The sequence below is a fragment of the Streptomyces sp. CNB091 genome (assembly GCF_000377965.1).
In genome coordinates, this window is sequence record NZ_KB898996.1 from 285361 (window position 1) to 343031 (window position 57671).

The 57671-nt window shown below is 73.6% G+C and carries 51 protein-coding genes (2 of these 51 only partly in view); 25 read left to right on the top strand and 26 right to left on the bottom strand.

Annotated features, from left to right (window positions below):
• Positions 1–633 carry the 5' portion of a DNA alkylation repair protein gene (locus tag D581_RS0114865; protein WP_018958010.1) on the bottom strand. Its footprint begins 54 nt before the window's first position, so the window shows 633 of its 687 coding nt (coding positions 1–633); it begins with the start codon at positions 631–633; its stop codon lies off the left edge, out of view.
• A 230-nt stretch (positions 634–863) separates the two neighbouring features.
• Here D581_RS0114865 and D581_RS0114870 point away from each other — a divergent pair, with 230 nt between their 5' ends.
• From D581_RS0114870 to D581_RS0114915, 9 genes are all read left to right on the top strand, one after another.
• Positions 864–1076, top strand: a complete 213-nt coding sequence (locus D581_RS0114870; protein ID WP_018958011.1) for a hypothetical protein — start codon at positions 864–866, stop codon at positions 1074–1076.
• Positions 1077–1117: 41 nt separating this feature from the next.
• The gene (locus D581_RS0114875; protein ID WP_018958012.1) at positions 1118–1837 is read left to right on the top strand and encodes a HemK2/MTQ2 family protein methyltransferase; all 720 of its coding nucleotides are present in this window, start codon (positions 1118–1120) and stop codon (positions 1835–1837) included.
• On the top strand, positions 1821–2084 hold the full coding sequence (locus D581_RS0114880) for a CDGSH iron-sulfur domain-containing protein (protein ID WP_469222508.1): 264 nt from the start codon (positions 1821–1823) through the stop codon (positions 2082–2084). Before D581_RS0114875 ends, D581_RS0114880 begins: the two co-directional genes overlap by 17 nt.
• Positions 2081–3112 carry an iron-containing redox enzyme family protein gene (locus D581_RS0114885; RefSeq protein ID WP_018958014.1) on the top strand — a complete coding sequence of 344 codons (1032 nt, stop codon included), beginning with the start codon at positions 2081–2083 and terminating at the stop codon, positions 3110–3112. The genes D581_RS0114880 and D581_RS0114885 overlap by 4 nt, the downstream gene beginning before the upstream one ends.
• A gap of 368 nt (positions 3113–3480) precedes the next feature.
• Positions 3481–4797: an ATP-grasp domain-containing protein gene (locus D581_RS0114895; protein ID WP_018958016.1), complete on the top strand. Its 1317-nt coding sequence runs from the start codon at positions 3481–3483 to the stop codon at positions 4795–4797.
• Positions 4798–4853: 56 nt separating this feature from the next.
• Positions 4854–6887 carry a CocE/NonD family hydrolase gene (locus D581_RS0114900; protein ID WP_018958017.1) on the top strand — a complete coding sequence of 678 codons (2034 nt, stop codon included), beginning with the start codon at positions 4854–4856 and terminating at the stop codon, positions 6885–6887.
• Positions 6888–6914: 27 nt separating this feature from the next.
• Complete coding sequence (locus D581_RS0114905; protein ID WP_018958018.1) at positions 6915–8210, top strand: cation:proton antiporter domain-containing protein; 1296 nt, start codon at positions 6915–6917, stop codon at positions 8208–8210.
• Positions 8211–8272: 62 nt separating this feature from the next.
• Positions 8273–8839 carry a PadR family transcriptional regulator gene (locus tag D581_RS0114910; protein WP_018958019.1) on the top strand — a complete coding sequence of 189 codons (567 nt, stop codon included), beginning with the start codon at positions 8273–8275 and terminating at the stop codon, positions 8837–8839.
• A 63-nt stretch (positions 8840–8902) separates the two neighbouring features.
• Complete coding sequence (locus D581_RS0114915) at positions 8903–10633, top strand: acyl-CoA dehydrogenase family protein (RefSeq protein WP_018958020.1); 1731 nt, start codon at positions 8903–8905, stop codon at positions 10631–10633.
• A gap of 61 nt (positions 10634–10694) precedes the next feature.
• Here D581_RS0114915 and D581_RS0114920 read toward each other — a convergent pair whose 3' ends face one another.
• From D581_RS0114920 to pgfA, 9 genes are all read right to left on the bottom strand, one after another.
• Positions 10695–11465: an FkbM family methyltransferase gene (locus D581_RS0114920; protein ID WP_018958021.1), complete on the bottom strand. Its 771-nt coding sequence runs from the start codon at positions 11463–11465 to the stop codon at positions 10695–10697.
• The gene (locus D581_RS0114925; RefSeq protein WP_007453982.1) at positions 11462–11680 is read right to left on the bottom strand and encodes a Trm112 family protein; all 219 of its coding nucleotides are present in this window, start codon (positions 11678–11680) and stop codon (positions 11462–11464) included. Before D581_RS0114925 ends, D581_RS0114920 begins: the two co-directional genes overlap by 4 nt.
• A 101-nt stretch (positions 11681–11781) precedes the next feature.
• Positions 11782–12675 carry a hypothetical protein gene (locus D581_RS0114930; RefSeq protein WP_018958022.1) on the bottom strand — a complete coding sequence of 298 codons (894 nt, stop codon included), beginning with the start codon at positions 12673–12675 and terminating at the stop codon, positions 11782–11784.
• Between the two features lie 4 nt (positions 12676–12679).
• Complete coding sequence (locus tag D581_RS0114935) at positions 12680–13405, bottom strand: class I SAM-dependent methyltransferase (protein ID WP_018958023.1); 726 nt, start codon at positions 13403–13405, stop codon at positions 12680–12682.
• Positions 13402–14730 (bottom strand): condensation protein, encoded by a 1329-nt coding sequence (locus D581_RS0114940; protein WP_018958024.1) that lies wholly within the window; start codon positions 14728–14730, stop codon positions 13402–13404. Before D581_RS0114940 ends, D581_RS0114935 begins: the two co-directional genes overlap by 4 nt.
• Positions 14730–19163, bottom strand: a complete 4434-nt coding sequence (locus tag D581_RS0114945) for an alpha-(1->3)-arabinofuranosyltransferase domain-containing protein (protein ID WP_018958025.1) — start codon at positions 19161–19163, stop codon at positions 14730–14732. Before D581_RS0114945 ends, D581_RS0114940 begins: the two co-directional genes overlap by 1 nt.
• Entirely contained in the window at positions 19160–19879 is a 720-nt protein-coding gene (locus tag D581_RS0114950; protein WP_018958026.1) for a class I SAM-dependent methyltransferase, read from the bottom strand. Before D581_RS0114950 ends, D581_RS0114945 begins: the two co-directional genes overlap by 4 nt.
• Positions 19876–21069 (bottom strand): glycosyltransferase family 4 protein, encoded by a 1194-nt coding sequence (locus D581_RS0114955; RefSeq protein ID WP_018958027.1) that lies wholly within the window; start codon positions 21067–21069, stop codon positions 19876–19878. Before D581_RS0114955 ends, D581_RS0114950 begins: the two co-directional genes overlap by 4 nt.
• Positions 21070–21378: 309 nt before the next feature.
• On the bottom strand, positions 21379–22362 hold the full coding sequence (gene pgfA / locus D581_RS0114960; protein ID WP_018958028.1) for a cell envelope lipid trafficking protein PgfA: 984 nt from the start codon (positions 22360–22362) through the stop codon (positions 21379–21381).
• 183 nt (positions 22363–22545) lie between these two features.
• Between pgfA and D581_RS1000000141635 the strand changes: the two genes are divergently transcribed.
• Both D581_RS1000000141635 and D581_RS0114970 read left to right on the top strand, forming a co-directional pair.
• A complete protein-coding gene (locus D581_RS1000000141635; RefSeq protein WP_003970781.1) occupies positions 22546–22698 on the top strand; it encodes a hypothetical protein in 153 nt (50 codons plus the stop codon).
• Positions 22695–23900: a PucR-like N-terminal domain-containing protein gene (locus D581_RS0114970; RefSeq protein ID WP_018958029.1), complete on the top strand. Its 1206-nt coding sequence runs from the start codon at positions 22695–22697 to the stop codon at positions 23898–23900. Before D581_RS1000000141635 ends, D581_RS0114970 begins: the two co-directional genes overlap by 4 nt.
• A 106-nt stretch (positions 23901–24006) precedes the next feature.
• On the opposite strand, the gene D581_RS0114975 is transcribed toward D581_RS0114970, so the two are convergent.
• From D581_RS0114975 to D581_RS0114985, 3 genes are read right to left on the bottom strand one after another with little or no spacing between them, the layout of a single operon-like run.
• Complete coding sequence (locus D581_RS0114975; RefSeq protein ID WP_018958030.1) at positions 24007–24792, bottom strand: 3-oxoacyl-ACP reductase; 786 nt, start codon at positions 24790–24792, stop codon at positions 24007–24009.
• A 5-nt stretch (positions 24793–24797) separates the two neighbouring features.
• Positions 24798–26180: an aldehyde dehydrogenase family protein gene (locus D581_RS0114980; protein ID WP_018958031.1), complete on the bottom strand. Its 1383-nt coding sequence runs from the start codon at positions 26178–26180 to the stop codon at positions 24798–24800.
• A gap of 27 nt (positions 26181–26207) precedes the next feature.
• On the bottom strand, positions 26208–27572 hold the full coding sequence (locus D581_RS0114985) for a glutamine synthetase family protein (protein WP_018958032.1): 1365 nt from the start codon (positions 27570–27572) through the stop codon (positions 26208–26210).
• Positions 27573–27692: 120 nt separating this feature from the next.
• Here D581_RS0114985 and D581_RS0114990 point away from each other — a divergent pair, with 120 nt between their 5' ends.
• The 3 genes from D581_RS0114990 (at position 27693) to D581_RS0115000 (ending at position 30950) form a co-directional block, all read left to right on the top strand.
• The gene (locus D581_RS0114990; protein ID WP_018958033.1) at positions 27693–28469 is read left to right on the top strand and encodes a FadR/GntR family transcriptional regulator; all 777 of its coding nucleotides are present in this window, start codon (positions 27693–27695) and stop codon (positions 28467–28469) included.
• 193 nt (positions 28470–28662) lie between these two features.
• Complete coding sequence (eat, locus tag D581_RS0114995) at positions 28663–30132, top strand: ethanolamine permease (RefSeq protein WP_018958034.1); 1470 nt, start codon at positions 28663–28665, stop codon at positions 30130–30132.
• A 53-nt stretch (positions 30133–30185) separates the two neighbouring features.
• Positions 30186–30950, top strand: coding sequence for a gamma-glutamyl-gamma-aminobutyrate hydrolase family protein (locus tag D581_RS0115000; protein ID WP_018958035.1), 765 nt, complete (start codon positions 30186–30188; stop codon positions 30948–30950).
• Here D581_RS0115000 and D581_RS01000000137265 read toward each other — a convergent pair.
• The 3 genes from D581_RS01000000137265 to D581_RS0115015 form a co-directional block, all read right to left on the bottom strand.
• Positions 30838–31611, bottom strand: a complete 774-nt coding sequence (locus tag D581_RS01000000137265; RefSeq protein ID WP_018958036.1) for a hypothetical protein — start codon at positions 31609–31611, stop codon at positions 30838–30840. The genes D581_RS0115000 and D581_RS01000000137265 overlap by 113 nt on opposite strands.
• Positions 31612–31773: 162 nt before the next feature.
• Positions 31774–32355, bottom strand: coding sequence for a TerD family protein (locus D581_RS0115010; protein WP_018958037.1), 582 nt, complete (start codon positions 32353–32355; stop codon positions 31774–31776).
• Positions 32356–32427: 72 nt separating this feature from the next.
• Positions 32428–33003, bottom strand: coding sequence for a TerD family protein (locus D581_RS0115015; RefSeq protein WP_018958038.1), 576 nt, complete (start codon positions 33001–33003; stop codon positions 32428–32430).
• Between the two features lie 257 nt (positions 33004–33260).
• Here D581_RS0115015 and D581_RS0115020 point away from each other — a divergent pair, with 257 nt between their 5' ends.
• The 6 genes from D581_RS0115020 to D581_RS0115045 all read left to right on the top strand — a co-directional run bounded on the left by D581_RS0115020 (position 33261) and on the right by D581_RS0115045 (position 43471).
• Positions 33261–33692, top strand: coding sequence for a BlaI/MecI/CopY family transcriptional regulator (locus D581_RS0115020; protein WP_018958039.1), 432 nt, complete (start codon positions 33261–33263; stop codon positions 33690–33692).
• A gap of 2 nt (positions 33693–33694) precedes the next feature.
• Positions 33695–34627 carry a M56 family metallopeptidase gene (locus tag D581_RS0115025; RefSeq protein ID WP_018958040.1) on the top strand — a complete coding sequence of 311 codons (933 nt, stop codon included), beginning with the start codon at positions 33695–33697 and terminating at the stop codon, positions 34625–34627.
• A 324-nt stretch (positions 34628–34951) separates the two neighbouring features.
• Positions 34952–36409, top strand: a complete 1458-nt coding sequence (locus D581_RS0115030; protein ID WP_018958041.1) for a hemolysin family protein — start codon at positions 34952–34954, stop codon at positions 36407–36409.
• Positions 36406–37443: a hemolysin family protein gene (locus D581_RS0115035; RefSeq protein ID WP_018958042.1), complete on the top strand. Its 1038-nt coding sequence runs from the start codon at positions 36406–36408 to the stop codon at positions 37441–37443. The genes D581_RS0115030 and D581_RS0115035 overlap by 4 nt, the downstream gene beginning before the upstream one ends.
• 9 nt (positions 37444–37452) lie before the next feature.
• Positions 37453–38229, top strand: a complete 777-nt coding sequence (locus D581_RS0115040; protein WP_018958043.1) for a uracil-DNA glycosylase — start codon at positions 37453–37455, stop codon at positions 38227–38229.
• Positions 38230–38449: 220 nt separating this feature from the next.
• Positions 38450–43471 carry a HEAT repeat domain-containing protein gene (locus D581_RS0115045; protein ID WP_026290528.1) on the top strand — a complete coding sequence of 1674 codons (5022 nt, stop codon included), beginning with the start codon at positions 38450–38452 and terminating at the stop codon, positions 43469–43471.
• 31 nt (positions 43472–43502) lie between these two features.
• Here D581_RS0115045 and D581_RS0115050 read toward each other — a convergent pair whose 3' ends face one another.
• A complete protein-coding gene (locus tag D581_RS0115050) occupies positions 43503–44066 on the bottom strand; it encodes a DNA polymerase ligase N-terminal domain-containing protein (protein WP_018958044.1) in 564 nt (187 codons plus the stop codon).
• Positions 44067–44377: 311 nt separating this feature from the next.
• Between D581_RS0115050 and D581_RS0115060 the strand changes: the two genes are divergently transcribed.
• Positions 44378–45361 carry an aldo/keto reductase gene (locus tag D581_RS0115060; protein ID WP_032752747.1) on the top strand — a complete coding sequence of 328 codons (984 nt, stop codon included), beginning with the start codon at positions 44378–44380 and terminating at the stop codon, positions 45359–45361.
• 63 nt (positions 45362–45424) lie between these two features.
• Here D581_RS0115060 and D581_RS0115065 read toward each other — a convergent pair whose 3' ends face one another.
• The 4 genes from D581_RS0115065 to D581_RS0115080 all read right to left on the bottom strand — a co-directional run bounded on the left by D581_RS0115065 (position 45425) and on the right by D581_RS0115080 (position 48564).
• Positions 45425–46696: a serine/threonine-protein kinase gene (locus D581_RS0115065; RefSeq protein ID WP_078625845.1), complete on the bottom strand. Its 1272-nt coding sequence runs from the start codon at positions 46694–46696 to the stop codon at positions 45425–45427.
• Positions 46697–46910: 214 nt separating this feature from the next.
• Positions 46911–47603, bottom strand: coding sequence for an HAD-IA family hydrolase (locus D581_RS0115070; protein ID WP_026290529.1), 693 nt, complete (start codon positions 47601–47603; stop codon positions 46911–46913).
• A gap of 37 nt (positions 47604–47640) precedes the next feature.
• On the bottom strand, positions 47641–48150 hold the full coding sequence (locus tag D581_RS0115075) for an Lrp/AsnC family transcriptional regulator (RefSeq protein ID WP_018958049.1): 510 nt from the start codon (positions 48148–48150) through the stop codon (positions 47641–47643).
• Positions 48151–48240: 90 nt separating this feature from the next.
• Positions 48241–48564 carry a hypothetical protein gene (locus D581_RS0115080; protein ID WP_018958050.1) on the bottom strand — a complete coding sequence of 108 codons (324 nt, stop codon included), beginning with the start codon at positions 48562–48564 and terminating at the stop codon, positions 48241–48243.
• A 310-nt stretch (positions 48565–48874) separates the two neighbouring features.
• On the opposite strand from D581_RS0115080, the gene D581_RS0115085 reads away from it, so the two are divergent.
• Both D581_RS0115085 and D581_RS0115090 read left to right on the top strand, forming a co-directional pair.
• Positions 48875–50386 carry an FUSC family protein gene (locus tag D581_RS0115085; protein WP_018958051.1) on the top strand — a complete coding sequence of 504 codons (1512 nt, stop codon included), beginning with the start codon at positions 48875–48877 and terminating at the stop codon, positions 50384–50386.
• Positions 50387–50506: 120 nt separating this feature from the next.
• Positions 50507–51562 (top strand): lactonase family protein, encoded by a 1056-nt coding sequence (locus tag D581_RS0115090; RefSeq protein WP_018958052.1) that lies wholly within the window; start codon positions 50507–50509, stop codon positions 51560–51562.
• A gap of 221 nt (positions 51563–51783) precedes the next feature.
• Here D581_RS0115090 and D581_RS0115095 read toward each other — a convergent pair whose 3' ends face one another.
• From D581_RS0115095 to D581_RS0115110, 4 genes are all read right to left on the bottom strand, one after another.
• Positions 51784–52707 carry a sirohydrochlorin chelatase gene (locus D581_RS0115095; protein WP_026290530.1) on the bottom strand — a complete coding sequence of 308 codons (924 nt, stop codon included), beginning with the start codon at positions 52705–52707 and terminating at the stop codon, positions 51784–51786.
• A gap of 166 nt (positions 52708–52873) precedes the next feature.
• Entirely contained in the window at positions 52874–53977 is a 1104-nt protein-coding gene (locus D581_RS0115100) for a BadF/BadG/BcrA/BcrD ATPase family protein (RefSeq protein ID WP_018958054.1), read from the bottom strand.
• The gene (locus D581_RS0115105; RefSeq protein ID WP_026290531.1) at positions 53974–54651 is read right to left on the bottom strand and encodes a uracil-DNA glycosylase; all 678 of its coding nucleotides are present in this window, start codon (positions 54649–54651) and stop codon (positions 53974–53976) included. Before D581_RS0115105 ends, D581_RS0115100 begins: the two co-directional genes overlap by 4 nt.
• Positions 54652–54695: 44 nt before the next feature.
• Positions 54696–55781 (bottom strand): WD40/YVTN/BNR-like repeat-containing protein, encoded by a 1086-nt coding sequence (locus D581_RS0115110; RefSeq protein WP_018958056.1) that lies wholly within the window; start codon positions 55779–55781, stop codon positions 54696–54698.
• A gap of 473 nt (positions 55782–56254) precedes the next feature.
• On the opposite strand from D581_RS0115110, the gene D581_RS0115115 reads away from it, so the two are divergent.
• Positions 56255–56686 (top strand): hypothetical protein, encoded by a 432-nt coding sequence (locus D581_RS0115115; RefSeq protein WP_018958057.1) that lies wholly within the window; start codon positions 56255–56257, stop codon positions 56684–56686.
• A 102-nt stretch (positions 56687–56788) separates the two neighbouring features.
• Positions 56789–57520 carry a class I SAM-dependent methyltransferase gene (locus tag D581_RS0115120; protein WP_018958058.1) on the top strand — a complete coding sequence of 244 codons (732 nt, stop codon included), beginning with the start codon at positions 56789–56791 and terminating at the stop codon, positions 57518–57520.
• Positions 57521–57533: 13 nt separating this feature from the next.
• On the opposite strand, the gene D581_RS0115125 is transcribed toward D581_RS0115120, so the two are convergent.
• Positions 57534–57671, bottom strand: partial view of an FAD-dependent oxidoreductase gene (locus tag D581_RS0115125; protein WP_018958059.1) — the final stretch only. 1242 nt of this gene lie beyond the right edge of the window; 138 of the gene's 1380 nt are visible here — the last part of the coding sequence; the start codon falls outside the window, past its right edge — the gene reads right to left on this strand; it ends in the stop codon at positions 57534–57536.

Consider the following 57671-nt stretch of genomic DNA (forward strand, 5'->3'; position numbering starts at 1 on the left):
GGACGTGCAGCCCGGAGAGGTCGGATAGTCCTTGAGCACCTCCAGCCGCTCACCGATGCCGACGGCGCGGGCGCGGAGGCCGGGGTGATCGATCCCGATCCGGGCCAGGCAGTGGTTCATCGCCCACTGCAGACGGTCAGGAGCGTCCTTCATGCGCGCCTCGATGACGTCGAGCAGCCCCGGGAGGTCGAGGACCTCGGGCTTCTTCCCGACGCGCTCGGTGGTGAGCGCCCAGCCGGCGCTCTCGACCACGGGGTCCGGGTCGGCGGTCCAGGCCAGGCGCAGCTCCTCGGCGTGCGGGCTCTTCTTCACCACGTAGTTCACGAGCCAGTCGTGCACCTTGGGCGCGCGGGCCTCACGCACCATCGCGTCCAGGGCGTCACGCTCGAACGCCTTCGGCCGGCAGATCAGGACGGCCAGCAGCATCGCCGCGGTGTCCTCCGTCTCCCACAGCCGGCCCGCGAGTTCCTGCTGCGTCCTCAGCCGCTTCGCGAGGGCACGCAGCTTTCCGAGGTTCACCCCGTGATCGTCGCCGTGCTTCTCGTTCACCGCGCGCGCCCTCGGATCCTCCAGCGCGGCCAGTTCGGCCATCACCTCGGCCACCGTCGCGTCGGCCGGCGTCCCTGCGGCCACCTCGGCCTCCTGTAGGTCCGCTCGTCCGTTCCCCTGCCGGTCCGAACGTCGGATTCAGCGTACGACGGACCTCCGGCGCACGGCCCGTGTACCCGGTGCGGCGAGCGCCGCATGTTTGGCGGGGCCATTCGGGGTCACTCCTGTACAGCGGCGCGAGCCACCGGGAACCGACACGCCCGGATAGCGGACCCTGAGGTGCGCGCCAGGGGCGAGGAGACCTGAACCGACCGATGGTGGAACTACCACTGACCGCACAGGAGGACACGATGCGTGACGTACGCAGGATCTTGCGGGCCAAGGTGCTGAAGGCCCGCGGACTGGCCACGGAATCGGACGGCAAGGCGCTCGACGACCAGGACCGCAAGGAGGAGGGCCGACGCCGGCAGGCCGAGGCGCGCCGCCAGGAGCGGCAGGCCCGCCCCGACGGGCGTCCCGGCCGTTGAACGGGCCAGAGGTTCGGGTACCCGAGGGCGAGGACGGCCCCATGGTGCGGCCGGCCCTGCCCGACGAGTCCGGCAGGGTCCGGCGGCCGGGCGCGGAAGCTCCTCGGCCGGGCCGGGTCGTGCGGCTGCCCGGCGTCTACCGGCCACAGACCGACACCCTTCTCCTCGCCCTGGCCATGCGCCGCGAGGGCATCGGCCCGGGCACGGACCTGCTGGACCTCTGCACCGGGAGCGGCGCGCTGGCCCTGCACGCCGCCCGGCTCGGCGCCCGCGTCACCGCCGTGGACATCAGCCGCCGGGCCGTCGCGTCCGCACGGCTGAACACCGCGCTCGCCCGCCTGTCCGTCACCGTACGCAGGGGCGACCTGCTCGGGGCCCTGCCCGGCCGCACGTTCGACGCCGTGGTCAGCAATCCTCCGTACGTTCCGGCTCCCGGCCTGTCGGTGCCACGGCACGGGCCCGGCCGCTCCTGGGACGCGGGGCCCGAAGGGCGGGTGATCCTCGACCGCATCTGTGACGACGCCTTCACCGCGCTGCGCCCCGGCGGGCTGCTCCTGCTGGTCCAGTCGGGGCTGAGCCGCCCCGAGGAGACGGTCGGCCGGCTTTCCGCAGCCGGACTGGACGTCACCGTGACCGACCGGGTGACGATCCCGTTCGGCCCGGTCACCCGACGCCGGGCGGCCTGGCTGCGGGACAAGGGACTGCTGCGGGACCGTCTGGACAGGGAAGAGCTGGTGGTGATCCGTGCCCGGAAGGAATGAGACGCCCCGCCGCGTGGTGGTGAACCGGGAAGGCCCGATTCTGGTGGAGGGGCCGGTCGAGGTCGTGGGCGACGACGGCACGACGACCCGGTCCGACCGCTTCGTCGTCGCCCTCTGCACCTGCCGCCGCAGCCGCACCTACCCGTGGTGCGACACCAGCCACCGCCGCCGCAAGCCGGCCGGGCCCTCCGGGGCGCCGCCCGGCGGCCGACAGCCCCAGGAGGGCGAGGAGGAGTCCCGACCGTGACGACCCCGGACATCACCATCCACAGGAGCCCCGTGGCGTCTCCCGGACTCCCCCGGGCGCGCGGCCCCCTGAGCGGGAGCGTCCTCGCCGTGCTGGCGGGCGGCGGAGCTCCTCTGCCCGAAGCCGGTGCGGTCCGCCGCTCCGACCCGTACGGGGACGACCTCCAGCTGCTCCTGTACGTCCTGTACGAGCTCCACTACCGGGGCTTCGCGGGCGTGGACGAGCGCCTGGAATGGGACCCCGCCCTGCTCGCCGTGCGCGCGGCGGCCGAGGACGTCTTCCTGGACGCGCTGCGCCGCGACAGCGGCCCCGGCGGGAAGGACGTGGCGCAGGCGGTCGACGCGCTTCTGCTGGAGCCCGTGGGGGACGACGGCCGCAGCGTCAGCCACCACCTCCGGCGGGAGGGGGAGCTGTGGCAGCTGCGCGAGTACGCCGCCGTGCGCTCCCTCTACCACCTCAAGGAAGCCGACCCGCACCTGTGGGTGGTGCCCAGGCTCCACGGCCGGGCGAAGGCGGCGATGGTCGCCGTCGAGTTCGACGAATTCGGCGCGGGCCGGGCCGAGGACATCCACGCCCAGCTCTTCGCCGACCTGATGACCGACCTCGGCCTCGACGCGCGGTACGGCCGCTACCTCGACGCCGCGCCCGCCCAGGCCCTGGCCACCGTCAACCTGATGTCCCTCTTCGGTCTCCACCGGCGGCTGCGCGGCGCGCTCGTCGGGCACTTCGCCACCGTGGAGATCACCTCGTCCCCCGGGTCGAGAAGGCTGGCCGAGGCCCTGCGCCGCGCAGGCGCGGGCCCCGCCGCCCAGCGGTTCTACGACGAGCACGTGGAAGCCGACGCGGTCCACGAACAGGTGGTGCGCCACGAGGTGATCGGCGGCCTGCTGGAGGACGAGCCCGGCCTGGCGGCGGACGTCGTCCTGGGCATCGAGGCGACCGGCCACCTGGAAGACCTCCTCGGGGACCACCTGCTGGGGGCGTGGCGCGAGGGCCGCTCGGCCCTGCGCACACCGCTGACGCCCTGAGGAGAGGCGGGCCGAATCGGCTGTGTCCCACACCGCCACACCGTGCCCCCTCCACGAACACCGCCTGTGCCGCGCTGACTCCGGCCGGCACGCCGGCTCCACGGGCTCGGGAGAGGGCGTGCCCCGGTCGACGCCGTCCGAACTCGCCGTGGCCCGGATCGCCGCGTCCGCGTCCACCGCCCGCCGCGGTGCCGCGAGCTCCGCTCCGCCCGCCGGCATCACCGGCGAGGCCCCGCCCGGGGGTCGCACGAGGCCCCGGGCCTGACACCCGCCCCGGCCCCCGGCCCCCGGCCTCGGGTGACTCCGTTTGAACACAGGCACACGGGTAGACGGCGCAAGTCCCCGCCGATCGACCGAAAGAAGAGCCCGTGTCCCGAGACCAGCGCAAGAACATCTTCATCGTCGGAATGGACGAGGCGAACCTGCGAACGCTGGAAGCCGTTCCGGACGCCCGCCACCACCGCCTCCACCCCCTGCTCAGCATCAAGGAGTTGCAGGAGGACGAGACCACCCTCGACGAACTGATGACCCGCGCCCGCGCCGTCCTCGACGCGCATGAGGGAGGCATCGACGCGATCGTCGGCTACTGGGACTTCCCCGTGAGCACCCTCGTACCCATGCTGAGCAGGGAGTACGGCACGACGAGTGCCGACCTGGAATCCGTCGTCAAGTGCGAGCACAAGTACTGGAGTCGGCTGGAGCAGCAGAAGGTCATCGACGAGTACCCCCGCTTCGGCCGGGTGGATCTGGAGAGCGACGATCCCCGGCCGCCGGACGGCGTGAACTTCCCCATGTGGCTCAAGCCCGCCCTGGCCTACTCCTCCGAGCTGGCATTCGGCGTCTCGGACATGACGGAATTCCGGTCGGCGGTCACGGAGATACGCGAGGGAATAGCCCGGGTGGGAAAGCCCTTCGAAGCCATACTCGATCTTCTGGAACTCCCGCCGGACATGGCAGGGGTCGGCGGGCAGGTCTGTCTGGCCGAAGAGGCCATGACGGGTATCCAGGTGGCTGTCGAGGGGTATGTCCACCGTGGCGAGGTCACCGTCTACGGCGTGATCGACTCGATCAACTACCCCGGCTCCTCGTCCTTCCTGCGCCACCAGTACCCGAGCACCCTCCCGGCCCCGGTGATCCAGCGGTTGCACGAGGTCAGCGAACGCACCATGCGGCAGATCGGCATGGACGCGGCGACCTTCAGCATCGAGTACTTCTACGACCCGAAGACCGCCGACATCAGCCTGCTGGAGATCAACCCCCGGCACTCCCAGTCGCACGCGGAGATGTTCGACTTCGTCGACGGCGTGCCCAACCACCATCGGATGTTCCGGCTCGCCCTGGGCGGCGACCCGGCCCTGCCGCCCGGCGGCGGCCGCTACAAGCTGGCCGCCAAGTGGTACTACCGCTGGTTCGGCGAGGGCCGAGTCCACCAGGTGCCGACCGCCGAGGACATCGCCGCCATCGAGCGGGAGATCCCGGGCGTCCGGATCGACATGGTCCCCTCCGAGGGCCAGCGGCTCTCCTCGGTCAGCGGCCAGGACAGCTACAGCTACGAGGTCGCCCACATCTTCACCGGCGGGGACGACGAGGACGACCTGCGCCGCAAGTTCGACGCCTGCGTCGCGGCCCTCGGCCTGAGCTTCGACGAGACGCGCCCGGGCGGGCGCGGCCGGAATTCCTCGTGACGCCCCGGGTACCCGCCCCCACCGGACCCGACGTCAGGAAGGAAGCCGCCGCCCGTATGCGATACGTCGAGCAACTCCCTCACGAGACGAGGGAAGAGAACCACGTCACCATCACCATGGCGGACGGAGTGCGCCTGTCGGCCAGGATCTGGCGGCCCGCCTCGTCCGACGGGGAGCCGGTCCCCGCGGTCGTGGAGTGCATTCCCTACCGCAAGAACGACCTCACCTCGACCCGCGACGCCATCCACCACCCGTACATCGCGGGCCACGGCTACGCCTGCGTACGCGTGGACCTGCGGGGGACGGGCGAGTCGGAGGGCGTGCTCCTGGACGAGTACCTGGAGCAGGAGCAGCGCGACACCGAAGAGGTGCTGGCCTGGGTCGCCGCCCAGCCCTGGTGCGACGGGAGCACCGGAATGATGGGCATCTCCTGGGGCGCCTTCGCCGCGCTCCAGACGGCGGCCCGGCGGCCCGAGAGCCTGAAGGCCATCGTCATCGCCTCGTTCACCGACAACCGGTACGCGGACGACATGCACTACCTCGGCGGCGCCATGCTCTCCGACAACCTCGCCGAAGCCGGCACGATGTTCGCGTACGCCACCTGCCCGCCCGACCCCGCGGTGGTGGGGGAGCGGTGGCGGGACATGTGGCGGGAACGGCTGGAAGCCGCCCGGCCCTGGGTCCTCGAATGGCTCCGCCACCCGCACCGCGACGCCTACTGGCAGCACGCCTCGCTCAACGAGGACTACGCGCGGCTGCGGTGCCCCGTCCTCGCCTCCAGCGGCTGGGCCGACGGGTACTCCAACGCCGTCACCCGGCTCCTGGCCAACGTGGACGTCCCCCGCAAGGGGCTGATCGGCCCCTGGTCCCACAAGCTGCCGCACCTCGGCGAGCCCGGCCCGGCCATCGGTTACCTCCAGGAAGTCGTCAAGTGGTGGGACCACTGGCTCAAGGGCGTCGACAACGGGGTCATGGACGGGCCGATGCTCCGGACCTGGATGCAGGACAGCGTCCCGCCCTCCACGTCGTACGAGGAGCGCCCCGGCCGCTGGGTCGCCGAGCCCGCCTGGCCCTCACCGCGGATCAAGGAGGTGGCGTACCCGCTGCGGGGCTCCGCCATCGTGATGGCGGACGACCAGGAGCCACCGCCGAACGGTCGGACGCGTACGGTCCAGTCGCCGCTCTCCGTCGGCCAGTTCGCCGGCAAGTGGGCCTCCTACAACGCGCCCCCCGACCTGCCCTACGACCAGCGTGAGGAGGACGGCGGCTCCCTGGTCTTCGAGACCGAACCGCTCGCCGAGCGGATGGAGATCCTCGGCTCGCCGTCCGTCTGCCTGGAGGTGTCGGCCTCCGCCCCCGTCGCCCAGATCACCGCCAGGATCTCCGACGTCGCACCGGACGGCCGCGCCACCCGGGTGACGTACGGCGTGCTGAACCTCACCCACCGCGAGAGCGACGAGCACCCCCGGCCGCTGGAACCCGGCCGCCGCTGTCACGCCCGGATCCCGCTGAACGGGGTCGCGCAGGCGTTCCCGCCCGGCCACCGGGTCCGGCTCTCCCTCTCGACCTCGTACTGGCCCCTGGTGTGGCCGGCGCCGGCGCCCGCCCTGCTCACCGTCCATGAGGACGGCGGCGAGCTGGTTCTGCCCGTACGCCCCACCGAGGAGGCGGACGGCATGCCCCAGGCGGACTTCGAGGAGCCGGAGGGGCGCCGACCGCCGCCCGTCACCCGGCTGACCGAACCCGAGCAGGCCTGGAACGTCTCCAGGAGCCTGGTGGACTACCACTCGGCCCTCGACATCGTGAAGGACCGAGGAACGCAGCGGTACGAGGAGAACGGCATCGAGGTGGGGCTGCGGGCGTGCGAGAGGTACACCTCCGTGGCCGACGACTTCACCTCTCCGAGCGGCCGGTCCGCGTGGACCATGCGGTTCTCCCGGCCCGGCTGGGATGTGCGGGTCGAGACGAGCACCGTCCTGACCGCGAACGCGGACGAGTTCATCGTCGACGCCACCCTGGACGGCTATGAAGACGGCCGCCGGGTCTTCTCCCGCACCTGGAACGAGACCGTTCCCCGCGATCTGGCCTGACGACACGACAGGAGGGTGACACCGCACGTGTCGATCACCACCGAAGGCGCGGTGTACGCGTGCCTCGGCATCGGAGCCTTTCTCGCCGCGGCGCTGCCCCGGCTGCTCTCCCGCCTGCCGGTCTCCGTGCCGATCGTCTTTTTCGCCGCCGGAGTGCTCCTCTACCTGACACCGCTGCCGCTGCCCGCGGTCGACCCGGTCGCCGACCGCGTCTGGGCGCACCACCTCACCGAGCTCTGCGTGATCGTCTCGCTGATGGGAGCGGGCCTGGCCATCAACCGCCCCTTCGGGTGGAGCTCCTGGGCCTCGACCTGGCGGCTGCTCGGGCTGGCGATGCCGCTGACGATCGGGGCGACGGCGCTGGCCGTGTGGGGGCTGCTCGGCTGGCCGGTGTCCGCGGCGCTCCTGGTGGCCGCGGTCCTCGCGCCGACGGATCCCGTGCTCGCCTCCGAGGTGCGCGTGGGGGAACCGTCCGCCGAGAAGGAGGACGAGGACGAGGTCCGTTTCGCGCTGACGAGCGAGGCCGGACTCAACGACGGCCTCGCCTTCCCGTTCGTGTCCGCGGCCGTCGCCCTGGCCGCCGCCGGGGAGAGCTGGACCGGGGGCTGGCTGACGCACTGGCTCTGGAGCGACGTGCTCGTCCGGGTCTCCGTGGGCGTGGCCGTGGGCCTCGCCATCGGCCTCCTGCTGGGGCGGGTGCTCTTCCGGTCCCGCGCCAGATCGCTGCGGCTCGCCGAGCAGGGGGAGGGCTTCGTGGCGCTGGCGGCGACCTTCCTGTCCTACGGCGCCGCCGAGGCTCTGCACGGGTACGGCTTCCTCGCCGTGTTCGCCACCGCGTGTGCCCTGCGCAGGTCGGAGCGCAGCCACGGTTACCACCAGGTGATGCACGCTTTCGTGGAGCAGATCGAACGCCTGTTGATGGCCCTTCTTCTCTTCGGTGTGGGCGCTTTCGTCGCTTCCGGCGGCCTGGCCGCGCTCACCTGGAGGGGGGCAGCGGTCGGCGTGCTGCTGCACCTCCTCATCCGCCCGGCCGCCGGCCGGCTCGCCCTCCTGCGGGGCCCGGGCCGCCCGAACGAGCGCGCGGCGGCCGCCTTCTTCGGGATCCGGGGCATCGGCTCGCTCTTCTATCTCGCCTATGCCTTCGGGGAGGGCGAGTTCGGGCCGTACGCGAGGGAGATGTGGGCGGTCGTCGTCTTCGCCGTCCTGATCTCCGTCGTGGTCCACGGGGTGGCGGCGGCCCCGGTGACCTCCTACCTCGACCGGCGCTCGGCCGAGTCCTCCCGACGCGATGCCCGCACCGGCCCCGGCCCTGAGCCCGGGTGAGCCGTGTCTCACCGGGGCCCCACGACTTGTCTATGCAACGAGTTGCATAGAAGGATCGCGGTATGGCCCTCGACCACGCGATCCTCGTCTCCCTGCTGGAGAAGCCCGGCTCCGGCTATGAGCTGGCCCGGCGGTTCGAACGGTCCATCGGGTACTTCTGGACCGCCACCCATCAGCAGATCTACCGCGTGCTCGCGCGCATGGTGACCGACGGCCTGCTCCTCGTCCGCGAGGTGGAGCAGCAGGGCCGGCCGGACAAGAAGGAGTACTCCGTGACCGGGACCGGCCGCGCGGCCCTCGCCGCGTGGCTGCACAAGCCGATCGAACCGGAGAGCCTCCGGCACGACCTCGCCGTGAAGATCCGGGGAGCGGCCTTCGACGACCCGGCCGCCCTGATCCGCGAGGTCGAGCGGCACCACCAGGCGCACCGGGGCCGGCTCGCGCACTACCTCGCCGGGGAAGTGCGCGACTTCACCGGGCCCGACGCCCCCGCGCCCTTGGACGCGGGGCAGGAGCTCCAGCACGTCGTGCTGCGCGGCGGCATCGCGTACGAGCGCATGACGATCGCCTGGCTCGACGACGTACTCGACACCCTCAACCGGCTCGCGGCCTCGGAGCCGGACGCCTGAACGGCGCCCGGGCCACCACCTCCGTAACCACCACGACCCCCACCCTCCCCGGAAGGCACCGCCATGGCTGAGTCCGCGTCCTTGCTGTTCAACCCGCGTACCTACGACCCCCAGCACTTCGACCCGGAGACCCGCAGGCTGCTGCGCGCCACCGTCGACTGGTTCGAGGAGCGCGGCAAGCGCCGGCTGATCGAGGACTACCGCTCCCGCGCCTGGCTGGGCGACTTCCTCGCCTTCTCCGCGAAGGAGGGGCTGTTCGTCACCTTCCTGACCCCCGCCTCCGCCGCGGGCGACAAGGACCAGCGCTGGGACACCGCCCGGATCGCCGCACTCAACGAGATCTTCGGGTTCTACGGTCTGGACTACTGGTACGCCTGGCAGGTGACCATCCTCGGCCTCGGCCCGGTCTGGCAGAGCGACAACGCCGCCGCCCGCGACCGGGCGGCCGGACTCCTCTCCCAGGGCGAGGTGTTCGCCTTTGGTCTCTCCGAGAAGACCCACGGTGCCGACATCTACTCCACCGACATGCTGCTGGAGCCGGACAGCGAGGTCGACGGCGGCTTCCGGGCCTCCGGCTCCAAGTACTACATCGGCAACGGCAACGCCGCCGGTCTCGTCTCCGTCTTCGGCCGGCGCACGGACGTCGAGGGCCCCGACGGTTACGTCTTCTTCGCGGCCGACAGCCGTCACGAGGCGTACCACCTGGTGAAGAACGTCGTCGACTCCTCCAAGTACGTCAGCGAGTTCCGCCTCGCCGGCTATCCGGTGGCCCCCGCCGACATCCTGCACACCGGCCGAGCCGCGTTCGACGCCGCGCTCAACACCGTCAACGTCGGCAAGTTCAACCTCTGCACCGCCTCCATCGGCATCTGCGAGCACGCGATGTACGAGGCCGTCACCCACGCGAGCAACCGCATCCTCTACGGCCGCCCCGTCACCGCCTTCCCGCACGTGCGCCGCGAGCTGACCGACGCCTATGTCCGGCTCGTCGGGATGAAGCTGTTCAGCGACCGCGCCGTCGACTACTTCCGCTCCGCCGGGCCCGAGGACCGCCGCTATCTGCTCTTCAACCCGATGACGAAGATGAAGGTGACCACGGAGGGCGAGAAGGTCATCGACCTCATGTGGGATGTCATCGCCGCCAAGGGCTTCGAGAAGGACACCTACTTCGCCCAGGCCGCCGTCGAGATCCGGGGCCTGCCGAAGCTGGAGGGCACGGTCCACGTGAACCTCGCGCTGATCCTCAAGTTCCTGCGCAACCACCTGCTGAACCCGGTCGACTTCCCGGCCGTCCCGACGCGCCTGGACGCCGCCGACGACGCGTTCCTCTTCCGGCAGGGACCCGCCCGCGGCCTCGGCTCCGTACGCTTCCACGACTGGCGCCCCGCGTTCGACGCGTACGCCGAGGTGCCCAACGTCGCCCGCTTCCGCGAGCAGGCGGACGCCCTGTGCGCCTTCGTCGAGACGGCCGCCCCCGACGAGGAGCAGAGCCGCGACCTCGACCTCCTCCTCGCCGTCGGCCAGTTGTTCGCGCTTGTCGTCCACGGCCAGCTGATCCTGGAGCAGGCCCGCCTGACCGGTCTCGACGAGGAGCTGCTCGACGAACTGTTCGCCGTGCTCGTGCGCGACTTCTCGGCGCACGCCGTCGAACTGCACGGCAAGGACTTCGCCACCGAGGACCAGCAGCGCTGGGCGCTCGGAGCGGTACGCCGTCCCGTCGTCGACGCGGCCCGTTCGGCGCGGATCTGGGAGCGCGTCGAGGCGCTGTCGGGGGCGTACGAGATGGCGGAGTAGCCCTTCGGCGTGAGCACCTCCCCTCGTCGTGCAATGTCGGGTGCCGCGTCTCGCGCGACCGTCAGGCCGCGCCCGGGGTCCGTCCGTCCGGCAGGAAGAGCACCGAGTTGATGTACCGCTCCCGGTGCGGGACGAAGGCCCGGCGCAGCAGACCCTGGTGCACCAGGTGCTCCGTCCGCGCCTGGTGGGCCACCAGGTCGAACCCGTCGAGCGTGATCCAGCGCCGGCCCGCCAGCAGCCAGCCCGCGTAGCCCTGGCCGGTCAGCAGGTCGACCGCCGGTGCGATCGGGCCGAGCCGGCTCTCCAGCTCGACGAGCACGGCCGGACGGTCCTTGCGCAGCAGCTCCGCCGCACCGAGCAGCGCCGCCCGCTCGCCGCCGTCGACATCCATCTTCACGAAGCCGACCCCGCTCAGTCCGAGACTGTCGACGGTGATCGACGGCACCTCCAGGCAGTGCGCGTGGATGTCGCGGCGGGCCAGCGACGACACCCCCCGGTCGCCGCTGTCGCCCTCCGGGAACCACAGCCGCGCCGTGCCCGGCCGGTCGGTCGCCGCGCCCTGGACCACCCGGGCGTTCGACGGCAGCGTCCGGCGCAGGTGCTCGGCCAGATGCGGCACGGGCTCGATGGTGACCACCTCGGCGCAGCGGGCGGCGAGCCGCCGCGACCAGGGGCCGTACCAGCCACCGATGTCGACGGCGATACCGTCCGGCGGGCAGAAGTCGGCGAGCCGCCGGAGCTCGGGCTCGAAGCGCGGGTACAGGGCGACGGCGGCCGAGCCGACGAGGCCCCCGGGCAGGCGTGACGCCACCGCCGCGGCGAACGTGGTCACGTCGCCGAGGCCTTGAGCCGGGTGAGCAGCCGCTCGTGGTCGTCCGCCCCGACCTTTCTGCCCGAGGAGGGCAGCAGCTGCGGGATGCCGTCCACGATCGGGTAACTCAGGCGCAGCCGTGGGTTGTAGAGGGCCTCCTCTTCGGCCAGCAGGGACAGCGGGCCCTTGTCCAGCGGGCAGGCCAGCAGGGCCAGCAGCGGGTCGTCGGGGTTCATCGGGTAGCTCCTCGGTGTCGGAGGTGTCGAAGGTGTCGAAGGGCAGAGGTGGCAGAGGTGGCAGAGGTGGCGGGAGTGTCGCGGTGGTGCCGGATCCGGGGTCAGGACGGGGCCGCGGGCCGAGCGTCGTGGCGCGGCATGGCCAGCAGGACGGAGAGGGCGAGCGCCGTGCCGCCCACGCGCAGGGCCAGCAGCAGCGGATCGTCGGGAAGCGTCTCGCCGAAGGCGAGCGTCCCGAGGACCGCGGTGAACAGGCTGGTCACCGTGGTGCACACCGGCACGATGAGGGAGGCCCGGCAGCGCTGCAACGCCGTCTGCGACATCACCAGACCGGCCCCCGCCGTGAACAGCAGCAGATACGGATACGGGGACGCCAGCAGCGACCACGCGGCCTCGCCGAGACCCGTCCCGGTCAGGCGGCTGGACGTGCCCTTGATGGCCAGCGAGCTGACCCCGTAGAGCAGGCCCACCGCCACCCCGTACCCGATGCCGCTGGTCGGGACCCGGTGCCGTCTGGCCGCCCGGCTCTCGACCCGTACGTACAGCCAGACGCCCGCCCCCAGCGCGGGCACGCAGACCAGGAGCACCAGCGCCCACGGCGCGCCGCCGCCCACCACGTCCTCGCCCTCGCGCACCGAGGCGACGACCATCAGCAGGGCGACCAGCACCCCGCCCAGCGCATAGCGTTCGCGGCCCGTCGACTCCTCGCCGAGCACGGCCGACGACAACAGCAGAAGCAGCACCAGACCGGAGACGAAGATGCCCTGCGCCGCCGCGATCGGCAGCGCCCGGTAGACGACCAGCTGGGCCCCGAACCCGGCCGCCAGCGCCAGCGCGCCGACGATCCACAGCGGACTGGTCAGCAGTACCCGGACCACCCGCAGCGGCCGGCCCGCCGAGAGCGCGGGCAGCGAGCCGAGGGCCCGCTTCTCCACCACGAACCCCACGCTGTACAGCGCGTTGGCGATCAGCGCCGCGCCGACACCCCACCACACCGCGCTACCTCCGCCGCGCGTGGGCCAGCAGGATGGAGGCGGCCCCGGGCACCGAGCACGCCGCCCGGTCCAGCAGCCGCAGCGGGCGCGGCACCCCGTGGAAGGGGGCGCCCGTGATCCGCACGTCGTCGAAGCCGGACGCCGCCAGGAACGAGCGCAGCGCACGGGCCGTGTACAGCCGCAGATGCCCGACCACCTCGGAGCCGGGGCGGCCGTGGATGCCGCGCAGACTGACCTCCGAGAACACCGGCTGCACCCCGGCGAGCAGCAGCGCCCGGTTGTACCAGGCCGCCAGGTTCGGGGTGGACAGCATCAGATGGCCGCCGGGCCGCAGGACCCTCCGCAGCTCGTCCAGCGCCTGGTCCGGGTCGACCAGATGCTCCAGGATCTCGCTGAACAGCACCGCGTCCGCGCACCCGTCGGCCAGCGGCAGCCCGCCGTGCTCCAGCTCGCCGCGGACCACGAGACCCATCCGCGGCCGGGCCCTGCGCAGGGCGTCCTGCGACCAGTCGACGCCGATCAGCCGGTGACCGGCGAGGACCGGGGCCGCCGTGGCCGCCGCCGTGCCGTCGCCGCACCCGATGTCGAGGATCACCTGCCCCGGGGCGCCCAGCGCGTCGGCCAGCAGCCGGGCCTGCCGCAGGGTGCGCCCGTCGCCCGAGGCGACGGGAACGGCCGGGTTCTCGTAGAAGTCCCGCAGCCCGGGCGGGGGAGGGGCGGTGCCGGTCATGCGGTCTCCGAGGACGTCGAGGCCAGGTGACGGGTGAACAGCTCGCGCAGGCGTACGCCGTCCTCGTCGCCCAGCAGGGTGCGCGACCAGCGCAGCGCCAGATGCAGCCGGCCGCCCGTGGACGCCGTGGTGAACGTCAGCCCCCGGGGCATCCGGGCGGGCGCGGAGAACCACACGGCCGTCGCCCGGCCCGCCTCCCCGAAGTCCAACGGGTACGGCACCCGGCCGATGTTGCTCAGCAGCGTCGTCGAGGTCCACGGCCCCGCCAGCACCCGCAGCCCCCGCGTGAGGGCGGCGCGGGCGGCCACCGGCAGCAGCGGCGCGGTCAGCAGGGAGGCGGAACGGCCCAACGGGGGACGGGGGCGCGCCTTGAGCACCCGGGTGCGCTCCGCGGTCGCCCGGAGCAGTGCGGGGAGGTCGGTCCCGGGCGCCAGTTCGGACGCGGCGAAGCCGACCTCCACCAGCCGGGTGCCGTTCCCGATCGGCATCTCGGGGCCCCGGGTGCGGTCGTCGACCGGCATGGTGATCCGCAGCGGCCGGCGGTCGGCCCCCGGCCCGCCCCGCTCCCGGTTCCAGTCGGCCACCGTGAGCGCGGTGGCCACCATCAGCTGGTCGTTCACCGTGTACGGCGCGCCGGACTCCCGCTTCGGGACCGGCAGTTCGACCAGCAGCATGGCGTTGCCCGGTACCGGCGAGGGCCCGGGCGAGCCCGCCGCGATCCGGGCGGGCCGGGCCAGCGGCGCCGCGGGGGACTCCCCGACGGACGGCTCGGACGCCGGCCGCGCGGGTGCGGGGGCCGGCGGGGTGCGCCGCGCCCCGTAGACCTCGGCGGCCGTCGCCGCCAGCCGCATGCAGGCCGGGCCGTCGAGGGCGGTGTGGTGCACGGTGAAGAGCAGCACACACCCTGCGGCGCCCGGCTCCTCGACCACGGCGAGCCGCAGCGGCGGCGACGCCGTCAGCGGAGGGGCCTCGTCCAGCGCCCGCGCCCGGGCCCGGGCGAGCGCCCCGGGCGCGGACGGTGGGAAGGAGACCGGATCCGTGTCGGGGCTCCCGGTCAGCTCCCACTCGTAACGCCGGGCGAACGGGGACCGGGGGCGCTCCCGCATCAGCGCCCGGGGGTGCCGGGCGAGCGCCTCGGCGAACGCGGAGCGCAGCCGCCCCTCGTCCACCCGGCCGGGCAGGTGGATCTCGATGTGCACCGTGTTCGGCTCGGTGTCCTGCGCACAGTGCCGGGCCACCTCGTCGACCACGGGGAACGGCACCCGGGCCGGGGCCCCGGGCCGGGACATGCCGCCCCGTGCCCGGGGGTGCTGCGTGGTCGCCATCAGGTGCCCCCTCCGGGACGGGACGGCGGCGGCTGCTGACCGCCGGGCTGCCGCGTCGGACCGTCACCGCCATGGCCGTCACCGCCATGGCCGTCGCCGTGGCTGCCGCCTTCGCCTTCGCCTTCGCCTTCGCCTTCGCCCGAGCCGGATCCGTACCCGAATCCGGGCGCGGGAGGCGGAGTTCCCTGCGGACGCTTCGGGTCGGTGGACAGCGTCCGGCCCGAAGCGGCGGCGGCCTGCGCCGGCACCGTGGGCGCCTCGCCGCCCGCCGCGCCCCGGCCCCTGGCGGCCCGCCTGCCGAGCGGCTCGCGCCCGACCGTGACCAGGGCGGCGAACAGGCCGACCACCGCCAGGAACTGGGCTGTCGCGCCGAACGCGCCCTCTCCCGCCGCCGTGGTCTCCCCGGTGCCCACCGCCGCGACGACACCCGCGGCGGCCATCGCCGCGAACGCGACGGGCGCGAGCAGCCTCTGCCGGAAGTGGGCGAGCACGGCGAGGACCGGCACCGCCAGGGCGAGCGGCCCCGCGATCACCACCCCCACCAGGGTGAGCGCCACCGTGCCCAGGACCAGACCCGGACCGGGCGCGACGGGCTGCTCCTCGGCCGCGTACGGCTCCGCCCCCCGACGCCGCACGAACGCGAGCCCCACGAGCGCCAGGAGCAGGACCCCGGCGCCGATCAGACCCACCTGGTAGATCCGGGCCGGCTCGTACTCCAGGGTGACCTTGCCGCCCTCGCCCTCCGGGATCAGCCAGGCCTGTTGCCAGCCGTCGATCCGCAGCGGCGTCAGCTCCTCGCCGTCCAGGGTGGCCTTCCAGCCCTTGTTGTGGTTCTCGTGGATCTGGAGGTAGGAGGCCTGGCCCGCGCCGACGGCGATCGTGCGCCGGTCGCCGTCGCCCCGCTCGACGTCCACCGAACGCGGCGTGCTCGCCTCGGCCTCGGTGGTTCCGTTGCTCAGCGTGACGTCCGTGATGGCGAGGGGTCCCGCGTCACCCGCCTCCACGGTGGTGGACGAGGCGGCCAGCTCCACCGTGCCGCCCTCGGTGCACGGCGTGACCTCGATGGGCCGGCGCTGCGTCAGGTCCCGCACCAGGCCTTCGGCGCGGGTCTCCAGGAACGTACCGCCGACGGACAGGACCGGGCCCTTGCCGCAGGCCAGGCTGAAGGTCTTGTCCGGCTTGGGCTGCGGCGAGCGGTACTCCTCCAGGGCCGGGACGTAGACCTCGCTCAGCCCCACCGGCAGCTGCAACTGGTCGCCGGCGACCGGGTTGTGAACGGTCAGCGGCGCCTGACGCGAGATGGTGATGTCCATCCGGTCGGTCCTGATGGGCGAGAAGCGCGCCATGCCGTTCTCGTCCACCGAGGCCACCGCGGTGCCGTCGGGGGAGCTGATCTGCACCTGCTCAGGGCGGGTGGACAGGCCGCCGGCCGCCGCGAAGACGATCTCCCCGACCTCCTTCTTCTCCGGCCAGGACAGATGCAGTACGGGGCGTTCGCCCGCGATCCACGCCGTGGTCAGATCGCCGTCGGTCAGATTGCGCGGAGTGAGGCTGGTGCCCAGCCGCGCCGTGGAGTCGGCGCTCACGTCGATCTTGTCCCGCTCGCCCGTCAGCTCGAAGAGCAGCTTGTCCAGGGCCTCGCCGGGCACCGGCACCGCGCTCGCGGACACCTTGTACGCGCCCGCCTCCTGGGCGGTGAACTGCCGGTGCAGGCCGACCTCGGCCGCCACCGACGACAGACCGCCCGGGTCGCTGCCCCGCCGCAGCGAGTAGAGAGTGGAGTCCGCGCCCTCGCGCGGCGCGTCGGAGGGCAGCTCCAGCATCCGGGTCACCTGCACCCCGGGGATCGCGATGTCGGTGAAGCCGGCGCCGGTGAGCCCGGGACGCCCCTGCTGGGACTCCAGGATCGTCACCTTCAGCCAGGAAGCCTGCCCGGCGGGCGCGGCCACCGGCTGCGCCGATCCGTCCGTCCTCAGCGGGCTGTCCTTGAAGCCCCGCTCGGTCTCGACCCGGACGACGGTCGGCGCGGCCCGCACGTTGGCGCTGGGCAGCGGCGTCACCTGGAGCGAGCCCGGAAGCTCCGTCGGAGTGGTGAAGTCGATCCGCACCCACTCGTCCTCGGGAGAGCCCGGGGACCCCTCCGCCCAGCCGGTGTCCGGGTTGCCGTCGAAGGCGTTGACCGGGTCGTACTGCGGCAGATGGAACAGCCAGTTCCCCACCGACGAGGCGCTGACCTTCTTGGCGCCCCGCAGCACGGCCGTCGTCTGGTGCTCCGCGCCCGAGGTCGGCAGGATCTGCCGGGGGCTCCGGTCCGGATCCTGCGTGGCCTCCACCGCGTTGCGCTCATCAGCGGTGTACGTGTACGAGGTGTTGGAGTTGACCAGACCGAACCGGGTGTCGGCGCGCCGTAGCCCGTCGCCCGCCGCGTACAGCGACGGGCGTCCCAGACCCGGGTGCGCGTCGCCGGCCAGCACGGCCGGCCGGCCGTTCAGCGCGCCGCTCGCCGACAGCGGCAGCAGGGACTCGGGCCCGCCGCTCACGACGGCCGTCGAGGCCACCGGGGACGTGGTCGCCCGCCCCGGACGCTCGGTCCCGGCGGGCGGCTCGTAGATCTCCACGGCCCGCTGCCGCGGATAGAGGCCCTCGACCTGCACGGGGGTGTCCGCCGCGATCCGGCCGCCGGTCATCACCGGACCGAAACCGGTCACGCGCCGGTACCCGGACGCCTCCAGGGTGCGCTTCACCGTGGCCGTGGGGACGTACCCCAACTGGTCGGGATCCAGGTCGTTGCGGACCACCACATAGTGCAGCCCCGCCCGGTTGAGGTACTCGCTCAGCCCTGGCACCTCGCCGCCGGTGGTCAGCGCCTGCTCGACGGCGTCCATCGCCCGCCGGTTGCCCGGCGTGCCGAACGGCACGTAATCCCGTTGCGCCCAGGGCGAGTTCGCCAGCACGTCCAGCGGCTGGTCGATCGGGGAGCCCCAGGTGTAGATGCCGTGCGCGGTCGCGGGAACCACCAGGGCGCGGTCGTCGGCCGAGTTCTTCTTCAGCCAACTCCCGGTCGTCTCCCAGTACGCGGGCAGCTGCTGGAACGAACCCGTCTGGAGGATCGAGCCGTTGACGTACGGCCAGGCGAGACCCGGCAGCACGAGCGCGGCGGCGATCACCGGCACGAGCCGGCGGGCGCGCACCGCGCTGCCGCCGCCCCGCGCCGCCGCGGCGACGGAGGCCACCGCCGTGAGGTGCGCGAGACCCAGGGCCAGGGCCAGCGCCAGACCCGTCTGGAACTTGTAGATATTGCGGAACGGCACCAGCCAGCCGTCCAGCCAGTTCTGCACGGTCCCGTGGAACAGCCCGCCCAGCGCACCGCCGTAACCGGCGAGCGTGATGAGCGCGACGCTCAGCACAGTCAGCACCAGCCAGCGGCGCTCGGGCAGATCACGGCGCGCCAGACCCGCCAGGCCCAGGGCGGCGGCGAGCGCCGAGCCCAGGATGGTGACGGTCGCGGTGGCGACGGTCCAGCCGGCGGGCAGCCAGGCCTCGCCGAAGTTCAGATAGCCGACCCAGTTACCGCCCCCGCGCAGCACCTCGGTCGCCGACATGGTCGTCGTGGTGGTGTACGAGGACTCCACGTACGGCATGAAGTTCTCGCCGTAGATCCCCAGCAGCAGCAGCGGAACGATCCACCAGGCGGTCGCCAGGATCACGCCCGGAATCCACCAGGCCAGCAGGGCGCGCTTGCGCGGCCCACCGGGACGGGACAGCAGATACAGCCCCACCGGCAGCAGCGAGGCCAGCGTGGACGCGGCGTTGACGCCGCCCATCAGCGGGATCAGCAGCGCGGACCGGGCCGCCGCGATCCTCGGTGAGAGGCGCGGGTCCGTCAGCGGCAGCAGCACCCACGGCAGCAGGGCGCCCGGCAGGGCCGCCGCCGAGGTCGAGCCCACGACGATGGTGTACGTCGGCCACAGCGCGTACGCGACCGCGGCCGGCAGCCGGGTGGCCGGGGAACCCACGGCCAGCCGCTCCGCCAGCCGGAGCGCACCCCAGAAGGCGGTCGCCACGATCAGCGACAGCCACAGCCGCTCCGCGAGCCAGACCGGTAGGTGCAGCAGGTCGGCGGCCCCGTAGTACGGCAGCATCGGGATGGCGTAGCCGACGTACTGGTCGGCGATCCCGCCGAACCCGGCCCGGCTGTGCCACAGCTCGCCCAGGTCTCCCAGGAAGCGCCAGGGGTCCGCGACGACGCCGAGCTTGGTGTCGAACGTCATCCGGCCGGGCGACACCGCGAGGAAGGCCGCGAACACGGCGGCCCAGAAGCCCAGCAGCCAGCGCCGTGAGCGGGGCGTGGGCGGTCCGTCGGCGGGACCGGACGGCGCGGGACCCGCGCCCTCCGGGACCGTGGACCGGGGTGGGTGGACAGCGCTGGTCATGAACACCGCCGGAGGATGAGGAGGAGGTTCCAGGTGGCGAATTCCCGCAGTACGGGGATGCGCGGCACGAGCTGGGGAAGGACGGGCCAGTAGCGCGAGCGTGCTGAGACGACGGTCACGTCGGAGCGGCTCCGGACGTGGCTCAGGGTCTCCCCGACGCCGATCTTGAAGAGGTTCTCGCCGAGCCGGTGCTTGGCCGGGCCACCGGTGCGCCGCTCGTAGCGGCTCCGGGCGCGGTCGGCGCCGAAGTAGTGCCAGGGCGCCCACTCATGGCCGCCCCACGGGGAGAGCCAGTTGGTGTACGAGACGTAGATGAGGCCGCCGGGGCGGGTCACCCGCGCCATCTCGCTGAGGAAGGTGTGCGGATCGGCGACGTGCTCCAGCACGTTGGAGGAGAAGCAGACGTCGGCCGCGCCGTCGGCGAGCGGCAGCAGATAGCCGTCGGCGACGACGGTGTCCGCGCGCTGCCCGGGGCCGATCTCCGCCGGATCCGGTTCGAAGAGGTAGCTGTGCGCACCGCGCCGCCGGAACTCGCGGGTGAAGTAGCCGTCGCCGCCGCCGACGTCCACGACGACCTTGTCGCGGAGCGGGCCGTGCCGCTCGACCTGGTCGGCCGCGTCGCGGGCCAGCAGGGTGTACGCCGTGGCGGGGTCGCCCTGTTCGCGCAGGAAGGCGCGGAGCAGGGCGGCCGATCGCCGGAACGAGGGGTCCTTCACGCGCTCGCGCCGATCACCGGGGCGCTCGGGCCGCCCGCGGACCCGGCGCTCGCACCGGCGGCCGCCTCGGCGGCGACCGCGGCGAACCGGCGCACACTGGCGGCCCACCGGTAGTCGGCGGCCCGTTCGCGGGCCGCCCTGCCCATCGCCTCGCGCCGCTCGTCGTCCAGCGCGAGCGCGCACCAGGAGGCGGCGAAGGACGACGCGCCCGGGGCGAGGATCCCGGTGACACCGTCCTCGACGGAGTCGCGCAGCCCCGGCACGTCGAAGCCCAGGGTCGGGGTGGACCGGGCCGCGGCCTCCGTGACGACGAGACCCCATCCCTCCACGGCCGCCGGGTGCAGCAGCATCCACGCGGCGCAGAGCAGCCGGTGCTTCTCCGCCTCGGTCACATGACCGGCGAACTCCACTCCAGGGCCGGCGAGTTGTTCCAGCCGGGCCCGCTCGGGGCCGTCACCGACGATGACGAGCCGACCGCCGGTGACCGGCCGGACCCGCTCCCAGAGCTGGAGCAGCAGATCGATGCGCTTGTAGTCGACGAGCCGGCCCAGTGCCACGAACAGCGGGGTGGCGGACCGCGCGCCCTGCGGGCTCGGCTCCTGGACGCCGTTGTGCACCACCCGGATCCGCCGGTCGGGCACGCCCAGTTCGCGCAGGGCGCCCGCCGTGGACGGGGACACCGCGATCATCAGGTGGTCGCGGTAGGCCCGGGACAGGGCCCAGTGTTCGAGCTTGCGCCCGGCACGGGCCACCGGCGTCGGGAAGCGCATGTCCCACAGGTCGGTGTGCACGTGGTTGACCAGGCAGACCGTGGGTCCGCGGTGCCACAGCGGGGCCAGGTACGGCATGCCGTTGCAGACCTCGACGAGCAGGTCGCAGGTGCCGATCCGCCGGGCGAAGGCGGACCGCGCGCCGACGTAGTGCCCCAGGGCGGAGCCTGCCGAGACGACCCGGTAGGGCCGGCGGGCGGCCGGTCCGCCGCACAGCAGCGTGACGTCGTGGCCCTGCTCGGTGAGGCCCAGGGCGAGCTGGTCGACCAGCAGCTCGGAGCCGCCGGCGGCCGGATTGCCCAGGTCGCGATGGGCGAGGAAGACGATGCGTCGGGGGGGCGCGGGGACCGTGGCGGGCGCCGGGCCCTGACCCGGACGCGCGACGGCGTCGAGCAGTGGGGGAGGGACGTGCTGGGGCATGGGTGCTCCAACTCGGCTCGGGGGGCGGGGACTAGGGGAGCGGCCCTCGGGGCGAGGGCCGCTTGGAGCGGGGACGTACCGGGAGGCCGGGACAGGGGCGCGCCGGGCCGGGGAGCCCGGCCGCGGGGCGAGGGATCGAGAAGAGGGGATGAGGGTGATGAGGGTGATGGGCGTGTTGGGCGTGATGAGGACGTGAAGAGGAGAAGGACGGACGGGACGAGACCGGGGGGCCGTGCTCTGGTGGGGATAGACAGTTTTCGGCACGGGTACGCGCCCGGCTACTCACCGGTGCAACAACTTGCCGGTAACTCAGGTGTGCGGAATCGTCATCATGTGAGTATTCGGCGCTTCCGGCTCCGTCCGGCGGCCCCGGACGACGAGCACGACGCCCGCCACGGCGAACACACCGCCCAGCCCGGCCGCCCCGGCCGGCGCGGTCGTGCCGAGCATCGCCAGCCGGTCGCTGTCCGCCGACGCCAGCTCGACCTGCTTGAGCTGGGTCTCCTCGGTGAACTCCACCCGCTTGCTCTCCAGGAGCACGACGGCGTCCTTCTCGGAGCCCGGGGCACGCAGCGTCTTCCTCGGGCCGATCGCCGCGTTCATGATCCGCCCGGTCCGCCGGTCGACCACCAGCTCGATGCCGCTGTTGGAATACCACTCCTCGGCCAGCACCTGGGGGATCTTCTTCTTCCCCACGAGCAGCCCGGGCACCTGGCGCACCCCGGTCCTGGTGGGCTCGACCTCGCCCTTGAAGAGCAGGCCGGAGTAGCCCTGAACCTCCTGCTCACCGGCGTAGGCGAGCCGCACGACCCCGCCGAGCGTGCTGTCCCACCAGCGGTAGGAACGCTTCTCGACGTCGAAGGGGAACTTCAGATAGGCCTCCCCGTCGAACGTCGGGGATTCCTCGCAGCAGTGGACCGGCTCGTTCGTGACCCGGTCGGTCACCCAGCGCTCCAGCGTCCACTGGAGGGCGTCACGGGGGTCCGAGGCGGGCAGGGTGTCCTGGTGGTCGACCGAGGTGGAGACGTCCCACACGGCGTTGCCGCTCTTCTCGCTGTCGGCCACATCCCCGCGCACCTGGCGCGTGATCGTGATCGTTCTGCCCTCGACCGTCTCCACCTCGGACGTGTCGAAATAGCTGCCCGTTCCGGTGAAGACGGTGGTGGTGTCGATGTCGACGGGGGTGCGCTTGGCATGCGGCTGGACGTACCAGACGAGCAGCGGCGCGAGGACGAGCAGGAAAACCCCTGCCCCCAGCAGGACAAGCGACAGGGGTGAAGCGTTGTGGCGCATCCGGGCACTCCTGGGTCGAATCTCTTCGCGGAGGTGCACGGGCCCGGGCCGGTCAGCCCTTGATTGGCGTGAACAGTAAGCAAGCCCTTGACGGAATGTCAATGTGCTGTCGACACTGTGTTCCAGCCGGAGGGGCCCGGCTGACGGGGTGGGGATCGCCTCCAGCAAGGAGCTGACCCGACCATGCGCAGACTCATCGCCGCCGCTGTCACCGTTCTGGTGGCCGCCACACTCGCCGTTGGTGCGGCGGTCGGTGTCGTGGCACTGCTCGACGCCACTCCCGACCAGCCCAATACGCCCCTGATCAGCTATGACACCGCCCCGGCGGTTCCGTGACCCGCCCGGCCTGGCAGGACGTTCCCCGGTCGAAGCTCGACCGTTTCGAGGCGATCGCCCGGTCCGAGGCCCCCGAACTCGCTCAGATGATCCTGTACCAGATTCGCCAGGAATATCCCTATCTGCAGCTGGTCGAGGACGAGTCCGGGGAGCCGCTGGCCCTCGTCGGCATCCGCCGCGCCATCGAAGGCTTCGTCCACAACCTCACCGCCGGCGCCCACCCCCGGGTGCCGCCGGAGATGTTCCAGGAGTTCGGGCGCGGCGAGGGTCTTGAGGGCCGCAGCCTCGACGCGCTCCAGGCCATCTACCGCCTCGGGGTCCGGCTCACCTGGCGCAGGCTCGCCGAGATCGGCCAGCAGGCCGACATCCCCGCGCCCGCCATGTACGAGCTGGCCGAATCGGGATTCGAGTATCTGGACGGGCTCGTGGAACAGTCGGTACGGGGCTACGCCGAGGCGGCGGCCCGGCGCGCCAGCGAACGGCTCCGCCTCCAGCGCCAGCTGATCGAGCTCCTCCTGGTGGAACACCGGGGCGATGTGTCGGTGGCCCTGTCCGAGCGGGCCGCCCGCATCGGCTGGGAGCTGCCGGAGACGATCGCCGTGGGTGTGCTCATGCGCCCGGCCCGCGAGGCCGTGGCCCCGGCGGTCGGGCAGGGCATTCTGCTGGAGATGGAGAGCGAGCAGCCGCGCATCGTCATCCCGGACCCGGACACGGCGGGCCGTGCGGAGATCCTGCGGCGCGCCACGGCCGGCTGGTCCGGGGCGATCGGCCCGGCGGTCCCGCTGGCGGCCGCGGCGACCTCGCTGCGGTGGGCGGAGACCGCGGTCCAGCTGATCAAGAAGGGTCTGCTGCCGCAGGGCGAGGTGCTGTACTGCACGGAGCGGACGGAGGAACTGCTGCTGCTTCCCGCCCAGGAGCTGATCGACGCGTCCGCCCGCCACTGCCTCGCCCCGCTGGAGGGCCTCAGCCCGACCCAGGCCCGGCGTCTGGCCGAGACGCTGCTCGCCTGGATCGAGACGCCCGGCGGCGCCCCGGAGGTGGCCGCCCGCCTCGGCATCCACCCCCAGACGGCCCGCTACCGGCTGCGGCAGATCCGCGAGCTGTGGGGCGACGCCATCGACGAACCCGATCAGCGCTTCGAGATGCTCCTGGTGCTCCGCGCCCGGCGTCTGCGGGGTGATCCGGCCGCCACCGCGGGCTGAACGGCGACCGGGCGGCCGCGACCGGGCGGCCGAACGTCCGCGAACGCCCGGCCGCCCGGCCGCCGGCGCCGTCGACAGACCGCCGGGACGGCCGGCGCTCTCCGGATCAGACCGGGGTGACGTACGCCCCGGCGATCCCGCCGTCGACCAGGAAGTCCGTGGCGTTCACGAACGAGGAGTCGTCGCTCGCGAGGAACGCGACGGCGGCGGCGATCTCGGTCGGCTCGGCGAACCGGCCGACCGGGATGTGCACCAGGCGCCGGGCGGCCCGCTCCGGGTCCTTGGCGAACAGCTCCTGGAGCAGCGGGGTGTTGACCGGGCCGGGGCACAGGGCGTTGACCCGGATCCCGTCGCGGGCGAACTGCACCCCCAGCTCGCGCGACATGGCCAGGACCCCGCCCTTGGACGCGGTGTACGAGATCTGCGAGGTGGCCGCGCCCATCCGGGCCACGAAGGAGGCCGTGTTGATGATGGAGCCCTTGCCCTGCTCGCGCATGTAGGGGATCGCCGCCTTGCAGCAGAGGTAGACGGAGGTCAGGTTGACCTCCTGCACCCGCCGCCAGGCCTCCAGGCCGGTGTCCAGGATGGAGTCGTCGTCCGGCGGGGAGATCCCCGCGTTGTTGAACGCGATGTCGACCGAGCCGTAGGTGTCGAACGCGGCCTTGAAGAGGGCGTCCACCTGGTCGGCGTCGGTGACGTCGGTACGGACGAAGAGCCCGCCCGCCTCCTCGGCGGCCGCCTTGCCGCTCTCCTCGTCGACATCGGCGCAGACGACGTGCGCACCCTCGGCGGCCAGCCGCCGGACGGTGGCCAGGCCGATGCCGCTGCCGGCTCCGGTGACGACGGCGGTGCGGCCGACCAGACGGCGGCAGACGGAAGAAGTGTCGGTCATGGTGCTCAGGCCTCCGTGCTGATGAAGACGTTCTTGGTTTCGGTGAAGGCGGCCAGCGCGTCCGGGCCGAGCTCGCGGCCAAGCCCTGATTGCTTGTAGCCGCCGAAGGGGGTCGAGTAGCGCACGCTGGAATGCGAGTTGACGGAGAGGTTGCCTGCCCGCAGCCCCTGGCTCACGCGCAGCGCGCGGCCGACGTCCCGGGTCCAGACCGAGCCGGCGAGCCCGTAGTCGGTGGCGTTGGCGAGGCGCAGCGCGTCCTGTTCGTCCTCGAACGGCAGGACCACCGCGACGGGCCCGAAGACCTCCTCGACCGCTACGGGAGCCTCGGGCGAGACCCCGGCGAGGACGGTCGGCGGATACCAGAACCCGGGACCCTCGGGAGCCGTTCCGAGGATGGTCCGGGCGCCGTCGGCTCCCCGGCCGCCATCGACGAGCCCCCGGACCCGTTCCCGCTGGACGGCCGAAATCAGGGGCCCCATCTGCGTCTTCTCGTCGGCGGGGTCGCCCACCACGACGGCGGCCACGGCCGGGACGAGCGAAGCGAGGAACCGGTCGTACACGGACCGCTCGACCAGGATCCGGGTGCGGGCGCAGCAGTCCTGACCGGCGTTGTCCAGGAAGGACATCGGCGCGGCCGCCGCGGCGGCCTCCACATCGGCGTCGGCGAAGACGATGTTGGGGCTCTTGCCGCCCAGCTCCAGGGTGAGCCGCTTCACGCGCTCCGCGCAGCGGGTCATGATGTGCTTGCCGGTCCGGGTGGAGCCGGTGAACACGATCTTCGCGACGCCCGGGTGCTCGACCAGGGCGTTCCCGGCCACCGGCCCCTCGCCGGGCAGCACCTGGAAGAGACCCTCGGGAAGCCCGGCCTCCAGGGCGAGTTCGGCCAGCCGGAGGGCGGTCAGCGGTGTCGTCTCGGCGGGCTTGAGCAGGACGGCGTTGCCTGCCGCGAGGGCCGGGGCGAGACCCCAGGCGGCGATCGGCATCGGGAAGTTCCACGGGGCGATGACCCCGACGACGCCCAGCGGCTCCAGAATCGTGAAGTCGATGCCGCCCGCCACCGGGATCTGCCTGCCCAGGAGCCGTTCGGCGCCGCCCGCGCTGTAGTCGAGGAGATCCCGTACGTTGCCGGCCTCCCACCGCGCGTTGCCGATGGTGTGTCCGGCCTCGCGGACCTCCAAGCGGGCCAGTTCCTCGACGTGTTCGTCGACGACGACGGCGAAGCGGCGCAGCAGCCGCGCCCGGTCGGCGGGCGCGGCGGCCGCCCAGCGCCGCTGGGCGGCGGCGGCACGGGTGACGGCGGCGTCCACATCGGTGGCGGAGGCCGCCGGGACGGTGGCGATGACCTCGGCGGTCGCCGGGTCGAGGACGTCCAGGGTGGGTTGTGACACGTACGGACCTCGATCGGGGAGTGGTGTTCAGAGGCGTTCGAAGGAGCGGCGCAGTTCCCAGTCGGTCACCGCGGAGTCGTACGCGGTCAGTTCGACGCGGGCCATGTTCAGGTAGTGGGCGACGACCTCCTCGCCGAACGCCTCCTTGGCGATGGGGCTGGCCTCCCACAGCTCGGCGGCCTCGCGCAGGGTGGTCGGCACCTGGTCGTAGTCCCCGGTGTAGGCGTTGCCCGTACAGGCCTCGGGCAGCTCCAGCCCGTGCTCGACCCCGTACAGTCCGGCGGCGACAAGACCGGCGACGGCCAGGTGCGGGTTGACGTCGCCGCCGGGCAGCCGGTTCTCGAAGCGCATCGACCGCCCGTGCCCGACGACCCGCAGGGCGCAGGTGCGGTTGTCGACGCCCCAGGCGACGGCGGTGGGGGCGAAGGAGCCGGGCTGGAAGCGTTTGTAGGAGTTGATGGTGGGCGCGTAGAGGAGGGAGAAGTCCCGCAGGGCGGCGAGCTGTCCGGCCAGGAAGTGCCGCATCAGCTCGGACATGCCGCCCTCGCCCTCGCCCGCCATCATGTTCGCGCCGTCCGCGTCGGTCAGCGAGAGGTGGATGTGGCAGGAGTTGCCCTCGCGCTCGTCGTACTTGGCCATGAACGTCAGCGAGACGCCCTCCTGGGCCGCGATCTCCTTGGCGCCCGTTTTGTAGACAGCGTGCTGGTCGCAGGTGGTGAGCGCCTCGTCGTAGCGGAAGACGATCTCGTGCTGGCCGGGACTGCACTCGCCCTTGGCGGATTCGACGGTCAGCCCGGCCTCCTGCATCTCGTTGCGGATCCGGCGCAGCAGCGGCTCGATGCGGCCGGTGCCGAGGATCGAGTAGTCGATGTTGTACTGGTTGGCCGGGGTCAGCCCGCGGTAGTCGCGGTCCCAGGCCTCCTCGTAGCTGTCCCGGAAGACGATGAACTCCAGCTCCGTGCCGACCTGCGCCGTGTATCCGAGCTCCGCCAGCCGGTCGAGCTGGCGGCGCAGGATCTGACGCGGGGCCGCCACCACCGGACTGCCGTCGTGCCAGGCGAGATCCGCGATCAGCAGGGCGGTCCCCTCGTGCCAGGGGACGGGGCGCAGGGTGGCGGGATCGGGGACCATGCCGAAGTCGCCGTAGCCGTTCTCCCACGAGGACATCGCGTAGCCGTCGACGGTCCGCATCTCGGTGTCCACGGCCAGGAGGTAGTTGCAGCCCTCGGTGCCGTGCTCCAGGACCTCGTCGAGGAAGAACCCGGCCGCGAACCGCTTCCCCTGGAGCCTGCCCTGCATGTCCGGGAAGGCCAGCACCACGGTGTCCATCGACCCGTCCGCGACCCGTGAGCGGAGCTCGTCGACGCCGAGCGGGGGTGTGCGGTCTGCCACGGGTGCCTCCTTGGGTGAACCGGGAGGCTTAAGGTATGGCAGGGAACCATTGCTTGGGAAGGGGATCGGCCGGTGGCCACCAGGAGAAGAGCGGACGACACCCGTCCGGCGGTAGCGGCGGTGGCCGCGACGGAGGTGGTGGCTGCGGCGGCGGTCGACGCCGCCGGGGGTGTCGGGGGTGACACCGTGACCGGCCCGCAAGCCTCCGTGCTGCGGCCCGTCCGTGCGGGCAACGGCTTCGAGGAGACGCTGGAGCAGCTCCTCCAGCTGCTGCGCCTGGGGCTGGTTCCGCCGGGCGAACGGCTCCCCTCCGAACGCGAGTTGTCCCAGCACCTGAGGATCAGCCGGGTGACGCTGCGCGAGGTCCTCAAGGTGCTCCAGGACCAGAACATGGTCGAGAGCCGCCGGGGCCGCTACGGAGGAACGTTCGTCCTGCCGCGCACCGCGGCCCCCGACGGCGACGGCGAACTGCGCCGCCGCATCGCCGCCGTCGACGTGGAGGACACCCTGCGCTTCCGCGAGGTGCTGGAGGCCGGAGCGGCGGGCCTGTGCGCCGAAGGGCTCCCGGCGGACGGCGCGGCCAGGCTGCGGGCCGCGCTCGACGCGACGCGGGGCGCCAGGCTGGAGGACTACCGCCGCCAGGACACCCTGCTCCACCTGACGCTCGCCGAACTCTCCGGCTCCCGCACGCTTGCCGCACAGTACGCCGCGGTCCGGGCCACCCTCAACGAACTGCTCGACTGCATCCCGCTGCTGGTGCGCAACCTGGAGCACTCCCAGCAGCAGCACGCGGCCGTCGTCGAGGCGGTGCTCGACCGGGACGCGGACGCGGCCCGCGAGACGATGCGCGAGCACTGCGGAGGCACGGCGGCCCTGCTGCGCGGCTTCCTCGCCTGAGCAGGCCTGATCGACAGGGCGTCCCCGGGCGGGTATCCGGCGCGGAGGCGAATCCGCAACGACGCTCCGAATCCGTAACCGCTCTTTAACGCCACGCCCCTTGCGATTCCCCCCGCGTTCCACAAAGGTGTGCCGACGGACCTTTGATCGAAGCAGTTCCCACGATGAAGTCGACACCCATCTGGAGCGCCTCATGGCTCAGGGAACCGAAACACCCGCCGGCCCACCCGGTGACGCGAGCCCGGGGGCGTCCGGCACGGACGCGTATCTGCACCGCAGGACCCTGCGCCGGGGCAGTGCGGGCTGGCTACTGCTGACCGGGCTCGGCGTCGCCTATGTCGTCTCCGGCGACTTCTCCGGCTGGAACATCGGCCTGTCCAAGGGCGGCTTCGGCGGACTCGCCGTCGCCATGGTCCTGATGGGCGTCATGTACGCGTGTCTGGTCTTCGCACTGGCCGAACTCTCCGCCATCCTGCCCACGGCGGGCGGCGGCTACGGCTTCGCCCGGCGGGCGCTCGGCACCTGGGGCGGCTTCCTCACCGGCACGGCCATCCTCATCGAGTACATCCTCGCGCCCACCGCGATCGCGCTGTTCATCGGCGACTACGTCGAATCGCTCGGCCTGTTCGGCCTCACCTCCGGCTGGCCCGTCTACCTCGCCTGCTTCGCGATCTTCATCGGCATCCACCTCTGGGGAGTCGGCGAGGCGCTCCGCTTCAGCCTGGTGGTGACCGCCATCGCGGTGGCCGCGCTGCTGATCTTCGCCGTCGGCGCGTTCACCGAGTTCGACGCGGGCCGCCTCAACGACATCCCGGCGGACACCTCCGCCTTCGGCTCCTCCTCCTGGCTGCCGTTCGGACTCCTCGGGATCTGGGCGGCCTTCCCCTTCGGCATGTGGTTCTTCCTCGGTGTGGAGGGCGTGCCGCTCGCCGCCGAGGAGGCCAAGGACCCGGTCCGCTCGATGCCCAAGGCCCTGGCCATCTCCCTCGCCGTGCTGGTCTTCCTGGCCGTCATCACCTTCATCTCCGCCACCGGCGCCCAGGGCGCCGACGCCATCAAGGAGGCCGGGAACCCGCTCGTCGTGGCCCTGCAGGGGACCGGTGAGCCGACCGCCCTGAGCCGCTTCGTGAACTACGCGGGCCTCGCCGGACTGGTGGCCTCCTTCTTCTCCCTGATCTTCGCCAGCTCCCGCCAGCTGTTCGCCCTCTCCCGGGCCGGTTATCTGCCGCGCTTCCTCTCGCTGACCAACCGCCGCAAATCCCCCTACCTCGGCCTGCTGATCCCCGGAATCATCGGGTTCGCGCTCGCCGCCTGGAGCGGCGACGGCGGCCGGATGCTGAACGTCGCCGTCTTCGGCGCCACGATCAGCTACGCCCTCATGGCCCTCTCCCACCTGGTGCTGCGTCGCCGCGAACCGGAACTGCCGCGCCCCTACCGCACCCCCGGCGGCGCGCTCACCTCGTCCGTGGCCTTCGTTCTGGCATGCTCGGCGCTGGTGGCGACCTTCCTGGTGGACCGCGACGCGGCGTTCATCGCGCTGGGCGTGTACGCGGTGGCACTGGCCTACTTCGCCTTCTACAGCCGTCACCGACTGGTCGCGGGGGCCCCGGAGGAGGAGTTCGCCGCCCTGGCGGCGGCCGAGGCCGAACTCGCCCGCGACTGAGCCCCGCACCTTCCGTCCGGCCGCCCCCACCGATCCAACGAGGAGCACGTTCCATGTCCCGGCCCGTCATCGGCATCAGCACCTACCAGGATCCGGCCCGCTGGGGGGTGTGGGAGATGCCCGCGGTGCTGCTGCCCGCCGGCTATCCCCGCCTCGTCCGGGCGGCGGGAGGGCTCGCCGTGCTGCTGCCGCCCGACGACGCGCGGGACGCGGCCCGGGACACCGTCGCAGCCCTGGACGGGCTGGTGATCGCCGGGGGAGCGGACGTCGAACCGGCGCGCTACGGCGCGGTCGCCGATCCCCGTACCGGCCCCCCGGCCCGCGAACGCGACGCCTGGGAGCTGGCGTTGATCCGGGCCGCGATCGAACGGGAGGTCCCGCTGCTCGGCATCTGCCGGGGCATGCAGCTGCTGAACGTGGCCCTCGGCGGCACCCTGCACCAGCACCTGGACGACCACGCCGGCGGCCTCGGCGTCTTCGGCAGCCACCCGGTGACCCCCGTGCCCGGCACCGCCTACGCGGACGCCGTCCCGGAGACCGCCGTGGTGCCCGCCTACCACCACCAGGCGGTCGACCGGCTCGGCGGCGGCCTGGTGGCCTCCGCCCACGCCCCCGACGGGACCGTGGAGGCCCTGGAACTCCCAGGGCACGGGAGCCTGGTGCTCGGTGTGCAGTGGCACCCGGAGATGGGTGAGGACACCCGGGTCATGGCCGCTCTGGTCCGGGCGGCCACGACCCGGGCGGCCGGGGCGCGGGCGGCGCTGACCCCTCGAACCCCGGACCGGAGAAGTCGGGCCCCGCGAACGCCGGTGAGCTGAAACGGGAGCCGAGGCCCTCGCCCGCACCCGGCGTGGGCGTCGCCGCGCCGGCCAGCTCCTGGAGGAGGAACGGTCTGATCCCCCGGTCGCGCAGCGCCGCGAGCCACGTCTCACGGGCGTCGTCGACGGCGGGGAACCGGTCGGGCACGGTCGCCGCGCCGTCCGCCGACTGCTTCGCCGCCGTGCGGTACAGGGCGACGGCACTGACCAGGGCCGTGACCGCCGCGACCACCAGACTGAACGCGCCGACGCCGACGAGGGTGCCCGCCAGGGAGGGCAGCGCCCCGGCGAGTCGCAGACCGTAGCCCAGCAGCAGGAACGTCGCCGCGGCCACGGCGGCGAGCACCGGCGTCAGCACCCCGAGGACTGCCAGCACCCCGGCCCCCGGCCGCTCCTGATCGCCCGGTCCGGAGAGCGGCGGGCTTCCGGCGTTCTGCCGTCCGCCACGGGCGCGCCGCCGCAGGGCCGCGTAGCGCCGGTACTCGGCGTCGGCCGCGGGCGTCGTGCGTGCCACGGCGGCCAGGCCCCGGACGCGCAGCCGGCCGCCGGGGACTCCCGAGCGTTCGAGCAGGCGTTGGATCTCCGGGGAGGCGATCACCTCGTCGAGTGCGCGTCCGTAGTCGGAGCCGTCCTCGTCCCCGAGCCGGGTGGGTCTGCCCATGCTGTCCCTCGGTCGGCACAGGTGTGCCGACACCTGTGTGATGGATGTTCCGCCCACCGCACCGCGGGGGCGCGCACGTGCCGCGTGCGCACCTCCGCGGCTGTCCGGTGAGGCGTTCGAAGCGTGCTGGAAGGGTGTTCCGGAAGGGTGGTTCCGGAGTGGCTAGAGGTGCTGCACGACCGCGGGCATGAGGTCCTGGAAGGTCCGCCCGTCCGCCGGCGCACCGATCGCGGTCATCTGCCAGCCCGAGCCGGACCGCTGGACCTTGGCCATGATCTGGGCGGTGTGCCGCCCGCCGCCGGTCAGGGTGTACCGGGCCAGCTCCTGGCCGTTGCTCTCGTCGACCAGACGGCAGAAGGCCGCCTCGACCTCCTCGAAGGTCTGACCGGTGAAGGAGTTCACCGTGAAGACGATCTGGTCCACATGGACCGGCACGCGCCGCAGGTCGACGACGATGGACTCGTCGTCCCCGCCCTGGCCCGCCCCGCCGACCCGGTTGTCCCCGGTGTGCTGGACCGAACCGTCGTCACTGGTCAGGTGCTGGAAGAAGACCACGTCCTGCGGGGCCTGGCCCGCGAAGAGCACCGCCGAGGCGTCCAGGTCGATCTCGCGGGCGGTCAGCCGCGCCAGAAATCCCTTACGGGGAGCGGACTTCCAGCCCAGCCCCATCCGTACGACACCGAGCTCGCCGCCGCCGGACTTGGTGAGGCTGACCTGCTGGCCCTTGGTGAGGTTGATCGTCATCGTTCCGCCTTCGGTGACTGGGGGACTGGAGTGACTACGGTAGGGGGCGTGCGCCTCAGGGATCCCGACGGCTCAGAGGCTGACGCCGAAGTCGGCGACGATGCCGCTGAGGCCGGAGGCGTAACCCTGCCCGACCGCGCGGAACTTCCACTCGGCGCCGTGCCGGTACAGCTCGCCGAAGACCATCGCGGTCTCGGTGGAGGCGTCCTCGCTCAGGTCGTAGCGGGCGATCTCCGCGCCGCCCGCCTGGTTCACCACCCGGATGTACGCGTTGCGCACCTGGCCGAAGCTCTGCCCCCGGCTCGCCGCGTCGTGGATCGAGACCGGGAACACGATCTTCGCGACGGTCGCGGGCACCGAGGCGAGGTCGACCTTGACGATCTCGTCATCGCCCTCGCCCTCACCGGTGAGGTTGTCGCCGGTGTGCTCGACCGACCCGTCGGGGCTCCTGAGGTTGTTGTAGAAGACGAAGTGCTCGTTGGACAGCACCTTGCCCGCCTCGTCGCAGAGCAGCGCGCTCGCGTCCAGGTCGTAGTCGGCGCCGGTGGTCGTGCGGACGTCCCAGCCGAGACCGACGAGGATCGCGGTCAGCCCCGGGGCCTCCTTGCTCAGCGAGACGTTTCCGCCCTTGGCGAGGCTCACGCCCATGATGTTCTCCCTTGTGCGGTGACGGGTGTTCACGTGGTGGCGGCCACGCCACGGGTGACGGCGCGGACACTCTGCGACGACGAGAAAAATCTACAGCACTGTAGATTTCCGGCGCCAGGCAGTGTTCGGTCCGCCCCGGCCGGTCGCCGGTGCCTCCGCCGGCTGGATACGATTTCCCGACGCCCGGCCGGCGAGACGCCACAGCAGGGCGGCCGAACGGAGAAGCCGGGCGGACGGACGGAGAGAGGAGTCGGGCCGTGGACGCCGAAGGAGCCGGTGGCGAGCGGGAATCGCCCGCCCGCAGGCGTGGCCAGGGCGAGCTGGAGGCCCAGGTGCTGTCGGTGCTGGGCGGGGCGAGCGAGCCGGTGACCGCCGCCTGGGTGCTGGAACGGCTCGGCGCGGGCCTGTCGTACAGCACCGTCATCACGATCCTGACGCGTCTGCACGCCAAGCAGGCGGTCACGCGCACCGGACGGGGCCGCCCCGTCCTGTGGGAGCCCGTGGCGAACGAGGCGGGGCTCGCCGCCCTGCGGATGCGCCGGCTCCTCGACAAGCAGAGCGACCGGGACGCGGTGCTCTCCAGCTTCGTCTCCGTCCTCTCCTCGCACGACGAGGACCTGCTGCGGGCCCTGCTCGCCGAGAGCGGTCCCGACGACACCGGAACGCCCCCGGACCGGCCGGAGCGCTGACGATGGGCGTCTTCGTCTACCTGCCTCTCGTGCTGCCCCTGACCGCGTTGCCGATCGCGCGCCTGGCCGAACAGCACCTGCACCCCCGCAGGGCCGCCCGGCTGCTGACGACTGTCGCCGTGATCCTCGCCTCCTGCTCCCTGGTGTGTCTGGGACTGCTGGTGGTGGTGGGCACGGCCCAGCTGCCCGGCAACCCGCTGCCCGACGGCTGGTCCGACGCCGAGGTCCGCGAGGCCGTGCCGCACGACGCGTTCGCGGGCAAGGCGTCCATCCTCGCGCTAGTCGTCGTGACGGCGGCCTGCGCGGTCACCGTCCACCGCCACTACCGCTTCCGGGCGCGGGCCCACCGGACGCTCGCGGGCCTGCCGGGCGGCGACGTCGCCGTGCTGCCCGACGACGTCCCGTACGCCTACGCGCTCCCCGGCTCCCCGGGGCGGGTGATGGTCTCCACGGCGCTGCTCGCCTCCCTCGAACCGGCCGAGCACCGGGCGCTGTTCGCCCATGAACGCGCCCATCTGGCGGGACGTCATCACCGGTTGCTGCTCGCGACCCGGCTGGCCGGCTGCGTCAATCCGCTGCTGTGGCCGCTGCTCGGCGCCCTCGTCTACAGCACGGAGCGCTGGGCGGACGAGGAAGCCGCCCGGGTCACCGGCGACCGCCGGCTGACCGCACGCGCGGTCGGCAAGGCGGCGCTCGTCTCCCGCCCGGTGCCCGGCGGCGCGGCCTTCGCCGCCTTCGCCGCGGCGGGGCCCGTACCGCGACGGGTGGCGGCGCTCCTGGGCCCGGTACCGCCGGACCGGGGCTGGCCCCCCGCCCTCACCCCGGCGGGTGTCGCCGCGCTCGTCGCCGCGGCCGGGACGACCGTCTCCGCGCTGTCCGCGCTGAACGCGGCCGTCGCACTGTTCCTCGTCCTGGAGGCGGCGACACCGCTGTAGCCCGGGCGTCCCTCGGGCGGGCGCCCGGCCCGGAATCGCGAAGATCGGCCCGATGTCTGTCGCTACAGGGATGTAGAGTTCATCAGCCGCGGAACGCGGGCCCCGTCGACGGCGGTTCCTCGCCCGCCCGGCGTGCAGAATCATGCCCGGGTGCTCACCTCCCGCCGGAGTGCGTCCCACTCGAACCCATGGCTGGAGAACCCAGCCGGACAGGAGCCACGCGTTGTCCGCCAGTCCGGGCCGCTCAGGGCCCGACCCCCACAGTCACCGACCCGCGGCCCCGGGCAGGGCCGCCCGCCGCCTCCCGCGAGGGGCGGGTGACCGATGACCTCCGCCCTGCTCGGTCTGCTGGCCGTGTTCGTCCTCACCGCCGGGACCGGCTACTTCGTGGCCCAGGAGTTCGCGTACGTCTCCGCGGACCGGCTGACCCTCGGACGGGAGGCCGCCGCCGGGGACAAGAGGGCCGCCCGCGCCGTGAAGGTGCTGGAGCGGCTCTCCTTCATGCTCTCCGGCGCGCAGCTCGGCATCACCGTCACGGGACTCGTCGTCGGCTTCCTCGCGGAACCGTCCGTCTCCGCCCTCCTGCGGCCCGCCCTGAGCGGCACCGGCCTCTCCGACGGCCTCGTCTCGGGCATCTCCGTGGCGCTGTCGTTCGTGGTGGCGACCGTCATCCAGATGGTCCTCGGCGAACTCGCCCCCAAGAACCTCGCCCTGGCCGTGCCCGAGAGCATGGCGAAGTCCCTCGCGTCCTCCACCCTGATCTACCTGCGGATCGTCGGCCCCGTGGTCCACGTCTTCGACGGCGTCGCCAACCGGCTGCTGCGCCGCATCGGCATCGAACCGGTCGAGGAGCTCCACCACGGCGCGACCCTGGAGGAGCTGGGTCACCTCATCGGTGAATCCCGCGAACAGGGCGAGCTCCCGGCCGCCACGGCCGAGCTCATGGACCACGCGCTGGAGTTCTCCGAGCGGAACCTGGGCGAGGTGATGATCCCGCGCGCCGACGTGGCGTTCGTCCGCCGGGACGCCCTCGCGGCCGAGGCGGTCGAGCTGATCGCCCGGCACGGGCACTCCAACTACCCGGTGCTCGGCGACCACCCGGACGACCCCGCCGGCGTCCTCGGCGTGCGGGAGCTGATGCGGCTGCCCGCGGCCGATGTCGGGCGCACCACCGTCGGCGCCCTGGCCCGCCGTCCCCTCCTGCTGCCGGAGCTCCTCAGGCTCCCGGCGGCGGTCGCGCAGATGCGCGAGCGCGACGACGAGTTCGCCGTCGTCCTCGACGAGCACGGGGGCCTGGCCGGGATCGTCACGTACGAGGACATCGCCGAGGAGCTCGTCGGGGACATCGCCGACGAGTCCGACACCGTCGTCGAACTCGCGGTAGCCGACGGCTCCGGCTGGATCGTGGACGCGGGCCGCCGCCTCGACGAGATCGAGGAGGCCACCGGCGTCGCACTGCCCCAGGAGAGCGAGGACTACGACACTCTGGCCGGGCTGATCATCGACCGGCTCGGACGCTTTCCCACCGTGGGCGACCGGCTCACCGCCGGCGCGGTCCTGATCGAGGTGCGCACCCTCGACCGGCACGTCGCCGAGTACGTCCGCATTGAACCCACCGACCCCACCGACCCCTCCGAACGTGTCGAACGCGTGGAACCCACAGGACTCACAGGACCCACAGGACCCACAGGACTCACAGGACCCACAGGACCCACAGGACCCACAGGACTCACAGGACCCACAGGACCCACAGGACCCACCGAACAGGAGCCGCAGGCATGAGCTTCCCCATGGCTCTCTTCGTGACGGTCCTCCTCCTGATCGGCAGCGGATTCTTCGTCGCCGCCGAATTCGCCCTGGTCGCCTCCAAGCGGCACCGCATGGAACAGGCCGCCGCCCGGGGGCAGCGCGGGGCCAAGGCCGCGCTCGACGGGATGCGCGAGCTGTCGCTGATGCTCGCGGGAGCCCAGCTCGGCATCACCATCTGCACCCTGGGCCTGGGCTCCGTGTCCAAGCCCGCGATCTCCCACGAGCTGGACCCGCTGCTGGAGCGGCTCGGACTGCCCGCGGCCCTCAGCTACGGCGTCGCCTTCGCGCTGGCGATGACCGTCGTCGTCTTCCTGCACATGGTGGTCGGCGAAATGGCCCCGAAATCCTGGGCCATCGCCCACCCGGAGCGCTCCGCGATGCTGCTGAGCCCCGCCTTCCGCGCCGTCGTGGGCGCCGTACGCCCGCTGATCCGGCTGCTGAACGCGATCAGCAACGCCCTCGTGCGGCTGTGCCGGGTCACCCCGCGCGACGAACTCGCCTCGGTGCACAACCGCGACCAGCTCACCCATCTGATCGAGGAGTCCGAGCGCCTCGGGCTGATCAGCAAGGGCGACTCCGGACTGATGACCAGGTCCCTGACCGAGCCGGGGACCCCGGTCTCCGCGCTCCGGACCCCCGTGGAGCGGATCGCGACGGTTCCGGCGGACGCCGGGCTCGACCGGATCCTGGCCACCGCCGCCGAGGCCGACCGCACCCGCCTGCTGGTACGCGACGGGGAGGAGATCCTCGGATCGGTGCACGCCCGGGACGCCCTCGTGGCCCGCGCCGGAGGCCGGGACGTCCTCGCCCGCGACCTGGCCCGTCCCGTACCGGAGCTGGCCCCGGACGCGACCGCGGCACACGCGGTGGAGCAGTTGCGCGAGCGGCGGGCCACGATCGCCGTCGTACGCGACGGGGCGGGCCGGCTCACCGGGCTGGTGAGCCTGGACGACCTGCTCGCCCGGCTGCTGCATCCCCCGACGGCACCGGGGCGGGCCGGGAAGTAGCTTGGAGGCATGGACGAGGCGGCGGACCCGGTGGCGGCGGCCGACGACCGGGGATTCCCGGCGCGGCACGCGCCCTCGTGCACCGGGCTCGCCGAGCTGGACGTCCTCGTTCCCCACTGCCGGGCCTGTCCGCGGCTCGTGGCCTGGCGGGAGGAGGTCGGCGGGGTCAAACGCGCCGCCTTCCGGGACCAGGACTACTGGGCGCGACCGGTGCCGGGCTTCGGCCCGGCGGATGCCAAGGTGGCGGTGGTGGGGCTGGCGCCCGCGGCCCATGGCGGCAACAGGACCGGGCGGATGTTCACCGGTGACGCGACCGGGGACTTCCTCTTCTCCGCGCTGCACACGGTGGGCCTCGCCTCGCAGCCGTCCTCGGTCCACGCCGAGGACGGGCTCCGTCTGCGTGGCGTGCGGCTGACCTCGCCCGTGCACTGCGCGCCTCCGGAGAACCGGCCGACGCCCGAAGAACGCGACACCTGCCGTCCCTGGCTCGCGGCGGAGCTGGACCTGCTGAGTCCGGGGCTGACCGCGGTGGTCGTCCTCGGCGGCTTCGGCTGGCAGGCGCTGCTTCCGGCCCTCGCGGAGGCGGGGTGGGAGGTTCCGCGTCCGCGCCCCGTCTTCGGTCATGGCGCCCGCGTCGTGCTGCCCGCCACCGGGCGTCGACAGGAGTTGCACCTGCTGGGCAGCTACCACCCCAGCCAGCGCAACACCTTCACGGGCCGGCTGACCATGCCCATGCTGGTCGACGTGCTCCGGGAGGCGGCCACTGTCGCTGGGATGGCGACCTGAGACAGTGACTGTCGCTGGGATCGCCACCTGAGGCAGCCCGGGCGTCCGTCGTCGTCGGGTCCGGTGGCAGTTCGCGCATCACGACCCCTTCGTCCAACGGGCCGTTGCTCCTGCCGGGGCGGCGGCCCAGGACAACGTCATCGATCAGGACGGGCCGACGCGGAACCAGGCGTCGGAAAACCTCGGGCGGCCGGGTGACCCGGCCGTCTACGCTCCGTCGGTGAACACTGCGCCGGACGGAACGATCATCGACGCCCTCGACCGCGCCGACGCCGCTCTCCTCGCCCGGCGCCTCGACGCCCGCACCTGCCCGCCGGAGCTGCTCGGCCGGATGGTCCGGCACCCCGCGCCCCGGATACGGCACCTCGGCCTCACCCTCCTCACCGAACGTGCGGACATCCCGGGCACCCCGGGCTCCGGGGGCGGGGGAGAGAACGCGGCCGGAGCAGGTCATCTTGCCCCGGTGGCCCGCCTGTTGCCGGATTCCCCCGGGGCGTCGCCCGAGGAGTCCCTCCTGCTCGCGGGGATCCACACCCGGCTCGCGGCGCGGAAGCCACGGCCCCGGCTGCCCGACTGGCGTGCTGCCGCACTGCCCGCCCGGGTACGGATCGCCTGGCTGCGGGCGGAGATCCTCGGCGATCCGACCGTCCTCCGCACGGAACCGAAGGGCGAGCTCCTCTACCGGGCCGTGCGGGAGGGCGACGCCGCCGGGGCGCGCCGCCCCGACCTGCTCGTGGCCGAACTCGTCGTCACCGGGGACCCGGTCCTGGGGACCGAGGCGCTGCGGCTGGCCCGCGACGGGCTGTACGCCGGGCTGCTCGCACCGGCGTTCGTACGCGGCATGCTGGTGCGGCTGCTCGACTCGCCCGACCCCTGCGTCGTGACCGATGTGCTGCGCGAACTCGCCGAGCCCTGGGCGGCGGTCACCCCCGTGGACGCACAACCGCTGGCTCGCTGGGCGAGGGCCCTGGACGGCCGGTCCGCGGACCGTGACGGGGCGTCGGCCGCGCTCGCGGCCGCCGCTCTCCTCGCCGCGGCCCGGCACGGCCACCCCACGGTGCTGTGGAGCACGGCGGAGGATCCGGCCGAGGCTCCGGCCCTGCGCGGGCAGGCCGTGGAACTCCTGGGCGAACGGGCGGAACGCGCCGACATCGGCCGCCTGGTGGCCCTGGCCGCGACGGACCCCCTCCTGCTCGCCGGGCCCGTGCTGACCTGTCTGCGGGCACTGCACCGGCGCGGCCACTTCCCGGCGGGCCCGCACGTCGGCCCGCTCCTCTCCCTGGCCCTGGCCGACCACACGCTTCCGGCGGAGGACCTCGCCACGGTCCTCTACACCTCCCGTCGCCCGCTGTTCGACGCCCTCACCGACGCCCCGCCCACCGCCCCGGACTGGCCGCGCCGCCTGGAGCTGCTCGTTGCCCTGTCGCGGCAGGGGGCCGCGGACGTCCCCATCGGCGAGGCCGTCACCCGACTCCTCCCGGCGGCCGACGCCCCGCGCCCGTTCCTCGCCGCGATCCGCGTCCTGCGACCGGCGGCCGCCGAGGAAGCGGTGCTGGCCCTGCTTCCCACGGCCCCGTCCGCCGCCCTGGACGCCCTGGAGGCCATCGGCGGGGACCGTACGCGATCGGTGCTTGCCCGCGCGTTCGGCATCGGCGGCCCGGCGGACGGGCCGCCCACGGCCGCCGACGGCCCACCACGCCTCCCGGTCGCACCCGAACTGCGCCCCGTACGCGACCGGGCGCTGGCACTCCTATGGCACCTCACCCGCCGACCCGGGCAGCGGCAGGAGCTGCTCGCCCGGCTCGCCCCCCAGGACCTCCCGCGCGCAGTCGAGGCCGACCTCGGAGCCCCCGACGAGCGGGAACTGGCCGTCCTGCGCGCCCGTGTGGACGTGGACGACCCCGTGGGGGCCTTCTGTCGGATCGCGGCACACGCCGGTACGGGAACCGCGCCCCCGGAGGGTGTCCCCCTGGCCGACCTGCTCCTGCGCATCGTGCGCGACCTCGCCGCCGGCCGGCTCGGCCCGGGGACGGACGTCCCGGGCCCCGGCTTCGCACCTCCGGGGCCGGCCCGCCCGGGCGGCGAACCGGAGCTGCCGCCCGAGGTGTTGGAGGCGATGCGCGCCCACGGGCGCCGGTTGCGGAGGCGGCGGCGGATCAGGCCCGTCTGTCTGCTCGACGCACCGGACGACACCGGAGCGGGTCACGCGTTCCTCACCGCCACGGTGCTGGGCCTGCTGGAGCGGCCGGGGCTCACCGGCGGCGAACGGGCGGTGCTGCTCAAGGCGTTGCTCCAGGTCCCCGCGACCCCGTCCACCCGGGCCCGGGTGCACCGTCTGCTGCGCGACCGCGACCCGCACGTGCGCAAGCACGTCATCGCCCTGCTGGCCCACGACGCCTCGGGCGAGGACGCGCGGGCCCTGTCCGCGACCCTCGTCCCGCTCACCCGCGACCCGGACATCCGCACCGTGCGCGCGGCCCTGTCGGCGCTGGGCGCGGCACGGGCCCGCTGGGCGGCCGAGGCGGTCGCCGGCTGTCTCCACCACCCGAACATGAACATCAGGAAGACCGCGGCGGCCACCCTCATCGAAGCGGGCGCGCCGGCCGCCGTCCCCCATCTCCTGCGGGCGCTCGGCCGCGACGACAACCCGGGGCTGCGGTCCGCGCTGACACGGGCGCTGCGCGCCGTCGTGGGCCACGCCCACGCCGCGACCCTCCTCGCCGCCGCCGAAGCGGCTCGCGACGAGCGCACCCGCCGCCTCCTGCTCCGCGCCCTCGACCACGAGGTGACCGCCCGCGCCGTGCTCGCCCTCGACGTGGGGGGATCGCCGGTCGTCCCCGCCCTGCTGGCGCTCGTCGCCGACGGCGGGGTGCGGCTCGCCGCCGGTTCCGTCCAGGACCTGGCGGAGCCACTGGCCCGGCACGGTGTGCCGACGCCGCCGGCCGCCCCGGGCGGGCGCCCGGAGGGGGCCGCCCCCGAGGTGGCGGCTCTGCTGCGCTCCGGCTGGGACCCGGCGACCGCCCTGAGCGTCGCCCGGCGGCCCACGCCCCCGGAGACCGTTGCCGCCCACGAACGCCCGGCGGCTCGCGCCCTGTTGGGCCACTGGCTCGGCCTGGCTGGCAGCACCGTCGAGGCCGGGCTCCGCGGCCGCCTCCTGCGGTGCGCCCTGCGCCTGTGCCCGGGGCCGTGGTCCGCCGACGAGGTGACGGTGCTCGCCCGGCACGCCGATACGGTGACCGACGCGTTCGACGCCGCCGCCGGCGGGGGAGCGGCGGACGGGTCTCCCCGGGACGCAGCCGCGAGGCCGGAGGCCTGGTCGGCCGGGGAGCTGATCGACCTGATCGAGGTCCTGAACGCCGTCGCACCGCACCTGTCCGCCGGCCGGCGTTTCACCGTCGTCGAAGGACTTCGCGCCCTGCCGCCCGCCGGGCCGGACAGCCTGCCCCGGCCCGGAACCGCCGCCTCCGCCCTCACGCTGCTCCGACAGCTGGGCGCGGTGCTCGTCCGCGCCGATCTCGACCGGGCCCTGGACACCGCCCACCTCGGCGCCGACCCCTGGAGCGCCGCGCCCGCCGTGCTCCGGGAGGCGTTCGGCGTACCGGACGAACCGGCGTACGCCGATGAATCAGCTTCCTGGCGCGCCGAGTTGGCCGAGTCGGTACGGACGCCCGAAGCACTGGCGGAGTTCCGGGGACGCGATGTCTCCGCCGGTGTCCAGCCCCGGAGTGCCGCCGGTGTCCGGCCCCGGAGTGCCGCCGGTGCGGACAGTGTCGGGCGTGCTCCTGCCGCGACCGGGTCCCGAGAACTGCTCTCCGCGCTCGTCGATGCGTACCCGAAGGCCGCGCCCGATGTGCGCGGGCGGCTCGTCGACTGGATGACCGAGCTCCAGCCGATCGACGCACCCGAATGGACCATCGCCGAGACCGGGGCGGCGCGCACGGCCTCCGGCGCCTCGTCGCGCCCGGTGCGGGCGGACGATCTCAACCAGCCCCGGTCGGCCGCCCAGCGGACCCGGCTGCTGGCCATGCTGGACGCGAAGAGGCCGGAGCGCCGGACCGCCGCCGCGCGGGCCCTGCTCGACCGACCGGAGCCGGGGGTGGCGCGCGCCGTGCTGCGGGCCTATCTGCGCGGCCGGGTCGACGTGCTCCCCGACACCGCAGCCCTGGATCTCCTCGCGCGCCCGGAGGGCCACGCCGGGGCCCACCCCGACGCCCACGCCGGGGCCCACCCCGACACCCACGCCGGGGCCCACCCCGACACCCACCCCGACGCCCACCCCGGAGAGGGTGGCGTCCGGCACCCCGCCGTCGTGGAACTGACCTCCCGAGGGGTGCTGCCCGAGCGGGCGCTGCGCTGGGCGGCGGGGCTGCCCGAGGACGATCTGCCCCCGCTCGTCCCGCTGATCGTCGGGTGGTGGGAACACGGTTCGCCCGCCGTGCACGAGGCGGCCCGCACCACGCTGCGCAACGTTCCCGCGGACGTCCTCGCCCACCACCTGGCCCCGCGCGTCGAGGCGGGCGACCTCGGGCTGCTCGACCTGCTGACCGGGCTGCGGGTGCTCCGGACTCCCCTGCTGACCAGGGCCGAGCGCCGGCTGCGTACCGAGGGCCGCGATGACCTGGCCGACGCGCTCGTCCTCGTCGGCGGCCCCTTGCGCACACCCGGGGCCGAAGACGAGGACGCCGCCGCGCTCGACGCCCTGCGCACCCCGTTCCGGAGCCCGACGGCCGCCCCGGCCGTCCGTCCGTCGCTGCCGGAACTGCTCGACCTCGCCCGCACGGGAACGCCCGAGCAGACCCGCCAGGCCCTCACCCGCCTCGCCGAGGAGAGCGCACCCGCGCCCGGAGCCGGTCCGGACCCGGAACTGCGTGCGCTGGTCGAGGAGCTGCTGAACCACCCGCGCGCCGGGGTGCGCCTGCACGCACACCGGACCTCGCGCGCCCTGTTCGACCCGGACACCCATGCCCGGCTCACCGCGCTCCTGCTGTCCGACCCCTTGCCCGACGTGGTGCGCATGGCGGCGCGGACGCTCGGCCGCGCCGGCTGGGAGCCCGCGCTGCCCGACCTCGTCCGGCTCCTCGACCACACGAGGCCGGGGGTCCGGAGAGCGGCCCGGGACGCGCTCGTCGGCTTCGGCGACGCGGCGGTCCCGGTCCTGCGCCGGACCGCAGCCCACGCCCGGCCCGACCGGCGGCCGCTCTACACGGACGTGCTCGCCGAGATCTCCGGCGCGGGGGCCTGACGGGGCGCCCGGCGTCACCCGGGGCGTGCGGTCAGCCTCCGGGCCCCCGGGACGCCGCCGCGGCGACCTGGTGCAGCGTCCGCCCCGTACGGGCGGACCTGGCGTGGTACGGGTCGGGGGAACCGGTCCTGCCGCGAACGGCGAGGCGGTCGTTCGCCTTGATCAGCAGCCACGCCTCGTGGCCGCCGCCGCCCGGCTCGTCGCCCTTCTGGATACGGGTCAGCGCGAACTCGCCGTGCAGCTTCGCCCCGTACAGCCAGAACGTCGCATGGCCGAGCGCCAGGGACTCGGAGAAGGGGACGGAGTCGCCCTGTCCGTCGTGCCCGAGCGGCCGGTAGGTGCCCTGGTCCCAGACGATGACCGTGCCGCTGCCGGACTCGCCGTGGGGGATCACCCCTTCGAACTCGCGGTATTCCAAGGCGTGATCCTCCGTCGGCACGGCGAGCCGGCGGTCGCTGGGGTTCTCCGACGGCCCGCGCGGCACCGCCCAGGACTTCAGTACGCCGTCGACCTCCAGCCGGAAATCGAAGTGCAGGCGTCGCGCGTCATGGATCTGCACGACGAAGTGGGGCCGCGGTGTGCCGTCGTTCTCCACGTCGTGCTCCCTTCTCGACCCCGGCCCGTCTCGCCGGTCCGTGCTTCCACTCTGCGGCTGCCCGGGACGCATCGCACGATGAGCCGACCGCCTCCAGGTGCATATGTCCATGGTGCATGGCCGCGTGCTGGGTGCTGGGCGACGGCTTCGGCGACGTCGGCCGGCCGAACAGCGGCGAGATCGATGTGGTCCGCGTGACGAGCGGCGACTGATCACCGGCCCGCCCCGGGGTGGCCCCGAAACGTGGACGGCGGCAGAGGTGCTCCTGCCGCCGTCCACCCCCGGCCCAAGAGCGGAATAGTGTGATCCTCATGGAACAGCGCACACTCGGCAGGACCGGCCGTGACGTCTCGGTCGTCGGACAGGGCACCTGGCAGCTAGGGGGCGACTGGGGCGAGGTCGCGGAGGAGGACGCGTTCGGAGTCCTCGACGCGGCCGTCTCATCCGGCGTCACCTTCTTCGACACCGCTGACGTGTACGGGGACGGCCGCAGCGAACAGCTCATCGGCCGCTACCTCAAGAACCGCCCCGACGCCGACGTCCTCGTCGCCACCAAGATGGGCCGCCGCGCCGACCAGGTCGCGGAGAACTACGTCCTGGACAACTTCCGTACCTGGAACGACCGTTCCCGCGCGAACCTCGGGACCGACACGCTCGACCTCGTACAACTGCACTGCCCGCCCAGCGGCGTCTACTCCTCCGACGCCGTCTACGACGCCCTGGACACCCTGGTCGCCGAGCAGCGGATCGCCGCCTACGCCGTGAGCGTCGAGACCTGCGCCGAGGCGCTGACCGCCATCGCGCGCCCCGGCGTCGCGAGCGTGCAGATCATCCTCAACCCGTTCCGCCTCAAGCCGCTGGACGAGGTGCTCCCGGCGGCGGCAGCGGCGGGCGTCGGCATCATCGCCCGGGTTCCGCTCGCCTCCGGCCTGCTCTCCGGCACGTACACCCAGGACACGGTCTTCGGCCCCGAGGACCACCGTACGTACAACCGGCACGGCGAAGCGTTCGACCGGGGCGAGACGTTCTCCGGCATCGACTACGCGACGGGCGTCGCCGCGGCCGCCGAGTTCGCCGCACTGGCCCCAGAGGGCGCCACCCCCGCGCAGACCGCGCTGCGATGGATCATCCAGCAGCCGGGCGTGACCAGCGTGATCCCCGGCGCACGCTCGGTGGAACAGGCCCGCGCCAACGCGGCGGCCGCCGCCCTGCCGCCGCTGCCGCAGTCCACGCTGGACGCGGTGCGGGACCTGTACGACCGGTCGATCCGCGCGGAGGTCCACGACCGCTGGTGACGGCGGGCGGGGCCGGAACGATCGAGGCCCCGGCGGGTGAGGGGGAGCGGGAGCGGGCGGGACTCAGTCGTCCTGCTCGTCGTCCCCGCCCTGCCGGCCACCGTCCTGCTGGTCGTGCTGGTCCTGCTGTTCCTGCGGGTTCTGCCCGCCTTGTTGGTCCTGCTGCTGCCCGCTGCCGTCGCCGACGTCCTGCGAGGGGCCCGAGGACGGACTCTGATCCGGCGTTCCGGCCGAGCTGGAGTCCGGGGAGAAAAGGATCATTCCGAGATACACGGCGGCCAGGAACGTCGCCGTGCCCGCGATGACGCTGGCCACCCTGGGCCGACGCCGTATCGCCTCACGGGTACTGCGACGACGGGCCGGAGCCGGTCGGGCCGACGCCTGCCGTCTTCGCCCCGTGGGCCCCGGAAGCCGGTACGTCGTCGGGCCGACCGGCGCCGGCGGCCCGGCGGGGGAGGGCTTCGGGGCCATGGGGGCGGTCGCCCGGTGGGACGTGGGCGTCTGCAGCGGGAGGGGCTCCGGCCGGCCGCGCCAGGCGTCGGTGCGGAACCAGTCGGAGACCTGCTGCGCGGTGGGCCGCTCCTCCGGCCGCTTGGCCAGCAGCCCGAGGAGATACGAGTCGAAGGCGGCGGAGATCTCCACGCCCCGCTGCCGCAGCGGGACCGGCGGGGTGTCGACATGCTGGTACAGCGTCGCGGTCGCCGTGTCGGAGCGGAACGGCGGCTGTCCGAGCAGCAGTTGATAGACGACGCAGCCCAGGGAGTACATGTCGGACGCGGAGTCGGCGGTACGTCCCAGCGCCCGCTCGGGGGCCAGGTAGAGGCTCGTGCCGACGATATGGCCGGCCGTCGTCAGCGCGGTCGAGGGGTCGTCGACGAACTGGGCGATCCCGAAGTCGCCGATCTTCACCGAACCGTCCGCGTCCAGCATCAGGTTGCCCGGCTTGATGTCGCGGTGGACGATGCCCTGGCGGTGCGCGGCGGCCAGCCCTGCGGCAGCCTGGCCCGCGATCAGGGCGACCTGTTCGGGATGGACCCGCTCCTGGGCGGCCAGCAGGTCCCCGAGGCTCTGCCCCTCGACCAGCTCCATCACGAGGAAGAACCGGTCCTCCCAGGCCCCGAAGTCGAACACGGCCACCAGGTGCGGATGGCTCAACCGGGCCGCGGTCTGCGCCTCCAGCCGGAAGCGGGCGGTCGACGAGGCGTCCGCCTGGTCCCCCAGCAGCAGCTTCACGGCCACGGCACGCCCCAGCACCTCGTCCGTGGCGCGCCACACCTCGCCCATGCCGCCACGACCGATGGGGGATACCAATCGGTACCGACCAGCTACCAGCACCTGTACACCTATCTCGAATGGCGGCCCGCTCCGGCTGCCGGGCCCCGTGGTTCCCGGTCTCCGGCGGAGCCCGGGGCGGAGCGGCGAACGACATGATCAGGATATCGGTCCGGCGGGGTCCCGATGCCCCGACGGGCCTTTCGCCGGGCTCTGCTGACGGCCCGGTACTCCTCCGCGCCCGCCCCGGCGCCGGGAGCGCCCGCCGGGCCCCGGTTCAGTCGAGCAGCCGACGGTACGCGGCATCGGCCGTGAACGCGGACTGCCCGCCCCTGAAAAGCAGTTCGGCGGTCCCGAACGCCGGGTCGGACGCCGTCCCCGGCACATAAGGGACGGCGAAGCACCGCATGCCCGCCGCGTACGCGGCCGCCGCTCCGGGAGGGGCGTCCTCCAGCACCACGCAGTCCGCCGGCTCCGCCCCCATCCGCCGGGCCGTCTCCAGGAACACGTCCGGCTCGGGCTTGCCGTGCGCGACCTCCTCGGCGGAGACGTACAGCGGGATGTACGCGTCGAGCCCGGTCACCGCTAGGACCGCCCCGATCGCGGCCCGGGACGAACCGGAAGCCACCGCCATCGGCACCCCGGCCGCGTGCAGGCGCTCCACGAAGACCCGCATCTGTGGGAAGACCTCCGTCGACGCCCCGGCCAGCTCCAGATACAGGGCGTTCTTCCCGGCGAGCAACTCCTCGACCGGGGCGTCGATCCCGTACTCCGCGCGCAGGACGGTCAGCGTCTCCCGGGTGCCGATGCCGATGAACCGGGTGTGGGCCTCCCAGTCGAAGTCCCGCACCCCGTACCGGGCGAGCAGCCGGCGCCCCGCCTCGAAGTAGTTCGGCTCGCTGTCCACCAGCGTTCCGTCGAGATCGAAGATCACCTGGGGGCGGGGCGCGGTCGCGGGGCGGGACGTCATGGCCCCAGCATGCCGCAGGCCGCGGTGGTGGGCCCGGTCACCCCCGACCGGGTGCGGGACCCGGCCGGTGCCGGTCGCCCGCCGCGCGCCCCACGGATTCCACCAGCGGCAGCACCCGGTGCGCCACCCGCTCGCGGAGCGCCACATCGGTCCGGGTCCTGACGACGCCCGGGAGCTGGATCAGCCGTTGGATCACGTCCTCCAGATGCCCGGCGTCGCGGGCGACGACGCGGGTCAGCAGATCGCCCCCGCCCGTCGTCGAGAACGCCTCGATGATCTCGGGCACGGCCGCCAGGGCGTCGCCCACCTCGACCAGATGCCCCTGCGTGACCTCCAGGTGCACGAAGGCGAGCACGGGGTGACCGAGCGCGGCGGGGGAGAGCGTCGGCCCGGTGCCGGTGATCACCCCGTCGCGCTCCAGCCGGTCGAGCCGGGCCTGCAGCGTGCCGCGGGCCACGCCGAGGATGCGCGCGTACTCCCGGACGCTGGTACGCGGCTGCTCGATCAGCAGGCGCAGGATCCGGGTGTCGAGAGCGTCCACCGCCATGATCCGCAGATCTCCTTCCGAGCCGTCCGGTGCGGCCCCGACTGTACCCAGGGCGAGGGCCCCGTGCCGCCGGGGCGGTACGACAGCGCCTCAGCCGTGGAACGACAGCAGCCAGGCCATCAGTACGGCCGTCAGGAGGTACTGGGCCACGGCGGTGCCCCAGTACCGTCCCCAGCACAGCGCCGACCCCACAGCCGCCAGCACGCCGCCGCTCACCAACAGCTCCGTTGCCGGAACGGCGGCTTCCGCACCGTTGTGCGCGGCGGCCCAGCCGCCGATGCCGACCACGAGCCAGGCGTAGCCGCCGACGAGCGCGTCGAGCGGCAGCAGAGCCAGGAACACCAGGAGGTTCGCCCCTCCGCTCCGCGGTTCGCGCTCCTTCCGGGCCCCGTCCGCGCGCATGTCCATGTCCATGGCGGCATCGTGTGCCGCCCGTCTCGTCCGGGGGATGAGTGCGCGTACTCATCCCCCGCTTCCCCCGAACCGGAGCCAGGCCGTCCGGTGCGGCCGTCCGTCGCGCGTGCGGTGGCGCCCGTCCCGGGTGGTCCGTTGGTACGCCGGTGGCCGAACGTTCACGCGATCTGCTGGGCCATTGGTACATGGTTATCCTCCCGGTTTGATCCAAGAGCCCGACAGATGCTGCAATGGATCCATCGATGGCGCTGCGGACTTCCGCGGCGCCTTTTTCATGCGAGTTCTGCGGAGACGCGGAAGGGGCGGAAGTGTGCTGAAGAGGGTGTTCGTGGCGCCGGACCCGGGGCGGGTGCGGCTGCGCTTCGCCGGCCGTGGGGTTCTCGGCATCAGCCTCGCGGTCGCGCTGTGCGGCCTCGCCGGGCACTCGCTCGTGGCGGCCATCACGGGCGGCCTCGCGGCGCTGCTCGCCCTGTTCACCGTGACCGACCCGACGGTGCGCGGTCAGGCGGTCACCACCGTCCTGCTCCCCGTCGTCGGCCTGCCCGTCCTCGCCGCCGCCGCCGTGCTGCACGACCAGCCGGTCGCCCGCGACCTGATCTTCCTCGCCGTGATGGGGGCGGGCGTGTACGCCCGGCGCTGGGGGCCACGCGGGCACGCGCTGGGCGTCTTCGCGTTCATGATGCTGTTCGCCGCCCAGTTTCTGCACACCGTGCCCGGTCAGCTTCCCGAGCTGTACGTCGCCGTGCTGCTGTCCCTGGGGGCCTCGTCCGCCGTGCGCTTCGGCCTGTGGTGCTATGAGCGGCGGCTGCCCGTCGCGGCCGCTCCCGCTCCCCCGGAGGGGCCGGGCCCACTGCGCATCACCACCCGGCAGGCCGTCCAGGCCACCCTGGGCGGGGCCTTCGCGCTGGGCCTGGGGCAGATCCTGTCCGACCAGCGGTGGTACTGGGCCGTGGGAGCCACCTGGTGGGTCTTCGTGAACACCACCTCGCGCGGAGAGACGCTCGTACGGGGATTCCGGCGGGTCCTGGGCACCGTGATCGGGATCGTCGCCGGCTTCGCCGTGGCCATCCCGCTCGACGGCGCGGGAGCCCCGACCGCCGCCATCGTCGCGGTCAGCGTCTTCGGCATCTTCTACACGGCGGCGGTCTCGTACAGCTGGATGATGTTCTTCGTGACGGTGATGGCCGGCATGCTCTACGGGGCGCTGGGAGTCCTGGACGCCGCCCTGCTCTGGCTGCGCGTCGCGGAGACCGCCGTCGGCTCCCTCGGCGCGGTCCTCGCCGTGCTGCTGGTCCTCCCCGTCACCACCCACGCCATCACCGACGCGTGGATCCAGAAGGCCCTGCGGTGCGTCCACGCCTGCACGGCGGAGGCCGCCGACCGGCTCGCCGGCTCGACGGTCGCCGACCCAGGCCCCCGCGTCGCCGAACTGGAGGTGCTGCTCGGCCGGGTCCGGCTCTCGCTCGCGCCGCTGGTGCACCCCCTGAGCCCGCTGTCGGCCCGCAAGGCGCGCGCCCGCCAGGTGATCGCGCTGCTGGACGACTGCGTGACCGAGGTCCGGGGCCTGGCCTCGATCGCCGCCGACCCGGACGCCTCGCACGACGCACGGCTGTCCGCCGCGTGCTCCCGCGTCGAGATGGCCGTCGAGGCGCTGACCGCGCCCGAAGGCTCCCGCGGCTTCCACCCGCCCGAGCTGCCCGGGGCCGCCGCCGACCCGGCCCTGGCCCACCTGCACGGCCTGGAGCGCGCACTCGCCGCGCTGGCGGCACCGCTCCAGGGCCGGGGCGGCCGGGCGCCGGCCGTGGCGCCCGAACCGGCCTGACCACCGGGGCCGCGGGCAGGCGCCGGCCGGGTCCTTCCGGCCGCATTGGTCTGGACCGCAGAGGGCTGCCTGCTACCGTCGGCAGTGAAGATCGCGGCGACGGTGAAGAGGGGTAGCGCGATGATCGGCAACAGCGCCGGGCGGGCATTCATAGGGTCGTTCACCTCGGCGGGCGGGCGCGGGATCACCGCCGCCGCCGTGGACCGGGACACCGGTGCGCTGACGGTGCTGGGGTCCACGGACGCCGTGCCCGACCCCTCGTTCCTCACGGCCGGCCCGGGCGGCACGGTCCTGTACGCGGTCGGCGAGAGCGCCCCGGGCGTCGCCGCCGCCTTCGCCCTCGACGGCGACGTGCCGGCGCTCCTGGGGCCCGTCCGCGCCGTCGACGGCGATGCGCCCACCCACCTCGCGCTCGCCGCGAACCACCTGGTCACGGCCAACTACACCTCCGGCGGTGTCACCGCCCTGCCGGTCCTCGCCGACGGCTCGCTCGGAGCGGCGGCCTCGGTGCTCCAGCACGAGGGCAACGGCCCGGACACCGGCCGCCAGGAAGCCCCGCACGCCCACCAGGTGCTCGGGGACCCCTCGGGGAACTGGGTGGTCAGCGTGGACCTCGGCACCGACTCGGTACGCGTCTGCGCCCTGGACCCCGCCACCGGCGTCCTGCGCCTGCACAGCGAGACCGCCGTGCGCCCCGGCACCGGTCCGCGCCATCTGGCCTTCCACCCCTCGGGCTCGTTCGCCTACGTCCTGGGCGAGCTGGAACCGACCCTCACCGTGTGCCGCTGGGACGCGGCCGCGGGCCGTCTCGACGTGCTCGGCGAGACACCGGTGCTGCCCGAGCACGAGGCGGCCGACGACGCGGCGCGCACCTACCCGTCCGAGGTGGTCGTCGCGCACGACGGGCGCTTCCTGTGGACCGCCAACCGGGGCCACGACAGCATCTCCGTGCTCACCCTCGACGAGAGCGGCGAGAAGGCGGCCCTGGTGGCCACCGTCGGCTGCGGCGGCCGTTGGCCGCGCGACCTCACCCTCGACCCGAGCGGCCAGTGGCTGTACGCGGCCAACGAGCACTCCGGGAGCGTCAGCTGGTTCGCCGTGGACGCCGAGACGGGCGTCCCGCGGCACGCGGGCTCCGTCGAGGTTCCCGCGGCTTCCTGCGTCGTCCTCGTCTGACAGCGGTCGCCCAGGGGCAGCACGTTCGGCAGCGGTCGCCCGGGACGGTCGTGTCTGACGGCGACCGCCTCGCACGGCGCACCCGACTGCGGCTGCCCCGGGCAGGTATCCGACACCGGCCCCCGGACAGCGCGGCGGGCCCGGACCGGAGATCTCCTCCCGTCCGGGCCCGCCGCGCTGTCCGGCTTCCCGAGCCGCCGCCCCACGGCGACGGCGTCCGGTCAGTGCGCCTGAGCTCCCTGCGGCGTCGCCGGCGTGATGCCCAGCGTCGTGGCGTACAGGGACAGCACGAGCTTGCCGATCGCCGGGTAGGCGCCCAGCGGCTCGGCCGTCGCGCAGCCCGCCTCCTTCGCGGCGGCGTCCAGCAGGCCGGGGTCGACCTCCGGACCCACCAGGTACGGCGCCAGGGCCAGCTGCGCGGAGCCGGAGCCCTGCAGCTGCTCCGCGATCGAGGCGACCGAGCCCTCCACGTCCAGCGCGGCGGCCATCACCGGCACGGCGAGCCGGGCGGCCAGCAGCATCCCGGTGATCCCGGCGGCCCGCACGGCCTCCTCGCCACCCACGGTGACCAGCACAATGCCGTCGGCGGCGGTGGCCACGGTGAACAGCCTGGCGCGGTCCGCGCGCGCCAGCCCGGCCTCCGACAGTCGTACGTGCAGGGCCTCGGCGAGCAGCGGGTGCGGGCCGAGCACATCGGTCAGCTCGGCCTGCGTACCGCTGTCCATCACGGCCTGCCGTATCCGCCGGATCAGCGCGCTGTCGGGACCCGCGAGCAGCGGGACCACGACGGCGGGCGGGCCCACGGGCTCGGCGACCTCGCGGCCGACGGCGACGGCCTGCTCGAAGCGCGCGACGCGCTCGGCGGCGGTGTGGGCGAGAACGGCGGCAAGGGTCGGGTACTCGGCGTCGTCGCCGTCGAGGTAGCCGATCCGGGCGTTGAGGCCGGGCAGCTCGGAACGGGCGATGCTGATCACCTCTTCGGCCAGACTGCGCGTGGCCGAGGAGGGGGTACCGGGAACGGCGAGAACGAGCGCGGCAGCGCCCTCGGGTGCGACCACGGGCTCCGGGCGGCGGTGCCGTCCGGACTGGCGAGGTCGCGGCATTCGTACAGGCAGGCCGGAAGCGGGCCCAGTGGGGGTGCTCATGGCGCCGCATGCTACTGGTTTTGCCTGCCCCTCTGTTCGGGGAGGGTCCGGTCGAGCGTTAACTATCCGCTTATGTCCGATGAGTGACGTACCGCCGGAGTGTCCCTGTCTGTCGGGTCGACTGTTCCGTCGGCCTTTGTTCGGCTCCCCTTCGTCCCGTCGACCGTCACCCCGTGCGGGGCTCGTCGCGCACCGTCGTTCCGCCGCGCTGTCCGCTCCCGTGCTCCCGGGGCACGAACAGCATGGTCGGATGGAGCGGCAGGCGCAGATCTCCGGCAGCCAGGGCTCGCGCGATCCGGAGTGCGCCGGTCAGCGGATCGCCCGCCGCCGAGGTCACCCCGGCCCCCGGCAACAGCCGCGCCAGCTCCTCGCGCAGGGGGGCGATCAAGGGCTCGCCCATCTTGAACAAGCCACCCGTCAGGGCCACTTCATCGCCCTCGCCGTCCTCGGCTTCCGTCCCGGCGGACCTCGGGCACACAGCCGCCGCGGCCTCGGCGATACGACCGGCGGCCTGCCGAAGAATGTCGGCGGCCACCGGGTCCGCTCCGGCGCACGCCGCCACCTCCGGGGCGAACGAGGCCAGCACGGCCGGCCGGTCGGAGCGCGGATAGAGCAGCCCGGGCAGCGCCTCGGCCGGTCCGAACACGGCCCGCACCCGGTCCAGCAGGGCGGGGGAGCCGCCGCGCCGCCCGTCGTGGGCCCGCATCGCCGCGTCCAGCCCGGCACGGCCGATCCACGCACCGCCGCCGCTGTCACCCAGAAGATGACCCCACCCGTCGGCCCTGTGCCACTCCGTCAGGTCCGTACCGAGGGCGATCATGCCCGTGCCGCCCGCGACGACCGCCCCCGGGCGCTGTCCCACCGCGCCCGCGTAGGCGGTCACCGCGTCGGCGGCCAGCGCCAGCCGGCGCACTCCCAGCGCGTCCGCGAGCGCGCCGGGCAGCTCCGACCGCAACCGATCGCCGAGCGTGGCCATGCCGGCGGCCCCGATCGCCAGCGCCGCGACCTCACCCGCCGGGGGGCCACCCATCGTGGAGGCGGACGCCCGGACCAGCAACTCCCGGGCGGCGGGCAGCAGCTGGTCCAGCAGATGCCCGGCGTCGATGCCGCCGGGCCCCGTCCGTACCGGCTCCGCGCAGAGCGTCGTCGAGAGGGGCCCCGGCAGCTCCACCCGGCCGAGCGCCACCCGCAGACCGGAGCCGCCGGAGTCCACCCCGAGGACGTACGCGCCGGGTCCGGCCGCGTCGGCCGGACCCGGGGGACGGGTCACGGGAGCCGCCAGTCCACAGGCTGCGCCCCCTGGCGCTCCAGCAGTTCGTTGACGCGGCTGAACGGCCGCGAGCCGAAGAAGCCCCGGTCGGCGGACATGGGGGAGGGGTGCGAGGACTCGATCGCGGGGAAGTCGCCCAACTTCGGGCGCAGGTTGCGGGCATCGCGCCCCCACAGGACCGACACCAGCGGCGTGCCCCGGGCGACCAGCGCCTTGATGGCCTGCTCGGTCACCTCTTCCCAGCCCTTCCCCCGGTGGGCGGCGGGCCGCCGCGGCGCGGTGGTCAGCGCCCTGTTGAGCAGCAGCACCCCCTGCCGCGTCCAGGGCGTGAGATCGCCGTTGGACGGCCTGGGCAGCCCCAGGTCCGCTTGCAGCTCCCGGAAGATGTTCTCCAGACTGCCCGGCAGCGGCCGGACGTCGGGCGCCACCGCGAAGCTTAGCCCGATCGCGTGCCCCGGGGTGGGATACGGATCCTGGCCGACGACCAGCACTCTCACCTCCTCGAACGGCTGCTGGAACGCCCGCAGTACATGAGCCCCAGAGGGCAGATACGTGCGTCCCGCGGCGATCTCCGCGCGGAGGAAGTCGCCCATAGCGGCGACGCGTTCGGCGACGGGTTCGAGGGCGTCCGCCCACCCCGGCTCGATGATCTCTTTCAACGGTCGTGCTGCCACGGCCCGCACTCTACTGCTGATACGACCACTCCGATCAACTGGCGTCAGCCGAGCCCGACCGCGCGCACGCACAGGACGTCCGGCAGATGCGACGCGAGCTGCCGCCAGCTGTCCCCGTCGTCCGCGCTGGCGTACAACTCACCGTTGCGGTTGCCGAAGTAGACCCCGGCGGGATCCGCGTCGTCCGTGCACAGCGCGTCCCGCAGCACCGTGCCGTAGTGCGCCCCGTCCGGCAGGCCCTCCGTGAGCGGCTCCCAGGTGCGCCCCGCGTCGGTCGTGCGGAACACCCGGCACCGGTGCTCCGCCGGGACCCGGTCGGCGTCGGCGTTGATCGGGAAGACGTACGCCGTGTCGCCGCGGTGCGGGTGCGCGACGGCGGCGAACCCGAAGTCCGAGGGGAGGCCCGCGCCGATGTCGCTCCAGTGGTCGCCGGAGTCGTCGCTGCGGAACACGCCCCAGTGGTTCTGCAGATAGAGCCGGTCCGGGTCGGCCGCGTCCCGGGCGACCTTGTGCACGCACTGGCCGAACTCCGGGTCCGGATCCGGGAGGAAGACCGCGGAGACGCCCTTGTTCGACGGAGCCCAGCTCGCACCGCCGTCCTTGGTCCGGAACACGCCGGCCGTCGACACGGCCACGGTCACGGCCTTGGCGTCCCGGGGGTCGGTCAGGACGGTGTGCAGCCCCTCGCCGCCGCCGCCCGGCTCCCACCGCGAGCGGGTCGGATGCTCCCAGAGCGGCCGGACCAGCTCGAACGACTCGCCCCGGTCCTCGGAACGGAACAGCGCGGCCGGCTCCGTGCCCGCGTAGACCACGTCCGGCGCCTCGGGTCCTGCCGGGTGCAGTTGCCATACGCGCTCCAGCGACGCCCCGGTGGACTTGGGGAACTTCACCGCGGGCTGCCGGGGCTCGGTCCAGGTCTCGCCCAGATCGTCGGAGTGGAAGACGGACGGCCCCCAGTGCGCGCTGTCCCCGCCGACCAGAATTCTCGGGGTGTCCCCCCGGGTGTCCACGGCGACCGAGTAGATCGCCTGCGCGTTGAAGTGCGGGCCCGTGATCTCCCACGTCCCGCCGTGCCTGCGGCCGATGAAGAGACCCTTGCGGGTGCCTGCGGTGAGCAATACGTCGGTCATGGTCCTGGACCTTCCGAAACGCCGTTGTGCCGGACAGTGCCAGTCTGCACCGGGCCACTGACAGCGGCCCCCGCACACGCCCGCCGCCCCGGTCGCGTCGGCGTGGCCTCCGCCCGGGGTGACCGTCGGCGTGGCCTCCGTCCGGGGCGACCGTCGGCGTGGCCTCCGTCCGGGGTGACTGTCCGGGTGGGGGCCGCGCCCTTGACCGGCGTCCCGCGGCGGCGGCCCTGGCGTTCAGCTGCGCAGAAAGCGCTTGCGGGCGACCGGCTCGGCGCACCGCGCGCGGTAGATTCGTCGCGCGGTGGCCTGGACGTCTGCCGGAGCTGAGAGCCGCTCCGCCAGTGCCCCGGCGGCACACACCACGCCCCGCCCCGCTCGCGCGTCCAACCGCAAGGTGCTGACATGCTGGCGGGGGGCCGGACGACGGCCCGGACACGGCCGGGGACAGGGACAGGGACACCGAGGAGACGACGATGCGCAGCGGGATCACGGACGCCGACGGCCACCCGGTGCCGGTCACGGTCACCACGGGTGAGCCCGCGCGGTTCGCGGTCGCCGCGGGGGAGCAGCCCGGCCCCCGCGTCTCCATCCGGCTCTCGCCCCCGGCCGGCGAGCTCGTCTGGTCCTGCACCTCCGGGGCGGCCCGGGAGCTGGCCGCCGTACTCCTCCGGGCGGCCGAGGAGGCCGAGAACGCGCCGGGGGAGCGTCCCGTCACGGTCGAGGCGGGCGAGCTGCGCCGCGGCGACGTGCGCGACGGCGACCGGTCCATGACCGTGGAGAGCGCCCGGACCGACGGCTCCACGGTCCACGTCACCTGGAAGTCCGGCGCCGGCCGCAGCTGGACCCAGGCGTACGCCGCCGATACCGCCATCACCCTCAAGCGGCGACTTCCCGAAGGACGTTGACGCTTCCCCGCCCCGCCAGGCCTCGCCGGATCCTCCCACCGGGCCTCCACCCGTGCCCCGGCCGGCCGCGACGGGTACGCAGCGTCGGTAGGGTGGCCCGTGATGTTCACCAAACAGGGCCCCACCGTGCGCGAACTGGCCGTTCAGGCGCTCTCCTCGACCGAGCGCGGATACGACCTCCTCGCCCCGAAGTTCGACCGGACGCCCTACCGCACCCCTGACCGCGTTCTCGACGCCGTCACCCGGGCGGTACGCGAGCTCGGCCCCTTCGACACCGGACTCGACGTCTGCTGCGGCACCGGCGCGGGGGTCGGCGTCCTCCGACAGCTGTGCCGGGAGCACGCTGTCGGCGTCGACTTCAGCGCGGGCATGCTCGCTGAGGCCCGCACCGCCTTCCCGCCCGGGGGAGAGGGACCGGCGGTGCACTGGGTGCGGGCCGACGCCCGCTCCCTGCCCTTCGCACCCGCCTTCGATCTCGCCCTGAGCTTCGGCGCGTTCGGCCACTTCCTGCCCGCCGAACGCTTCGGCCTCTTCGCCGAGGTGCACGGATCGCTCCGGCCGGGCGGGCGGTTCGTCTTCCCGATCGGCGCACCGCCCCCGGTGGGATCGCGCGCCTACTGGTCGCTGTTCGGCTTCGACGCGGCGATGCGGGTGCGCAACGCCCTGTGGCGCCCGCCGTTCGTCATGTACTACCGCACGTTCCCGCTCGGCGACGTGCTGGAGGACCTGACGCAGGCCGGATTCGCGGTGCGGCTGCTCCCGCTGACCGAGCTGGGCCCGCGCCCCGACGGCAGCCCCCGGGCCCGGCTGGTGGTGGCGACCCGGGAGGGATGACGCGGGCAGCGGATCAGCGGTCCCCGTCCCGGGCCGCTCCCAGCAGCCCCGGCCAGTCGGGGATCTTCACCGGGCCGCGCCCCAGCGACCGGCCCAGCTCCGCCTCCGCACGCTCGATCGACAGCCAGCCCGACCACTCCACCGGCCGCAG

Coding starts and splice junctions, on each gene's coding strand:
- D581_RS0115070 (WP_026290529.1), bottom strand. CDS start 47,603: ATGACGTCCCGCCCCGCGACCGCGCCCCGCCCCCAGGTGATCTTCGAT.
- D581_RS0114915 (WP_018958020.1), top strand. CDS start 8,903: ATGGCTGAGTCCGCGTCCTTGCTGTTCAACCCGCGTACCTACGACCCC.
- D581_RS0114975 (WP_018958030.1), bottom strand. CDS start 24,792: ATGACCGACACTTCTTCCGTCTGCCGCCGTCTGGTCGGCCGCACCGCC.
- D581_RS0115000 (WP_018958035.1), top strand. CDS start 30,186: ATGTCCCGGCCCGTCATCGGCATCAGCACCTACCAGGATCCGGCCCGC.
- D581_RS0115095 (WP_026290530.1), bottom strand. CDS start 52,707: ATGAGCACCCCCACTGGGCCCGCTTCCGGCCTGCCTGTACGAATGCCG.
- D581_RS0114935 (WP_018958023.1), bottom strand. CDS start 13,405: ATGACCGGCACCGCCCCTCCCCCGCCCGGGCTGCGGGACTTCTACGAG.
- D581_RS0114955 (WP_018958027.1), bottom strand. CDS start 21,069: ATGCCCCAGCACGTCCCTCCCCCACTGCTCGACGCCGTCGCGCGTCCG.
- D581_RS0114900 (WP_018958017.1), top strand. CDS start 4,854: ATGCGATACGTCGAGCAACTCCCTCACGAGACGAGGGAAGAGAACCAC.
- D581_RS0115010 (WP_018958037.1), bottom strand. CDS start 32,355: ATGACGATCAACCTCACCAAGGGCCAGCAGGTCAGCCTCACCAAGTCC.
- D581_RS0115075 (WP_018958049.1), bottom strand. CDS start 48,150: ATGGCGGTGGACGCTCTCGACACCCGGATCCTGCGCCTGCTGATCGAG.
- D581_RS0115025 (WP_018958040.1), top strand. CDS start 33,695: ATGGGCGTCTTCGTCTACCTGCCTCTCGTGCTGCCCCTGACCGCGTTG.
- D581_RS0115015 (WP_018958038.1), bottom strand. CDS start 33,003: ATGGGCGTGAGCCTCGCCAAGGGCGGAAACGTCTCGCTGAGCAAGGAG.
- D581_RS0115030 (WP_018958041.1), top strand. CDS start 34,952: ATGACCTCCGCCCTGCTCGGTCTGCTGGCCGTGTTCGTCCTCACCGCC.
- D581_RS0114925 (WP_007453982.1), bottom strand. CDS start 11,680: ATGAACCCCGACGACCCGCTGCTGGCCCTGCTGGCCTGCCCGCTGGAC.
- D581_RS0114945 (WP_018958025.1), bottom strand. CDS start 19,163: ATGACCAGCGCTGTCCACCCACCCCGGTCCACGGTCCCGGAGGGCGCG.
- D581_RS0114870 (WP_018958011.1), top strand. CDS start 864: ATGGTGGAACTACCACTGACCGCACAGGAGGACACGATGCGTGACGTA.
- D581_RS0115115 (WP_018958057.1), top strand. CDS start 56,255: ATGCGCAGCGGGATCACGGACGCCGACGGCCACCCGGTGCCGGTCACG.
- D581_RS0114910 (WP_018958019.1), top strand. CDS start 8,273: ATGGCCCTCGACCACGCGATCCTCGTCTCCCTGCTGGAGAAGCCCGGC.
- D581_RS0115090 (WP_018958052.1), top strand. CDS start 50,507: ATGATCGGCAACAGCGCCGGGCGGGCATTCATAGGGTCGTTCACCTCG.
- D581_RS0115035 (WP_018958042.1), top strand. CDS start 36,406: ATGAGCTTCCCCATGGCTCTCTTCGTGACGGTCCTCCTCCTGATCGGC.
- D581_RS01000000137265 (WP_018958036.1), bottom strand. CDS start 31,611: ATGGGCAGACCCACCCGGCTCGGGGACGAGGACGGCTCCGACTACGGA.
- D581_RS0114875 (WP_018958012.1), top strand. CDS start 1,118: ATGGTGCGGCCGGCCCTGCCCGACGAGTCCGGCAGGGTCCGGCGGCCG.
- eat (WP_018958034.1), top strand. CDS start 28,663: ATGGCTCAGGGAACCGAAACACCCGCCGGCCCACCCGGTGACGCGAGC.
- D581_RS1000000141635 (WP_003970781.1), top strand. CDS start 22,546: ATGCGCAGACTCATCGCCGCCGCTGTCACCGTTCTGGTGGCCGCCACA.
- D581_RS0115040 (WP_018958043.1), top strand. CDS start 37,453: ATGGACGAGGCGGCGGACCCGGTGGCGGCGGCCGACGACCGGGGATTC.
- D581_RS0115110 (WP_018958056.1), bottom strand. CDS start 55,781: ATGACCGACGTATTGCTCACCGCAGGCACCCGCAAGGGTCTCTTCATC.
- D581_RS0114940 (WP_018958024.1), bottom strand. CDS start 14,730: ATGGCGACCACGCAGCACCCCCGGGCACGGGGCGGCATGTCCCGGCCC.
- D581_RS0115060 (WP_032752747.1), top strand. CDS start 44,378: ATGGAACAGCGCACACTCGGCAGGACCGGCCGTGACGTCTCGGTCGTC.
- D581_RS0115120 (WP_018958058.1), top strand. CDS start 56,789: ATGTTCACCAAACAGGGCCCCACCGTGCGCGAACTGGCCGTTCAGGCG.
- pgfA (WP_018958028.1), bottom strand. CDS start 22,362: ATGCGCCACAACGCTTCACCCCTGTCGCTTGTCCTGCTGGGGGCAGGG.
- D581_RS0115080 (WP_018958050.1), bottom strand. CDS start 48,564: ATGGACATGGACATGCGCGCGGACGGGGCCCGGAAGGAGCGCGAACCG.